We start from the raw sequence: 53,333 nt of genomic DNA, 5'->3' as shown, positions 1-53,333 counted from the left end.
CCGGGGGGGGGGGGGGGGGGCGGGGGCGGGGGGCCCCCCTCCCCCCACGGGGGGCCTCGCGGGGGCGGGGCCCCGCGGCGGCGCCCCCCGGCTCGAGGACGACGTGGCACCGACGACGACCGAACCCCGCGGCGCCTGAGACGCCGCTCACTTTTCGACCGGATCGCGCTCGTCCCGGACCCCGAGCGGATCCGTCTCGAGCAGTTCCTCGACGACCGCCGAGCCGACGCACTCGGCGTTGTCGATCGCCAGCGCGAGACTCGCCGCGGTTCCGTCGAAGCTTTCCGCGACCGTCTCGCCGGGCGCCGGGCGGTCGTAGTTGGCAACTGCGCGCACGCTGAGGTAGCGCTCGAGCAGGCCGAACCGCTCGAGGGCGGTCGCCGTCGCGGCGTCTTCCATCTGGGTCGTCGCGTAGGGGGCGACCCCGTACCGTTCGCAGAGCCAGTCGACCTCGCGGGCGTACCGCGGTCCGTGCCAGAACTCGTCGCCGCAGACGGTCGTCCCGACCTCGACGGTCGGCCCGCTATCGGTGGCGTCCGGATACTGTCGCTGGGAGGCCCGGACCTCGGGATCGCGCTCGAGCGAGACTCGGTCTGCTGCGTCGAGCGCCGACTCGAGGAGCCGATCCTCGAGTCGGTGCACGTAATCCCGGGGTCGGTAGGCGAGGGTGTCGATCGACCCGGCGGGGTCGTCCGTTGTCTTCTCGCCCGCCTCGTCCCGATCCCACCGGTGCTTGCGATCCCAGTCGACGACCGCGTCCGCGAGGACGACCGACCCCAGCGCGGCTCGAGACGGCGGGCCGCCGGCGATCCCCGCCGAGAGGACGTACGCCGACTCGAGGTCGAGTCCGGGGCTCGCGAGCAGCGCGGTCGTCGTCGCCGCCGCGTCGCTCTTACCGATCCCGGTCGTCGTGATCGCGACGCCGTCGTCGGTGAGGTAGATCGGCGTGTCGGCGCCCGGGACGGAAAGCGCGTCGACGAGGTCGGCGCGCTCGAGCCAGGGCCGGCGCTCGTCCAGGGGCGGTTCGGCGACCGCGACGAGGACGAGCGCGGCGGAACGAACCGGGTCGTCCGGGTCGATGCGTCGCGGCTCCGGAATCGGAGGGTCGCTCATGGTCGACGGTCGCCGCCTGCCCGAAAAGACCTGCCGGAAGCCGGAACCGTTTCGGGGATCGATTTCGTCCGTCGAGGCGTGACCGAGGAGTCGCTCACGGTCGACGACGAGCTCCTCGCCCGCGCGCGGATCCACGCCCGCGAGGTCGTCGACGAACACGACCTCGCGCTCGACCTCGGCGCGCTCGAGTGGGACGTCTCGGCGCGGGCGCGGCGTCGCGCGGGACTGTGTCGGTGGGACGCCGACCGCGAGGTGGCGACGATCGTCCTCGCCCGCCGCGCCTACGAGCGCTACGAGTGGGCGGAGTTCGCGGCGGTCGTGCGCCACGAGCTCGTCCACGCCCTCGAGTTCCAGCGCACCGGCGAGTCGGGCCACGGCGAGCGGTTTCGCGAACTGGCGGCCCGGCTCGAGGCGCCCCGTCGCTGTCGCTCGTTCGCCGAGCCGCGGTACCTGCTCCGGTGTCGGGGGAACGACTGCGACTGGCGAGCGACGCGCCACCGCGCGTCCAAGCCCGTTCGGATGCCCAAGCGGTACCGGTGTGGCGACTGCGGGGGCGCCCTCGAGGTCGAACACGCCGACAGCGGCCGGCGCTGGGAGACCGCGAGCGGGTACGGTGGTGCGAAGGCCGCGCTCGGCGACGACTGGTGAGGAGAGCGCGGAACACTTATCCGCGGACCGAGTACAGGTCCGACCATGGGAATACTCGATCTGATGCTGGGGAAGTCGGGCGAGGGGCAACAGGGCGTCGAGGGCCGTTCGTACATGCTCCCGGAGGAGACCCACGAGTTCGTCCACCCGGTCGCCGTCCGCCGAACCGAGCTCGAGGCCCTCGAGGAACTGCTCGCGGCCGACGAGGCGGCGCCGTCGCTGGCCGACAACGCCGACGACCTTCAGGACACCTTCGACGAACTGTTCGACGGCGCGGGGCCCGACGCGACCGACATCGCCGACAGGGAGCGTGCGGCCCGCTCGACGGTCGAGGCGGCCCTCGAGACCTGGCGCGAGCGGGTGTCGGAGGGCGACGACGAACTCGGGGTCGTCTACGTCCAACAGGGCGAGTTCGAGGCGCTCGGCTCGTTCGTCAAACGCTGCAAGCAACGCGGCGAGCGAAGCGACGAGTTCGAGCTCCCGGAGTCGCTGCCGGCCGTGGCGGCTCTGCTGGCGCGACTGGACGAGGCGACCGACAGCCGGTATCGGGCGGTCGTCCACACCGATCTGTTGCCCGAAGCGTAGTCCGGTCTCAGACGATCGACGCGAGGCCCGCGAGCGAGTCGAGCTCGTAGGTCGGCTCGTGCTCGCGGGCGCCGTCGTCGCGTCCGACGTCGATCCACGCCGAGTCCAGCCCCATCGCGTTGGCGCCCGCGACGTCGGCCCGCAGGGAGTCGCCGACGTGGATCGCCCGCTCGGGGCTGGCCTCGAGCGCGCCAAGCGCCCGCTCGAACGGCGCGGCGTCGGGCTTGGGGTAGACGCCGGCGTTCGGATCGGTGTAGACCCGGACGTCGAAGGCGTCCTCGATGCCAAGCGCCCGCAGTTTCTGGATCTGGGTCTCCCGACCGCCGTTCGTGATCAACCCCACTCGCCCGCGGTCGCAGGCGCGCTCGAGGGCGTCCTCGGCGCCGGGTCGGAACCGGACGGCGGAAGGATCCCGGATCTCGAGGTACCGCCGCGCCAGCGCCGGGGCGAGGGCGGGATCGGCGTCGGCCCGGTCGGCGACCTCGGCGAACAGTCCCTCGTAGAACTCCTCGGCGGTTCCCGCCGTCGGCAGGGCGGGCACGGCCGCCCGGAGGTCGGCGGGTGTACAGAAGGGGTCGGCGTCGACGCCCTCGAAGGACCGCTCGAGGACGGCGGCGGGATCCTGCGTGGGTTCGCAGAGGGTGCTGTCGAGATCGAAACAGATCGCATCGTAGGCAGCCATCTGGCTTCTCGTACGGGGTCGATCGTTCTGAACGTTTCGTACCGCGACAGGTGGTGACACGCGACAGTTCGTATCGCACGCGGGAGTTTCGATCCCCACGACTGCTGTCGGATTCGCCACGTTCAAGCCGCTCCCCTTCGAGACTCGAGCTATGACGAGAGCAGTCTGGGTCAAAGCCGACGACGCCGTCGGCGACTGGGACGACCGCCGCGCGCGGATCACGGCCGCGCTCGAGGCGGGCGCCGACTGGGTACTGGTCGACGAGGGCGACGTCGAGCGCGTTCGCGAGCTCGGCGAGATCAACGTCGCGGCGTTTCGCACCGACGGGGACGTCACGCTCGTCGACGACGTCGACGTCGTCGACGAGGCCGAAACGGAGTCGGTATCGGAGTCGACCGCCGAGCCCGATGCCGTCGTCGTCGGCAAGAACGGCGAGGGCGACGGCACGATCGATCCGCCGACCGACCTCTCAGGGTCGGCCGACCTCTCGACGCTGCGCCGCGAGGGCGAGCTACAACGGGGAGCGTACGTCCGCATCCTCGGGAAAGAGTACGAGGCCTTCGCCGAATCGGCCGCCCAGGAGGTCGACCACACGATCGTCGTCGGCGAGGACTGGACGATCATTCCCCTCGAGAACCTGATCGCACGCATCGGCGACGAGACCGACCTCGTCGCGGGGGTTACCTCCGCCGACGAGGCCAAAACCGCCTTCGAGACCCTCGAGATCGGCGCCGACGCCGTCCTGCTCGACTCCGACGATCCCGACGAGATCCGCCGCACCGTCGAGGTGCGCGACGAGGCCGAGCGCGAGACCCTGGAACTGGAGTACGCCGAGGTGAAAGACGTCGAGCAGATCGGCAGCGCCGACCGGGTCTGTGTCGACACCGGCTCGCTGCTCGAGCACGACGAGGGGATGCTCGTCGGCTCGATGGCTCGCGGGCTCGTGTTCGTCCACGCCGAGACCGCCGAGTCCCCCTACGTCGCCTCCCGTCCGTTCCGGGTCAACGCGGGCGCGGTCCACGCCTACGTCCGCACGCCCGACGGCGGCACGAAGTACCTCTCGGAGCTGCAAAGCGGCGACGAGGTCCAGATCGTCGACACCGACGGCAACACCCGCGAGGCGATCGTCGGTCGGGTCAAGATCGAGCAGCGACCGATGTTCCGGGTCGCCCTCGAGACGAGCGACGGCGATCGGATCGAGACGCTGCTGCAGAACGCCGAGACGATCAAGGTACCCACGAGCACGGGCCGGAGAGCCGTAACCGACCTCGAGGCCGGCGACGAACTCCTGTTGTACTACGAGGACACGGCGCGACACTTCGGCGAGGCGGTCGAGGAGAGCATCATCGAAAAGTAGTTCGACCGTCGCGGATCGCCGCTACGGGTTCGTCGGCTCCTCCGTTCCGGGCTCGGCCGGCTCGAGCCGGGTCGTACACCAGTGACAGAAGGAGAGATCCTCGTCGAGGGGTTTGCCACACTCGGGACAGCTCGGGCCGTCCTCGTCGCCGGTCGTCGAGCCCGGCGGGAACCCCATCGAGCGAAACGTCGCGTCGATCGCGGCGAAGAGGATGATAAACGAGACGACGAACTGATCGAGTGGATCGGTCTCGCTGGTGATCACGGTCGCCGCTCCCGTCACCGAGTCCGCAGCCGCCAGCTGCTCGGCCGGCAGAAACAGCGCCAGCGACGCGAGAAAGATCCCGCCGAAGGCGAGACCGCGAACCCAATCGCGGAGAACCACGTGGCCCGCTCCGGGGAGGAGCACGGAGAGACCGACGACCGCGAGCGCGCGGATCCAGGACATCGTACGTCCGTCCACTCGCAGGGCGACGCCTTAACGTTCCGGTTTTCCGTCGGATCGATTCGACGGACACGCCACCTCGAGACCGACGGTTTGAGCGACCGTCACGTCGCTCGAGGAAAGTTCGACGGTCGCCGTCGGCTCCGACTCGTCCGACTCGAACTCGCCGCAGTCGACCGTCCCCTCGAGGGTCACGGTCTCGCCGGGTTCGATCTCGGTGCCAGTCCACCCCGACACGTCCGAGATGCCGTCGGGGTACTCGAGATCAGTGATCTCGATCCGCTCGCCGAGTCGGTTCGCGACCCGCAACAGGTCTCGCTCGCCCAACGGCGGCGCGTCCGTCGCGTTCTCGTCCGCCCTCTCGGTCGCGGTCTCCGACCCGGCGTTGTCGGGCACTTCGGGCTCGACGGGTTCGACGGCGACGTCCGCGTCCTCGTCGTCGACGACCGCCACGGTGAGCGGGCGCTCCATCGAGACGACGCTCCCGCCGGCGGTCGCGGTGATTAGCAGTGCGATCGCGACGACGATCAGACCGACCCCGATTCGCGTGCTCATCGTTTCGGTGGTCCCTGGTGACCGAGTCGATTCCGCCGCGAGTGGTAGGTGTGGACGAGCGCCGAGACGCCGAACATCGCGGTCACCAGGGCACCGAGCGCGACCGCCGAGAGCTCCCCGACCGGGGACACCGGGTACCACGCCAGCGCCGTAATCGCGGCGCTGACTCCCGACAGGCCGAGATAGCAGTGACTCCAGGGAATGTCGTCCTCGGGAACGTACTCGAGGTACAGCTGCAGCTTCCGGGCCTCGTCGGTGAGCGCGACCTCGCCGCGGTTGCGGTCGTACTCGATGACGCCGGACTCGTCGAGCCGCGGCAGGTGCGACTGGCGCAACGAGGTATACACGCGCTTGCGTTTCTTCCAGGGCAGCTCGGCCGCAGGGGTCTCGTACTCCCAGGACGAAACCGAGTCGACGAGCGTTCGCAGGGCGACGCGATCCTCGCCTTGCTGTTTGAGGTAGTGGAGCACCCAGCGCCGGCGCTGGGTGCTCAACATTTCGAAGACTTCGTCCCGGTCCAGTTCGCCCGTCTCGACCTCCTCGTCGTCTAGCTTGCTGACGCTCATTCTGGTCTCCCCCTTCGTCCCTCCGCCGTCACTCCCCGGTGATCGCGAGGGACACCGTGTCATACGTACAGACGGTATTTATTATTGAGAGTGTAAGAATAGCCTCGATTACACCGTTGTTGAGAAGACGAAATACTAGGGCTGCAGCGGCCGAAATACCGAGTATCGGACCGTTCGTATTCGTGATAGTGGTCGGTAGCGCTGGCCGCGCTTGTCGGGTCGTTTGATCCCATCATTACAGTTCAAGGCCACCTTGACGTGTCGGTCGACGCTATCTGTGCGGTTCAGGGTCGGCTTGTCGTGGTACATGCAGTGCCAGACGTTACCTAACGTGCCTATAGTAAGGGGCCGCCTCGTCGTGGTCGGTTCCGGATGGCCGGCCGAGCGAGGACGGCCGACCGACGAGGGGGACGATGAGTACACAGCACCAGGGGGGACCGCTACGGGTCGCAAAGCTCGCTGCGATCGGCGTCGTCGCGCTCGCGTTGCTCGCGATCGTCGCGGGGCACGTCCTCGGCGTTCCGATCGGACTCAGCTACGTCGAAACCGGGAGCATGGAGCCGACGATCGAGACCGGCGACGGGTTCGTCGCGGTGCCGTCGGCCGTCGCCGGCCCGATCGAGGAGGGCGACGTGATCGTCTTCGACGCCCGGGAGATCGAGGGTGGCGGGCTCACGACCCACCGGGTCGTCGAGACCACCGACCAGGGGTACGTCACCCAGGGCGACGCGAACCCGTTCCCCGATCAGGACTCCGGCGAACCCGTCGTCACCGACGGCCAGGTCGCCGCGACGGCGCTCCAGATAAACGGCGAGGTGGTGACGATCCCGCAGCTCGGGACCGCGGTGATGAGCCTCGAGAGCGGCCTCGAGTCGGGTCAGCGCTGGCTGGCGTCGACGCTCGGCACGACCGCCGTGCTCGGCACACAGGGGCTATCGAACCTGCTGCTCGCGTTCGGTCTGGTCGTGCTCGGGGTCTCGCTCGCGATCTTCGAGCGGTGTGAACGACTGACAGCTATGACCGAACGACGACACAGCGACTCGAACGGCGGGGGGTATCGATCGTGATCAGCGACCGACGGCGTGTGCGGCTTCGCAGTGCGCTCGACGAGTGGTTCGTCGTGGTCGTCGTCGCCCTGCTCGCGCTCGCGCTCCTCGGAGGGTGGGGCGCCTACGGCGCGGTCGCCGACGACGAGGACGTCGAACAGCGAACCGTCGAGGCGTGGTCGACCACGGGCGGGTTCGACCACGGCGCGACGGTGCAGGAGGAAAACGAGGTGTTCCCGGTCGGGACCGAGCTCTCGGATCGGTCGGTGTACTTCGCGGAGGTCGCACCCGAACTCGAGGCAACGTTCCAGTACACGTACGACGCGCGCGACGGCGACGTTGCAGTCACTCTCGAGGCCGACCGCGTGATCCGCTCGGTCGAGGACGCGGACGAAAAGGAGGAACGCGCCGAGTACTGGGTGACGAACGAGACGATCGCCCAGGACGAGACCGAAGGCCTCGCACCCGGCGAGGAGCACGCTACGTCGTTCAGCGTCGACGTTCCCGAGCTGGCCGAGGAAGCCGAAGAGATCCGGGACGATCTCAACGACTCGACGGGGACCCTCGAGACCGCCGTCGTGGTCCGCGCGTCGGTCGAGGGAACGATCGACGGCGAACCGGTCGATCGCGTCGACACCTACGAGATGGCTCTCGAGCCCGACGAGGCGACCTACGCGGTCGAGGCGCCCGCGGCCGAGGAACGGACCGAGGAGCGAACCGAGGAGGTCGCGGTCGCGGGGAGCTCCGGCGGGCTCGGCGCCGTCGTCCTCGCCCTGCTCGGGGTCGGCTCGGTCGCGGCCCTCGGCGTCCTCGGGGTCGCCCACCGAAAGGGGACGCTCGCGCCCTCGGCGGCCGAACTCGAGCGCATCGACGCCCGCTACGAGCGCGAGGAGTTCGACGACTGGATCTCGCGGGGACGGCTCCCGGCCGACGTCCGGGATCGGTCGACGATCCGGATCGCGACCCTCGAGGACCTCGTGGACGTCGCCGTCGACTGCGACCGCCGCGTGATCGAGGACGAACGCGACGGGCGGTACTACGTCGTCGATGGTGACTCGCTGTACGTGTACGCACCCAAGGGGCTCGAGGGCGGCGAGGTTCTCGAGGAGAGCAGCGAGCTCGGCGAGTACGACTCCCGGAAGACCGAGGAACGCGCGGTCGTCGGCGACGGTTCGGGCGGGACGGCCGAACGGAGGAACGGAAGCGACGCCTCCGACCCGTAGCGGTCGGGTTTCTCGAGTCGAGTGGGATTGTTCGGTCGGAACCTCGCTCGAGCGGCGGGACGCGCGACGTCGCCTCCGTCGTCCGGCTCCTCGCCAGACGGTCAGTGATCGATCCGAGGACGGCGTTCGAACGCTTTCACTGAGAACAACTGTCACGCAGGGCCGACAGGCTCGGCTTGTGCCGTCGTCTCACAGCTCGAGCTGCCCGTGCAACGCAGCACGTTCCGCCTGCAGGCTTCGCTGGCGGCCCGTACCGTTTCGGCGATCGACCTCAGGCGAGCGATACCGAACTGCAGAGTCGGAGTGTTAGACCTCCTGCCAGTGTATACAAAAGAGGTGTGCTATCCATGGACGAGGTACGTGCACTCGGTGACGGCGCCGCGACATCGAGAGACGGTTAGCCGTCAGCGAAAGTGCACGGACAACGGTGAAACCATGGAACGACGAAAATTCCTGTTCGGTGCCGGAAGTACAGCCATCGGAGCAAGCGCGATCGTCGGAAGCGGGGCGTTCAATTTCGCCAACGTGGAGCGAGACGTCGGGATCGGTGTCGTCGACGATAGCAACGCGTTCCTGGCACTCAACGCCAGCAGCCCGTACGCGGACGGTTCCGGGAGTCAGCTAGAGCTATCGTTCGACGACGGCGCCGGAGTTGGCGGGGACGGTATCAACGAAAATTCGGATTACTCCTTCACCGGCGTTTTCAACATCAGAAACCAAGGATCGCAACCGGTCGGGGTTTGGATAGAAGACGACGACGTCAACAACGCTGTCAACTGGTACGGCACCTCCAACAACAACACCCCGGACTTCTCGACCCCGATCGAGGAAAGCGGCAATAATTACTCGATCGGCGTCGGTGAGAGGGTGTACATCAACGTGGAGATCCTTCTCCAAGAGAACTCCTACTCCGACCTACCGGAGACGATTACGGTGAAAGCGGACGCGTCCGGTGGTAATTGATCGCAACAGTCAACCCGTTCGCTTCTCTTGCAACGGTATTTCGATAATCTGTTCATCACCTACGCCGCCTCGTTCGTAATCCCGGACATCACCGACCCCTCGTTCAGCCCATTCCCGGCGTACACCCTCTCTTCGTCACCAACGGCCTTGCTTGACTCGGAGCTGGTACCGCGGCGATCGCGGCCGAGAGTTCGTCGACGACGAGCGACTCTGACGCCCGTTCGACTCACATCTCGAGAAGGTGTTCGTCACACCCCCCGGCCGAAGCGATGGGGCTCTCCGTGCACGCCTCGACCGATAGTTCGGAATCGTCATCGGACATCCCGTGATCGGTCCCGGACTCGTCGTCCCCAGTTTCCGCCGACGAATCCGGACGGTACGCTTCCAGCGCTGAAAACGGCGCCGTTCGTAAGCGGCGAAACCACACCGAAATCGCCCGTTCAGCTCTCCGTCGTCGTTCCGTCGAGGTCCGCGACCAGTTCCGACAGCGTCTCGAGGTCGTACTGCCCCGGCGCGGTCGCCTCGGCGGGGTCGACGGGCGCGTAGCCGATCCGCGAGCCGTACACCGGCGCGACTGCTCGAGTGTGGCGTCCAACTTTGCCCATCGCCATCGTCGCCACCCGATCGCCGTGGTAGGTCAGCTGCTCGGTCGCCGACAGCAACGCGATCGTATCGGCTTTCGACTCCGCGGTGACCGCAAGCTTCGCCACGTCGGCGTACTTGCCCGCCTCGGTCAGCGTCGAGACCATCTCGCCGCGAGGCGGCGTCCCCTCGAAGTCGTGGGTCGACGCGATGATCGAGACGCCCCGCTTCCGGGCGGTCTCGAGGACGGCCTCGGCCTCGCCTGCGAGGATCGACTCGAGTTCGACGTCGATCGCGCCGACGGCGTCGAACGCGGTCGCCTCGGCGAGGACCGCGAGGCGCTCGCCGTCGTCGCCGTCCCACTCGCCGCCCTCCCAGGCGGCGCGGTTGGTCGCGATGATCGGGAGGTCGGCGTCGTACGCCTCGAGGGCCTCGAGGGGGTCGTCGGTCAGATCCATCCGGAACTCGACGGCGTCGGCGTGTTCGCGGGCCGTCGGCTCGTCGGCGTCGGCCAGGTCGGCGGTCGCGGCGGCGAGGACGAACGAGTCGAAGTCGATACCCATAGCCGGTTGTGTGAACGGGGCGGCGAAAAACGGTGTCGTTCCGGCGAATTAGGCCATGCCGAGGGTTTCCTCGGCCTCGAGCAGCTCGTGGTAGCGGTTCCGAATGGTGACTTCGGAGATGTCGGCGACGTCGCTCACCGCGGCCTGGGTCGTCTTCTCGTTGGTGAGCAAGGCGGCGGCGTACACCGCGGCGGCCGCGAGGCCGACGGGCGATTTGCCGCTGTGGACGCCCTTCTCCTTGGCGTTCTGGAGCAGGGCGCGGGCGCGGTGCTCGGCCTCGTCGGAGAGTTCGAGCCCCGACGCGAAGCGGGGGACGTAGCTCTCGGGGTCGGCGGGCTGGACCTCGAGACCGAGCTCGCGAACGACGTAGCGGTAGGTGCGTGCGATCTCGTTTTTCTCGACGCGGGAGACGTCGGCGATCTCGTCGAGCGAGCGGGGGACGCCGGCCTGCCGTGCGGCGGCGTAGACGCAGGCCGTCGAGACGCCCTCGATCGACCGGCCCGGAAGCAGGTCTTCCTCGAGCGCGCGGCGGTAGATCACGCTTGCGGTCTCGCGGACGTTCGTCGGCAGCCCCAGCGCGGAGGCCATGCGGTCGATCTCGCCCAGCGCCTGCTTCAGGTTGCGCTCCTTGGAGTCGCGGGTACGGAAGCGCTCGTTCCACTTGCGGAGCCGTTGCATCTTCTCGCGCTGGCGGGAGCCCAGCGAGTTGCCGTAGGCGTCCTTGTTGCGCCAGTCGATGTTCGTCGACAGCCCCTTGTCGTGCATGGTGTTCGTGGTGGGGGCGCCGACGCGGGACTTCTCGTTTTTCTCGGTGGCGTCGAACGCGCGCCACTCGGGGCCGCGGTCGACGGAGTCCTCCTCGACGACGAGTCCGCAGTCCTCGCAGACGGTCTCGCCGTGTTCGTCGTCGACGACGAGGTTGCCCGCACACTCGGGGCAGACGACGTCGCTCTCCTCGCTCTCGGTCGTCTCGTCGGTCGTTTCGTGTTCGCTACGTCGGACTCTCGTGTTCGGTGATGCGTTAGTCATGGTGGCGACTACTGCCCGGCTGGGTCGCGTACAGAATCCGGACGGCGTTGTTACCTACTCGGTTCCGAGACACCGGAGTTAATGGTTTCGGAATCGCCGTCGTTCTCGGCTCGAGAGCCGAATCTTGGTCAAAATCCGTGTAGGACACGAGCCGCCGATCCGGACCGAAACGAGAGGACCAAACGGGTCGGGACCGACCCGTCGGGCATGGACGTCGCAGTCGGGAGCACGAACCCGGTGAAGGTCGACGCGGTCGAACGAGCCCTCGCGCGGTACGAGCCAACGGTCGCTCCGATCGCGGTCGACTCCGGCGTGTCCGAACAGCCCCGATCGGTCGCCGAGACCGTGTCGGGCGCCGAGAACCGAGCCAGGCGCGCCCTCGACGCCGACGACGCCGAGTACGGGATCGGCCTCGAGGGCGGGGTCGCACGGCTCGAGGGCGCCCCCGGACTCTCGCTGATCATGTGGGGCGCGGCCACCGATGGCGATCGGATCGAATGCGGCGGCGGGCCGACGCTCAGGCTCCCCGAAGCGATCGAGCGCCGACTCGAGGACGGCGAGGAACTCGGACCCGTGATGGACGACGTCCTCGGTCGGGAGGGCGTCGCCGAAACCGACGGGGCCGCCGGGGCGCTCACGAACGGGCTCACGGATCGGTCCAGCGCCCTCGCCGAGGCGGTCGCCTGCAGCGTCGGTCCGTTGCTGGTCCCGGAGTACGATCGCTTCGACCGCGGCCGGTAATCGCTCGTTTCGCGGACAGTCGTCGGAACGGATCGATTAGCCGGCCGTACCAACGCCTCGTTTCGCCCCCGGTATTCGGTCGTTGCTTCCCCGCCCGATCGCAAGCGGGCGTGGAGTTAACCGGTCGTACCAAACCCCCTAAGAGCGTTCCCGGCGTATTCGTTCGTATGAGCACCGCAACGGCGACCGACCTCACGAGCAAACAGCGCCGAATCCTCCGCTACCTCCGGGAACGCGCGGCGACGAAGACCTACTTCAAGTCCCGCATCATCGGCGAGGAGCTGGGGATGACGGCCAAGGAGGTCGGATCGAACATCACCGCGCTCCAGGAAACCGGCTCCGGGATCGAGATCGAAAAGTGGGGCTACTCCTCGAGCACGACCTGGAAGGTCAGCCTCTAGCGGCCGAAGCGCCCGCTTCTGACGCGAATTCCGTTCGAAAACGAAGGAGTGAGACGCCTCGCTACCCGTCGTAGGCGACGTACTGATCGGCGTCCCGCGCGAGTCGCCGCGCCCGATCGCCGAACGAGTCGGCGTGTCGCACGACTAGGACGAGGACGGTTGCGGGTCGTTCGAGGGCGTACCCCTCCTCTCGAGAGAGCAGCCCGGCGTCCTCGAGTTCGCCGGCGTACTTGCTCACCGTCGGCGCCGACACCTCGAGGGCGTCGGCCAGGTCGCCGGCGGTCGACTCCGGCGCCAGCAGCAACTCGACTAACATCCCCCGCGGCGTGTCCCGCCGAAGGTAGCCCAGCGCGCGCTTTTCGAACTCGTCGAACCGTCCCGCCGGAACGAACCGCTTGTAGTCGCCGTCCCGGTAGCGCTCGACGACGCCCCGTTCCTCGAGCCGGCGGAGGTGGTGTTGGGTCTCGCCGGTGCCCAGCTGCAGGTCGTCGCGGATCTTCGAGAAGTGCGCGCCGGGCGTCGTCGAGAGATAGCCCGTGATCGCGTCTCGAGCGTCGCTCTCGCCGGTGTCGGCGCTCGCCGACTCCGAGAGTCCGGCTACCGGTGCACTGGCGCCGAGCGCGGCGAACCGGCGCAGGGTCGACCGCTTGTCGTCGTCGACCCCCTCGGAGGATGTCATAATTACTACCGTCAGCAATGTGATCCGCGGTAAAACAGGTTTCGCTCCGTCTCGGTTGGTACGAAACCGCGTCTCGGTCCCGCAAGCCGGCACTTCCCGCAGTTTCGGACGTTTCGCCCGTGTCGGCTCGAGGAGCCGGTAGAAAATCCGTCGGCGGTTTCAGTTCGCGCTCGAGTCGTCGGCCGCGGCTTCGTCACCCTCTGTCGCGGGGTCGGCGGCCGACTCCGGCGTTCCGCCGTCGGTCTGCTGGAACTCTTGGTCCATCTCCTCGATCACCTCGTCGGGGTCGGTGATCTCGGACGGATCCTCGCCTTCCTTGATCGCCTGGGCCTCCTGTTCCATCGCCTCGACGTCCATCTCGGCTTCCTGATCGATCTCGCCGATGATTTCGGCGATGTCGTCGAGCCCGATCAGCTCGCGGGTCTCCGCGTCGAACTCGAGGCTCTCGAGCTGGTCGCCGTCTTCTTTGACGTCGCTGCCAGAGAGGTGCTTGCCGTAACGGCCGACCATCGAGGTCAGTTCCTGCGGCATGACGAACGTCGTCGACTCGCTCTGGCCGATCTGTTCGAGCGTCTCCATTCCCTGATCGATGATGGCGCGTTCGCCCATCGATTCGGCGGATTTCGCCCGCAGGACAGTCGAAATCGAGTCACCCTGCGCTTCCAGGATCTGGCTCTGCTTTTCACCCTGGGCGCGGATGATCTCGCTTTGTTTGTCACCTTCCGCCTTCTCGACGGCGCTGCGGCGTTCACCCTGGGCCTCGAGGATCATCGCGCGCCGTTTCCGTTCGGCGGAGGTCTGTTGTTCCATCGCGCGCTGGACGTCCTTCGAGGGGTTCACTTCCCGCACTTCGACGCTCTCGACGCGGATGCCCCACTCGTCGGTGGGCTCGTCCAGTTCCTTGCGGATCTTGGCGTTGATCTCCTGGCGTTTGTTCAGCGTGTCGTCCAGTTCCATGTCGCCAAGCACCGCCCGCAGGGTCGTCTGGGCGAGGTTCGAGACCGCTTTCTTGTAGTCGTCGACCTCGAGGAAGGCCTTCTTCGCGTCCATCACCTTGATGTAGACGACGGCGTCGGCGGTCACGGGGGAGTTGTCCCGCGTGATCGCCTCCTGCCGGGGGACGTCTAAGGTCTGGGTTCGCATGTCGAACCGATAGGTGTTCGAGACGAACGGCGGGACCCAGTTGATCCCGGGCTCGAGCAGTTTGCGGTACTCGCCGAAGACGGTCAGCGCGCGCTTCTCGTAGGCGTCGACGATCTCGATCGCGCTGAGCAGCGCGGCGACGACGACGACGAGGACGAGCGCACCGAGAAACAGCAGTGCACCGCCGGTTTGCATGGGGAGTAATTCGATCGCCATACGTCGATCTTGTGGCGGTGAGGGGAAAAATGTTCCTCCAACCAACATATCGCGACCGCTCAGCCGGACTTCTCGGTCTCGGGCTCGCGAATCGAGTCGTCAGTGCTCGAGTCCCCGGATCCGGTCTCGTCGACCGTCGGCTCCCCGGCGCTCGAGGACTCGCGGGCGAGCGCACGGTCGATCTCGTCCTCGCCGATCGAATCGAGCGACTCGACGGTCAGGACGTTCCCGCCGCCGGGGTCGAGGACGATGATCTCCTCGCCCTCCTCGATGGTACCGCCCGCGGTTCGAGCGCTGTAGTAGGGGGCGAACCCGCCCTGCTCGAGTTTGACCTCGCCGCCGCGGTTCGTGACGGTCTCGGTCGCGTACCCCGTTGCCCCCGCCAGCGACTCCGAGTCGGAGGTCTGGGGCGTTCCCTTTCCGCCGTAGAAGTCGAACTCGCGGTAGACGTAGGTCGCGGCGAGCCCGATCGCCAGCGTCAGCGCCGCCAGCACGAGCACGTTGGCCGCCGGCGGGAACACCACCCCGACGAGTCCCGCGCCGACCAGGGCGATGCCGATGACGATGAGGTGGGCCCCCGGCGACAGCGCCTCGAGCCCCATCAACACGAGACCCGCCGCCAGCAACGCGAGGGGGATGTTCTCGAGGAGAACTTCGATCATGTCCCATGCTAAGGTCTCGCTGCGATTAAATGTTTAGTGGGGCCGGATCGGCGCCGAACTCGATCAGAACGGAAGCGAGACCACGCGGACGAGCACGAGCAGCATCGCGGCCGCCCCCAGGACGACGAACAGGACGTTCTCGAGGGCGGGATCGCCCGGTTCGATCGGCGTCGAACTCGGCTCCGGGGCGTAGGGATCGTCCTCGCTCTCGTCCGCGCGGTCGCTCGAGAGGTCGATCGGGATTCGGTCGCCGTCGGTCGCCGAGCTGGCGTCCGCGGCGCCGCGGACGTTTCGGACCGTCGTGCGCTCGTCGGTCGGCTCCGCCGGACGGTCCCGCGTCCGGTCGTCACCCTCGCGTCGGTCGCCGGAGGCGTCGCCTGCCATGCCGACACGTTGTGGCGCCGCGATCAAAAACCCGCGGTCGACGCGGTCAGTTTCGCTCGGTACGGTCGCCGATCGTGCCGCCGTAGACGACGCCGCGTTCGGCGTCGAGGGTCACGGTCGCCCCGTCCTCGAGCTCGGCGACGTCGGCGCCGCTGATCATCGGGACGTCGATCTCGCGGGCGATCAGCGCCGGGTACCCCGTCATCCCCCGCTGGGCGTTGACGATGCCGCCGATGCGGTCGAGGTCGCCCTCGAACTCGTCGTCAAACTCGGACTCGAGGGCGACGATCGCGCCGTCGGGAATCCCCGAGAGGTCGCCGCTCCGGAGGCGCACGATCGGCCCGGTCGTCCGTCCCTCGACGACGACCCGCCCCGTCGTCAGGGCGTCCGCGGCGACGTGGACCTTCATCATGTTCGTCGTGTTCGCGCCCTCGAGGTCGGTCATCATGCCACAGAGGACGACGACGGTGTCGCCGCTGTCGGCGACGCCGGCGTCCAGCGCCGCCTGGACCGCCTTCTCGACGACGGCGTCGGCGCCCTGATCGGAGACGCGGGCGTACAGCGGCGTCACGCCCCACGAGAGCGCGAGCCGGCGACGGACGTCGTCGTTCGGCGTCGAGGCGACGACGGGAACCCCGGGGCGGTACTTCGCCGTCTTCAGCGCCGTGTAGCCGGACTCGGTCGCGGCGACGATCGCGTCGGCGCCGACGTCCCGGGCCATGTAGCGCGCGGATCGGGCCAGGGCGTCGGTCCGGGCCTCGCCCGCGGTCGGGACGCGTTGCTCGAGGGTTTCGGCGTACTCCTCGGAGCCCTCGACCTCGCGGACGATGCTGTCCATGGCGTCGACGACCTCGGTCGGGTGGTCGCCGATCGCCGTCTCCGCCGAGAGCATGACCGCGTCGGTGCCGTCGAGCACGGCGTTGGCGACGTCCGACGCTTCGGCCCGCGTCGGCCGTCGGGCGTGGACCATCGAGTCGAGCATCTCCGTCGCCGTGATGACCGGCGACCCCGCCTCGCGACACTTGCGGATGATCCGCTTTTGGATCATCGGGACGTCCTCCATCGGACACTCGACGCCCAGATCCCCGCGGGCGACCATGATCCCGTAGGACGCCTCGATGATCTCGTCGAGATTCTCGACGGCGCCCGCCCGCTCGATCTTCGAGATGACCGGGACGTCCTCGGCGCCTAACTCCTCGAGCACCTCGCTGACCTCGTAGACGTCCTCGGCGTCGCGGACGAAACTCGCGGCGACGAAGTCGACTTCCTTCTCCGCGCCGAGCTCGAGGTCCCGCCGGTCGGGTTCGGTGACGATGTCGAGATCGAGATCGACGCCCGGGACGTTGACGCCCTTGCGGCCGCCGAGCTCGCCGCCGGTGTCGACACGGGCCCGGACGACGCCCGCCGAACGCTCGAGGACGGTCGTCTCGATCAGTCCGTCGTCCAGCAGGATCCGATCTCCCGCCTCGACCTCCTCGATCGGCAGGGAGAGCCCGATCCGATCGGGAGCGGCCTCCTCGCCCTCGACGAACTCGATCTCGGAGCCCGTCTCGATGGAGACGGTCTCGCCCTCCGGCAGCGGCGCCGTCCGGATCTCCGGGCCCTTCATGTCGAGCATGACGGCGACCGGTTCGTCGGTTTGCTCGTCGACCGCGCGCACGCGGTCGATCAACGCCGCCCGGTCCTCGAGGCTCCCGTGGCTCGCGTTCAGTCGCGCGACGGACATGCCTGCGTCGGCCAGCGCCGCGATCGAGTCCCGGTCGTCCGAAGCCGGACCCAGGGTACAGACGATCTTCGCGTTTCTCATGTCGTCTGCTAGCGCGAGCGCAGTCAAAAAGCTGCCTGGTTTACTCGGACGCGAGTACACATCTTGCCCGTCGTGTGCCACGGGAACCGTTTTCCGCCGTTCGCCCCTCCCACCGAGTATGCCGACGTTCGCCTCCATCGTGCAGCTCGCGGACCGAGACGTCCAGAACGTACAGGAGCTCGCCTCGGTCTGGGGCGAGATCCGAACGGAGTTCGAGGACCACGATACCACGCTCGAGGACTCCTACGCGATACTCGGCGAGCACGACTTCCTGGTCATCTTCGAGGCGCCCGATCAGGACGCGGCGTACAAGGCCGCACTGACCCTTCACCGCCACGGGCTGGACGCACAGACGATGGCGCTGAAAGATACTGACGACTTCGCGGACCTCGTCGACGAAGTCTGAGGCGGCGATCAGCCGTTTCTACGGTCGAACGACCGACCGACAACACAACGCCGCGACGGCTACCACGACCATCGTCAGCCAGACGGTGTCCGTTTCGTTGCCGACGAGGTGGACCGTTCCGAGGTATCCGAGCAGGTAGCCTACCGAACCTTCTCGCCGACGTCGGCGTCACCGTGGGTCGTCAGCAGGTCCGCCTCCTCGCCCGCCGCGAGGACCATCCCGTTCGATTCGACGCCGAACAGCTCGGCGGGCTCCATGTTCGCCAGCAGGATACACTTCTGACCGGGCAGCTCCTCGAGGTCGTGCAGTTGCTTGATCCCCGCGACGACCTGGCGGGTCTCGAAGCCGATGTCGACCTCGAGGCGGGCGAGGTCGTCGGCACCCTCGATTCCCTCAGCCGCTTCGATGCGGCCGACGCGGATGTCCAGGTCCTGAAACTCGTCGAATCCGATGCGGTCCTCGAGCAGGGGCTCGAGGTCGTCAGCGGTCGTCTCGTCGTCTGCCATATCCCCGGCTTCGTCCGAGTCCGTTTCGTCGCTTTCGGTTTCCTCGTCTCCGGCCGCAGCCACGCGCTCCTCGAGCTTCTCGTTGAGCGCCGCGACGCGGTCGTCCTCGATCTTCTCGAACAGCTCGCCGGGTTCCTCGAAGTTCCGGGGTGGCGTCTCGAGGGCTGCCTCGAGACCGGCGTCCGCGATGTCGCTCTCCTCGCCGATCTGGTCCCACAGGAGCTGGGACTTCTCGGGGGTGATCGGCTCGAGCAGCACGGCGACGGCCTTGGCGATCTGGACGCAGTCGCGGATGACCTGTGCCGCTTTCTCCGGATCGTCGTCGGTGAGCTTCCAGGGCTCGTTGCGCTGGATGTACTCGTTGCCGAACTGCGCCAGGCGGGTCGCTGCCTGGCCGATACCCCGAAGTGAGTAGTCGTTGACCGCCTCGCGGACCTCGCCGATGGCGCCCTCGATGCGCTCTTCGACCTCCTCGGAGACGTCGGCGTCCGGGGTGCCCTCGAAGTTCCGGTAGGCAAAGAGCAGCGAGCGGTACCAGAAGTTGCCCACGGTACCGACGAGTTCGCCGTTGACCTTCTCCTGGAAGGCGTCCCACGAGAAGTCGACGTCCTGCTGGAGGCCGCCGGTCGTCGTCAGGTAGTACCGCAGCAGGTCGGGGTGAAAGCCCTCCTCGAGGTACTCCTCGGCCCAGATCGCGCGGTTGCGGCTCGTCGAGAGCCCCTTCCCGTTGATCGTGATGAAGCCGGTCGCGGCGACCGCACGGGGGGCGTTGTAGTCGGCGCCCTCGAGCATCGCGGGCCAGAAGATCGTGTGGTGCTGGATGATGTCCCGGCCGATGACGTGGACGATCTCGCCGTCCTCCTTCCAGACGCGCTCCCAGTCGTACTCCTCGGTCCCGACGCGCTCGCTGTACTGTTTCGTCGAGGCAATGTACTCGATCGGGGCGTCGACCCAGACGTAGAGGACGACGTCTTCCTCCTCGGAACCGGGGTAGTCGATGCCCCAGTCCATGTCCCGCGTGAGACACCAGTCCTGCAGCCCCTCCTCGATCCACTGGCGGGGCTGGTTGCGCGCGTTCGAGGTCCCCTCGAGGCCGTCGAGGAACTCGGTGAGGTAGTCGGCGAACTCCGAGACCCGGAAGAAATTGTGGGTCCGTTCGCGGTACTCGGCCGGGTTGCCGGTGATCGTACTCTTCGGGTCCTCGACCTCGCCGGGCTCTAAGTGGCGCTGACAGCCCTCGTCGCACTCGTCGCCGCGGGCCTTCGCGCCGCAGTAGGGGCAGGTCCCCTCGACGTAGCGGTCGGGCAGGTACTGGTCGGCGTCGGGGTCGTAGGCGACCTGGATCTCCTTCTCGTAGACGTACCCCTCCTCGTCTAGGGTTCGGACGATCTCCTGGGTGAGTTCGGTGTTGGTCTCGTCGTGGGTGTGCCCGTAGTTGTCGAACTCGACGTTGAACTTCGGGAACGTCTCCTCGTACTGTTCGTGCCACTCCAGCGCGAACTCCGCGGGGTCGACGCCCTCCTGTTCGGCGTTGACCGCGACGGGCGTGCCGTGCATGTCCGAGCCGGAGACGTACGCGACCTCCTGGCCGAGCGTCTCGAGCGCGCGGCTGAACGCATCCGCGCCGATGTACCCCCGCAGGTGGCCGATGTGGAGGTCGCCGTTCGCGTAGGGCAACCCGCAGGTGACGATCGCGGGACTGTCCGTCGGAAAGTCGTCGGTGCTCATATCTGTGGTCTGTCGGTGGCGGGCGTAAAACCCGCCGGTTTTCGGTCGATCGTTCGAACGGGACGATCCGCGTCTGCGTCGGGACGAGCAGCCGGGTTTCGAGTCCGCGCGGCGACCGTATGACCGGTGGTTCGCGGCTCTCCTCCCGACGGCGCTAGCGCTGCCTCCGCATAGAACGAGCACCGATCGCAGCGCACGCTGTCATCGTACTCCGTCGTCGCTCCGGAAGCGACAAAAACCTACCGCGCACTCGCTCGAGTCACTCTCCCGAGTCGGAGCCCGTGGTCCAGACGTCCGGCAGTTGGCCGGCTCGGCTGCCCAGCAGCAACGCGAGACCGACGAGCATGGATCCGAAGAAGACGACGGCGAACGGCGCGCCCCCGAGGGGCAACACTGCCGCGACGGCGGTGACGACCCACGCCAGCCAGGCCAGCGCCTCCCAGGGCCGACCCCCGCGGAGCCGCCAGGTCGACAGCGACAGCAGGAAGCCGCCGAGCAGCGCCGCGACGACGGCCCCCTCGAGCACCGCCGAGGACGCGGCGAGACCGAGCACGCCGACGAGCGCGACGCCGTCGAGTCGGTCCATCAGTCGTCGCCGGCGACGGGAACGCTCGCGCGCACCTCGAGTCGGTCCAGATCGGCGACGAAGGAGGCGAGCATCTCGCGGGTGACGTGGGGCATGCAGACGACCCGGAGTTCGCCCGTCGCGGTCCGGGAGATGCGCCACCCCTTCGCCCGGAGCGCCTCGAACGTCGGTCGGGGGACCGACGCCGCGACCAGCGGCAGGGTCGGGTCGACGACCTCGTACCCGCGCTTCTCTAAGGCGTCGGCCAGCCACTCGGCGTTGCGCTGCGAGCGGAGGTACTGCTCGCGGTAGCCCTCGGGCCACAGCGTCCGCATTGCCGCGACGGCGCTTGCGACGCCGGCTCCCGAGCGGGTTCCCGTCAGCGTTGCCTGGGCGGTCGACTCGAGGTAGGGCGTGTCGACGGCGAGCTCGTCGAGCAGCGACTCCGAACGTGCGAGCAGTCCGCCCGCGGGCACGGCAGCCCGGCCCATCTTGTGGGGATCGATCGCCATCGTGTCGACGGGCGCGTGATCGAAGCCCCACTCGTAGTCCGTAAAGGGAAGGACGAACCCGCCCCAGGCGGCGTCGACGTGGAGCAGGGCACCGACCGAGTCGGCGATCTCGCCGAGTTCGGGAATCGGATCGACCCGACCGTACTCCGTGGTTCCCGCGACGCCGACGACCAGGGCGGTGTCGGCATCGACGCTGGCCCGAACCGCCTCGAGGTCCGCACGGTGGTCGTCGTCGGTCGGGACGAGCCGAAGCTCGACCTCGAGGACGTCCGCGGCTTTCTGGAAGCTGAAGTGGGCTGCTTCGGAGACGACGACGTTCGGTCTCGGCGAGTCGGTCCGCTCGCGGGCGATCCGGACCGCCTGGACGTTCGCCTCCGTTCCCCCGCTGGCGACGTAGCCGGCGGGGTCGGCCAGACCCGCGATCTCGCCGAGCAGGGCGACGGCCTCGTCCTCGAGGGCCGCGACCCGCTGGTAGGTGGCGGGGTCGCCGGGGTTCGTCGCGAGAAACCGTTCGGCCGCATCGCGCGCGTCCGGGTGGGGCTCCGTACACATCGACGAGAGGACCCGGTCGAACGCCTGCGGCTCCGCTTGCATATCACTCAGCAGTCGGGTCAGCCGCTTAGTAGTTGCGTTCCTTCCGGACGGTTCGTCCTCGAGGGTGGCGGTCTGCTCGAACGTGGCACGACGGGGTTGTTCGTATTTTCGAGGACGAACGGAGAGAGGGCGGCAGGTCGAAGCCGAGTAGTATCGTCCCGTGGAGCGTCGAAACGATCGAACGCGGGAATATCGAATTTCGGCAGGGGAGAATCGGGGACAGCCCCGTCGATAGGACGGTTGCCGAACGTACTGACTACCTTCGGTCCGAAACGACCGCCTGGTAGCCGACACGAAAGCGCGAATCGAGCGACTGTCCTCGATCAGCGTACCGAGTCGAGCAGCAGTTTCTGCTCGACGCGTTTGACCTCGTGTTGGACGTCGCGGACGGCGTCGATGTTCGCCGAGACCGAGTGGATCCCCTCGTTGACGAGGAACTGGACCATCTCGGGTTTCGAGCCGGCCTGGCCGCAGATGCTCGTATCGACGTCGTGTTCGCGGCAGGTCTCGATGACGTCGCCGATCAGCCGCAGCACGGAGGGGTGAAGTTCGTCGAAGCGGTCGGCGACGTGCTCGTTGTTGCGATCGACCGCGAGCGTGTACTGGGTGAGGTCGTTCGTTCCGAACGAGGCGAAGTCGATCCCCGCGTCGGCCATCTCCTCGACGGCCAGCGCCGAGGCGGGCGTCTCGATCATCACGCCCCAGGTGCGCTTCTCGGGGTCGATCCCCGCCTCGGTCATGAGCCGTTTGGTCCGGTAGACGTCCTCGGCGTCGTTGACCAGCGGGAACATGATCTCGACGTTGTCGTAGCCCATCTCGTACAGCCGCCGGAATGCCTCGAGTTCGTGAGCGAAGACGTCGGGCCGATCGAGCGAGCGGCGGATCCCCCGGTAGCCGAGCATCGGGTTGTGCTCGGCGGGTTCGTCCTCGCCGCCCTCGAGCTGGCGGAACTCGTCGGTCGGCGCGTCCAGCGTCCGGACGCGGACGGGACGGGGGTAGAACTCGTCGGCGACGCCGCGGATCCCCTGGACGAGCTCCTTGATGTAGGCGTCTTCGCCCTCGTCGTCGATGAACTTCGCGGGCGTCCGGTTCAGCGAGAGGATCATGTGCTCCGTTCGCAGGAGTCCGACGCCGTCGGCCCCGGTCGCGGCCGCCCGCTCGGCGGCCTCCGGAATGGAGACGTTGACCTTGACCTCGGTCGCGGTCATGGGTTTGACCGGGGACTGCGGGCGGACCTCCTCGACGGGTTCGGCCTCCTCGTCGGGCGAGACCGTATCGCCCTCGAGGACGGCGCCCTTGTCGCCGTCGAGGGTGACGACCTGGCCGTCCTCCAGCGTCGTCGTCGCGTTGGTCGTGCCGACGATGGCGGGAACGCCCAGTTCGCGGGAGACGATGGCTGCGTGGCTGGTCATCCCGCCCTCGTCGGTGATGATGCCGGCGGCGCGTTTCATCGCGGGCACCATGTCGGGCATCGTCATCTCGGTGACGATGATGTCGCCCTCGCCGACCTTGTCGAGCTCGTCGAGCTTGGTGACGATCCGGGCGGCGCCACTGACCCGACCCGGGCTCGAGCCCAGGCCGTCGACTAGCACGTCGCCCGTTCCGGCTCCGGCCGCGCTCTCGGAGCCGTCGGCAGCCTGGGCCTGCGTCCCGCTGCCGTCGGTGATCCCCTCCGTGATGTCGCCGGTTTCGGTGGCGTCCGTCGCGTCGGCGCCGCCCTCGTCGATCGTCGTGATCGGTCGCGACTGCAGCATGAAGACCGCTCCGTCGCCGGACTGCGTCCGGCTGCTCGATGAGCGTTGCTCATCGCTGTCGAGAATTGCCCACTCGACGTCCTGGGGGGTGTCGTAGTGGTCCTCGACGCGCTCGCCGAGTTCGACGAGCCGCTCGATCTCTCCGTCCGAGAGGACGCGCGCGTTCCGTTTCTCCGCCGGAACCTCGATCTCTCGGGTCTCGCCGGTTTCCTCGTCTTTGGCGTGCATCACCTTCTTCTCGGCGACGGTGACGTCGACCGATCGGTCCTCGCGGGAAATGACGTAGTTGTCCGGCGAGACGGCGCCGGAGACGACGGCCTCGCCCAGACCCCACGCGGCCTCGACGATCATCGTCGGATCGCCCGTCGAGGGGTGGCTCGTGAACATGACGCCCGATTTATCGGCGTCGACCATCTGCTGGACGACGACCGCGATGTTGACGACCGAGTGGTCGAACCCCTTCTCCTGGCGGTAGTAGATCGCCCGCTGGGTGAACAGCGATGCCCAGCACTCCCGGACCCGATCGAGCAGGTCCGCCTCGGTGACGTTCAGGTACGTCTCCTGTTGCCCGGCGAAGGAGGCGTCGGGGAGGTCCTCGGCGGTCGCCGAGGAGCGGACGGCGACGAACGCCTCCTCGCCGTCCTCGCCGACCTGCCGGTAGGACGCGAGGATCTCCTCGCGCAGGTCGTCGGGAAACGGCGTCTCGAGGATGAGTTCCTGTGCGCGCTCGGCGGCTTCGGGGCGCCCGCCGCGGTCCGCCCCGCGGCCGCCGCCGGCCGCGAACAGCTCCTCGCCGATGTTCGCGTTCTCGATGAACGATCGGTAGGTCCCCGCAGTTACGACGAATCCGGGTGGGACGGGAAGTCCAGCGCCCGTGAGCTCGCCCAGAGAAGCTCCCTTGCCGCCGACCTGCTCGAGGTCACCGGCGCTGATCTCGTCCAACCAGAGTACAGCCATCTGTAGCTGGAAGGTCACCGGACCGGCTAAAGAAGGTTGCGAACGGACCGCACAATTCACAACTCGCGGTCGAATGAGTTTGCTCGACGGGCGGCAATTTTAGCGTGTTAGGGGACTGATACTCCGTGGAACGTCCCTGGCAGGGAGGATCAGGGCTCGAGGATCTCGTCGTCCTCGGCGTCCGGAACGGCGATGCGACCGTCGAGGGCCGTCACGCCGCGTCCGCCCACCCGGACGCGGTCGCTGACTCGGACCGAGACGGTTCCGGGTCGGTCGACGTAGTGGCCCTGCTCGAGGCGCAGCTCCTCGGGGAGGTCGTCGTCGAACGCGCCGAAGCGGTCGAGGTACGCGCCGACGGCCCCGCTCGCGGTTCCCGTGACGGGATCCTCGGGCACGCCGAGGCCGGGTGCGAACATTCGCCCGTGCAGCGTCGACTCGCGCTCGAGGGCGTCGAACGTGAAGAGGTAGATCCCGGCCGCCTCGAGCTCGGCGGTCAGCTCCTGGATCGCGTTCGCGTCGGGCTCGGCCGCGCCGAGATCCGAGAGGTAGGTTATCGGGACGATCAGGAACGGGAGTCCCGTCGAGGCGACCGCCAGCGGGATGTCGTCGCTGGCCCCCTCGAGCGCGGCCGCCTCGACGCCGAGGGCGTCGGCGACGCGATCGTAACCGACGTCGACCTCCCGGATCGTCGGTTCGTTCTGAGTCATCCAGACCGTGCCGTCGGCCTCGACCTCGATCTCGAGGACCCCGACGTTCGTCTCGAGGGTCGTCGTCCCCCGCTCGAGCCCCTCCTCACGGAGGTGGGCGTAGCTGCCGATCGTCGCGTGCCCGCAGAGGTCGACCTCCTGGCTCGGCGTGAAGTATCGGATACGGCGGTCGGCCTCGTCGCTCGAGCGGAGGAAGGCGGTCTCGCTCAGCGCCAGCTCCCGGGCGATCGCCTGCATCTGGTCGTCGCTAAGTCCGTCGGCGTCGGGGACGACGCCGGCGGGGTTTCCCGTCAGCGGCTCGTCGGTGAACGCGTCGACCTGCAGGACCCGAATCGTCTCCATACGTCGGCCTCGAACGGCCGCGGCATCAAACCATCGCCGTTCACCGGTCCCCGGTCGGCTGCACGGAGTCGGCGCAGGTCCGTCACCCGAGATCGCTCAGTCGCCGTCGGCTTCCTCGAGCGCGTCCGCGTCCGTATCGACGAGCTCCGAGAGTTCGCTCGAGTCGTGAGTCCCGACCGGCGGCAGGTTCGCCTCGGCCGCGGACGAGGTTTCGAGGTCCGTCTCCGCGTCGAGCCGCTCTATCTCCCCGGCCTCCCGCGGCTGGTCAGACCCCCACGGGGCCTGACTGCTTCGAGAATCGCGACGCGATTCTCGAACGTCCCGGTCGATCCGCATCGAGCAGAACTCGGCGCCGCACATCGAGCAGAACCGGGCCTCCTTGTAGTTGTCCTCGGGCAGCGTCTGGTCGTGGTAGTCGCGGGCACGGTCGGGGTCGAGCGCGAGGCGGAACTGCTCGCGCCAGTCGAACTCGTAGCGGGCCTCCGAGAGCGCGTCGTCCCAGTCGCGGGCGCCGGGGCGTTCGTTCGCGACGTCGCCCGCGTGGGCGGCGATCCGGTAGGCGGCGAGCCCGTCGCGGACGTCCTCGGCCTCGGGGAGGCCGAGGTGCTCCTTCGGGGTCACGTAACACAGCATCGCCGCGCCGGCCCGGGCGGCCATCGCGGCGCCGATCGCGCTCGTGACGTGGTCGTACCCCGGCGCGATATCGGTCACGAGCGGGCCGAGGACGTAAAAAGGCGCGCCGTCGCAGACCTCCTGTTGGCGCTCGACGTTCTCCGCGACCTTGTGCATCGGGACGTGTCCCGGTCCCTCGACCATCACCTGGACGCCGCGTTCCCGGGCGCGACGCGTCAGATCGCCCAGCGCGTCCAGCTCGGCGTACTGGGCCTCGTCGCAGGCGTCGGCCAGACTGCCCGGCCGCAGGCTGTCCCCCAGACTGAACGTGACGTCGTGTTCGGCGAAAATCTCGCAGATGTCGTCGTAGCGCTGGAACAGCGGGTTTTGCTCGCCGTGAGCCTCCATCCACGCGGCCATGATCGAACCGCCCCGCGAGACGATCCCCGTCTTGCGCCCGTCGGTCAGCGGCAGGTGCTCCGCGAGGATCCCCGCGTGGATCGTCATGTAGTCGACGCCCTGCTCGGCCTGAGTCTCGACGACCTCGAGCAGGAGGTCTTTCGTGAGCTCCTCGGGGCTTCCGGCTCGTTTCACCGCCTCGTAGAGCGGGACCGTCCCGATCGGCACGGGCGAGTGTTCGACGTGCGTTTCGCGGATCGCGCCGAGATCGCTCCCGGTACCGAGATCCATCACGGTGTCGGCGCCGTAGTGGACCGCGGCGTGGAGCTTCTCGAGTTCCGTCTCGAGGTCACTCGACTCGTCGCTGTTACCGATGTTGGCGTTGACCTTGGTCGCGAACTCGCGACCGATGATCATCGGGTCGAGCGCGTCGTGAGCGACGTTCGACGGGATCACCGCCCGTCCGTCCGCGACCTCCTGCCGGACGAACTCCGGATCGCGGTTCTCCCGTTCGGCGACGCGGTTCATCTCCGGCGTGACGACTCCCTCGCGGGCAGCCCGAAGCTGCGTTCGAACCATTCATTACCAAGTGATACCACCAAGTCATAAATATACGTCGTTGCGCGGTCGGTCCGTTCACTACTCAATCCTGCCGCCGGCGACCGCGACGGAGAACACGTCGTTCGCGCCGTCGGGGACGTCGATATCGACCGCGACCGCGCGTCGAAGGTCGTCGCCGCCGGCTCCCGGGTCGGGGACGTCGAACGTCCGGCGTTCGTCCGCGACCTCGAGCCAGTAGCTGCCCGGTTCGCTCGCCGTAACGACGACCGTCGCCCCGATCCGGGAGCGAGGACGGGGCGGCTCGTCGAACGTGAGCGACTCCAACTCGAGGATCGGACCCTCCAGAGCGACCTCGAGATCGGTCGCGAAGGTGGTCGTGTAGACGGGGGCGTCCCGCTCGTCGCCCGCGTCGTCGCCGTTTTCCTCGTCTCCGCCGTCGTCGGCCCCGTCGTCCTCGCCCGGCTCCTCGAGGAGGATCTCGACCCCGAGTTCCCGCTCGACGTTCCCGATCCGGTTGCAGATCGTCTGCTGGGCCGAGCCCGCGAACAGCAGGCCGACGAGCTCGCCGTCCTCGAGGAAGACCGGGGAACCGCTGTCGCCGCCCTCGGACATGTAGCCCGCGATCAGCTGGTCACGCAGCCGCACCGTCCCCTGCTCGGCGCCGAACTCGACCGCGACGCTCGCGCTCGTGGCCTCGACGGTGGCGCTGGTAACCCCCGTCGTCCGTCCCGTCTTGGTCACCGTCTCGCCGCGGAGTTCGTCGTACGCGTCCCGGCGGACGCCCGTCGGCCACGCCTCGTCGAGTTCGGCGTACCGATCCGACTCCCGCTCCGGGTCGACGGACCGCGCGGCGACGTCGACGCGAACGCCGTCCTCGACGGGGACGTAGCCGACGAGTTCGCCGACCTCGTCGTTGGGACCGCCGCCGTCGTGGGGCGAGGGCTGGAGGATCGACTCGCCGAGGTCGGCCGCGTTCGAGCGCGCGTAGACGTGATTGTTCGAGAGCCGAACGAGGTCGTTCGGTTCGATCGCCTCGTCCCAGAGCGCGTCGCCGTCTCCCGTAACCCGCGCGGGGTAGGGGCCCCCGGTGCCGGCGGTCAGGTTCGCGTTGGCCTCGCTCGCGCCGGCGGGAACCGGTCGCCGGCGATCGCTTCTTCCCGCCGCGGCCTCGGGAACCGCCTCGAGCGTCGACAGCGCGTCGAACCCCTCCCGTTCCTCGTCGTAGCCGGCGTCGACGACGTCGACGGTGACGTCGGCGTCGCCGACCTCGCGAACCCGTTTCTCGACGTCGTCCTCGTCCGCGAGCGCGTCGGGGGGCAGTTTTCGGGAGACGAACACCCGCACCTCCCGTTCGTCCTCGTCGTAGTCGACGCCGATGACGTTCCTGCACTCGAGCAGGTACTCGAAATCCTGGGTTGTGGGCATAAGTTGAAGTCATATCGTGTACGTACCGAACTCCCTTAGCTGTGCGGATGCGTCGCACGCCTCGAGGCGGCGCTCGATTCAGTCCAACTTATGAGGACGGGGCGAATTCCTTCGGATAGGTGGCCACCAGATGTCCGACCTACCGGACGATTTCGACTGTACGATAACGAACTGGGACTACATTTACAGCCTCTGTCGCGACGTCAGCGGCGAGGTTCGTCGTGACGAATTCGAGCCGGACGTCATCGTCGCACTCGCCCGCGGGGGCTGGTTCGCGGGCCGCTGTATCTGCGATTTCCTCGGTCTCGACGATCTGACGAGCCTGAAGATGGAACACTACGTCGGAACCGCCGAGAAAAGCGGCGAGCCGTCCGTTCGGTACCCGATGCCCGAGGGCAGCGTCGAGGGAAAGGACGTCCTCATCATCGACGACATCGCCGACACGGGGGGATCGATCGAGCGCGCCTACGAGTACGTCGACGAGCGCGACGCCGACGAGGTCCGCACCGCGACGCTCCAACTCCTCCAGACCAGCGAGTACGAACCCGACTACATCGGCGAGCGCCTCGAGGAGTGGACCTGGGTCGTCTACCCCTGGAACTTCATCGAGGACATGGTCGATCTGATCTCGGGAGCGATGGAGCGGGCCGACCAGGAGACGTTCACCAGCGAGGAGATCCGCCACTACCTCTCGGAGTTCCACAGCATCGAGCGCATGGAGATGGAGATCGCCCAGCCGGACCGCCTCCAGGAGGTGTTGCGGGAGATGGATCGGCGGGACGTCGTCGAGATGGTCGACCACGGCGAGTGGGCGCTGGTCGAGTAGTCGACCGACGTCGGTCGCCGACGCTCCGAACGGTACCGAGATCGTCTCCGAGCGTTCGCGTTCGAGGACGCGCCTCGAACGGAGTTGCCCCGTCTCACGCTGTCGCGGCCCGCGCCCGAGAGGACTACCGACGTACGAAACCGCTCGAGACACGTGAACGGCCGGAAGACGGCCGATTATTCGACCGACTGCGCCGTCGCGGGCTCCTCGTCGGTTCCCCGTCGGGACCGCTCCTCGCCTTCCGCGTCGACGAGCGACCCCTTCCACGTACCGCGGGCGAACCACGCGAGCGCTGCGAGCGCCCCGATCACGTCGCCGGCGACGACGCCGAACCAGATGCCGGCCGTTCCCCAGTCGGCGACGAAGATGAGGACATAGCTGACCGGAACGCGCGCGACCCAGAGCGTCACCACCGAGAACACCAGCGCCGTCTTCGTGTTACCCGCGCCGCGGAACGCCCCGAGGATCACCTGAAGGACGCCCATGAAGACGAACATGGCCGCCGCGATCCGCAGGTAGGTCGTTCCGTAGGCGAGCGTCTCCGCCCGACCCGCCTCGTCGGCCGTCAGGAAGACGCCGACGATCGGCTCGGGGAACAGGACGGCGATCGCCCCGGCCGCGAGCATCACCCCCGCGATCGCGCCCGAGGCGATCCAGGTCGCCCGCTCGGCTCGCTCGGGCCTGCCAGCGCCCAGGTTCTGGCCGACGACGGTGTCGGTCGCCTGACCCATTCCCATCGCCGGGAGAAAGGCCAGCGAGATGAGCCGGTTGCCGAGCCCGTAGGCCGCGACGACCGCGGGCGGGAACGTCGCGACCATCGCCGTCATCCCCACCATCGCGAGCGAACTCATCGACTGTTCCGCCGCCGTCGGCACGCCCAGTCGAACGATTTTCGAGACGTACTCGAGGCGAGGAACGAGGTGATCGGCCTCGATCTCGGGACCGACGTCGGTGCACCACAGGAGGTAGAACCCGATCCCGGTCGCGATCGCCCGTGAGAGGACCGTCGCGACGGCAGCGCCCTGGATCTCGAGGCGAGGAACCGGTCCGACGCCGAAGATCAACAGCGGGTCAAGCGCGAGGTTGAACACGACGCTGACGAACATCACGCGCATCGGTGCACGCGCGTCGCCGTAGCCGCGCATCAGCGAGACGAACACGAAGAAGCCGAACAGAAACGGCGCGCCGAGGAAGAACACGCGCATGTAGTCGGCCGCGAGCGGAACGATCCGTGCCTGGGTGTCCGGGTCGGCGGGTAACAGCGCGAGCATCGGATCGGTTACGAGGTAGCCGACGATTCCGAGGGCGATCGCGACCGTTGAGATGATCGAGATCGTCTGTCCGGCGATCAGTCCGCCCTTCCCGCTCTCGGCGCCAGTGTGCTGTGCGATCAGAATCGCTCCCGCAGCCGTGAACCCGCCGCCGACCGAGATCAGCAGGAAGATCAGCGGGAACGCGAGGCTGAGCGCGCCGACGGCGTCGGGCGAGAGCGCGCCGAGCCAGAACGTGTCGCCGACGTTGTACGCGACCTGCAGGAGCTGGATGACGATCAGCGGCCAGGCGAGGCGGAACATCGGGCGGACGAGACCGCCCTCGGTGAGCGCCCGTTCCCGTTCGGGTCCCCCCGCGGGATCGTCCTCCGTCTCGCTCGTCGGCGCGGCTCCGTCGGCATCCGGATCGGAGGACATTACGAATCGAAATACGCTCGGCGTACTTGAACTCTCGTGGGCAGTGGTAGCAGGGGCCGAACTCGAGCCGCGGAACCGACCTCCGTTCGGTTTCGTCAGCCGTCTGTATCGTACCGTTTACGTCCCCGCCCGTTCGACGTCCGTTTATGACCATCGGAGTTATCGGCGGCAGCGGGATCTACGAGGCACTGCCACTCGAGAACGTCTCGACGAAGTCGGTCTCGACGCCGTACGGCGAGCCCAGCGAGGACGTCACCCTCGGCGAGCTCGGCGGGAAAGAAGTCGCCTTCCTCCCGCGTCACGGCGAGGACCACCAGCACACGCCGACGGGAGCGAGCTACCGGGCGAACATCTACGCGCTGAAGTCCGTCGGCGTCGATCGGGTGATCTCGACCAACGCCGTCGGCAGCCTCCGCGAGGAGCTGCCGCCCCGGACGCTCGTCGTCCCGGACCAGATCTACGACCGAACGAAACACCGCACGCCGACCTTTTTCGGCGACGGAATGGTCGTCCACATGAGCTTCGCCGAACCGTACTGTCCGGCGCTCGCCTCCCATCTCGCCGACGCCGCCCGCGAGGCCACCGACGCCGAGGTCGCCGAGGACGGGACCTACGTCTGTATCGAGGGGCCCCAGTACTCGACCCGCGCCGAGAGCGAGTTCTACCGTGAGCAGGGGTGGGACATCGTCGGCATGACGACCGTCCCGGAAGCGAAACTGGCCCGCGAGGCCGAACTGAGCTACGCGACCGTCGCTGGCGTCACCGACTACGACGTCTGGAAGGAAGACAGCGAGGTCACCCTCGAGGAGGTTCTCGAGAACGCCGAGGCCAACCAGGAGTCGATCAACGCCGTCGTCGAGCATGCGATCCGAACGATGCCCGAGGACTTCGAGAGCGAGGCCTGGTCGGCGCTCGAGGGGACGATCAACACGCCCTCGGAGGCGATCCCCGAGGAGACCCGCGAGCGAGTCGATCTGTTGGCCGGCCAGTACCTCGACTGACGACCGTCGATCGACGCCAGTTCATTTCGCGGAACGGTTTTCGTTCGGAAACCGGTCCGTTATCGACCGCGTAGCCGCCTCGTAACGATCGGATAGTGAGTCCCACGTTCCACGGGTGGCCGACGGAGTCGGCGACGGGACCGTTATCAGGATCTTATCCGAGTTCTGCGACCGCATCGCATACCAAATATCGTTGGAACAACCCCTATCACCGTTTCCCCCGTTCCTCCGTGTAGGAGACGCAAGCCGCCGAAGCGACCGTCGATCGCGAAGTGCAACAGTTGTGCACTTTTTAACCGATTAATTTTCCGTTAGACTGTACTCTACACAAATATATTCAGAAAATAAGATTGTCAAGGGAAGTTTTATGTATGTTCGGATACCAGTAGTGGAGTGAAGAGCATGACCCTCGAAACTGACCGTTCCGCCCACACATCGGACGACGCGGAGGAGATGGAGTCCGACGAGCCGCCGGAGCTCTCCAGCGACGATATCTTCCACCTTCTCCAGACGAACCGCCGTCGGGACACGATCCGGTACCTCCTTGAGGAGGAGGGTGCAGTCAAGATGCGCGACGTCGCCGAGTACGTGGCCGCCCGCGAGAACGACACGACGATCGCGGAGCTCTCTTCGACCGAACGCCAGCGCGTGTACATCCCGCTGTACCAGTCCCACCTCCCCAAACTCGACGAGGAGGGCGTCGTGGAGTACAACCAGCCTCGGGGGATCGTCGAACCGACGGATCAGCTCGAGATCTTCGCCCCCTACATCGAGGCGACCGAGAAGGGGACGGCGGAGCTCGACTCCCGACTCGCGAGCGATCGTGCGGTCCGGGAGTATTACGTGACCGCGGTCGCCGCGAGCGCGAGCCTGCTGTTGGCCTCCGCGGTCGGACTCCTCCCGATTCCCGGCGTCGCCCTCGCGGCGATCATCACCGCGCTGTTCGCGCTGATCACGCTCGTGACGAACTTCTCGCAGTTCAGGGAGTCCGCGAGCAGTCTTACCGCCCAGTAGTACCGTTCTTTCGTCCGCGTAGTTCGTGTGTACGGCAGGGTCGTCGAACCGGTCGCTCAGTTCGCGACCGGTTCGACTCGATCGCCGTCCGAGTCGACCCGCCGAACCCAGAGGTCGCCGAACAGTTCGTCCTGCTCGAGCGCGATCGCTCCCCGGTGTGACAGAAAGAGCACGGCGAGATACGTCATCACGCGCGACCCGCCGGCGTCGTCGATCTCGGCGTACAGAACCTCCTCGCGGCCCCGGTCGTAGCGCGATTCGAGTTCCGCCTCGACGTCGTCGATCACCCGCTCGATGTCCTCCTCGTGGGTCGTGTGCGTGACGTCGTCGCTCGTCGGCTCGTCGTCGACGCGAAACCGATCCTCCGCGTGGTAGCTCAGCTCCTGGACGCCGCGGTCGTACCCCCGCGGGGAGTCGCTCGTATCGTAGCTCCGGGAGTCTTTCCACCACGTGTCCCGTTCGGCCTCCCGGAGGTCGCGAACGAGCTCGTCGAGCGTCTCGGGCTTTCCGCGAGCGTGTTTGCGCTCGAGACGGCGTTCCATCTCCGCCTCGAGTCCCTCGACGGGGTCGAACGCCGGCCCCTCGCCCGGCTCCGGATCGGGTCCCTCGTTGGCGAAGGGCGCCTCCCAGGGGGGGAGCTCCTCTTCGTCGGGCTCGTCGGGGCCGAACAGCTCGTCGCTTTTCATCCGCAACAGGACGCTCGCGTAGAACAGCGCCCGACCGGAGGTCCGCAGGTCGGCGTCGTCGAGCGCCTCGAGGAACCGATCGGTCACCTCGACGATGTCGATGTCCCAGGGATCGATCTCGCCGTCCTCGGCGAGCTGGACGAGCAACTCGACGGGCTCGACCTCCGCGTCGTCTCCGTCCTTCGCCGACTCGGGGTCGTCCTCCGCCGACTCGAGGCCGTCGAACTCGAACACCGACTCCGCGTCGCCGGGGCGGTCGCGGTCGCCGTGGCCCGCGATGTCGAGCGGGATCTCGCCGTCCGCGTTCGGATCGTCAGTCATCCGCGGGCACCTCGTCGCGGTCCCCGTCGCTCAGGTCGATCCCAGTCACTGCGCTGACGTTGTCCCGCTGCATCGTCACCCCGATCGCCCGTTCCGAACGATCGAGCATCGCCGAGCGGTGCGAGACCACGACGAACTGGGCCCGGCCCGCCAGCTCCTCGACCATCTGGCCGACCCGCTCGGCGTTGACGGCGTCGAGGAAGGCGTCGATCTCGTCGAGCGCGTAAAACGGCGCCGGATTGTGCCGCTGGATCGCGAAGATGAAGGCGAGCGCGGTCAGGGACTTCTCGCCGCCGGACATCGCATCCAGTCGCTGGATCGGCTTGTCGCCGGGCTGGGCCTTCATCGTCAGCCCGCCCTCGAAGGGGTCGTCCTCGTCCTCGAGGTGAAGGGATCCGGTCCCCTCCGAGAGCTGCTCGAAGATCTCGGTGAAGTGCGCCGAGATATCCTCGTAGGCGTCCATGAACGTCCGTTTCTTCTGGGTCTCGTACTCCTCGATTCGGTCGCGGATTCCCGCCGCCTCCTCGACCAGCGTCGCCTTCCCCGCCTCGAGTTCCGCAAGCTCCTCGCGGACCTCCTCGTACTCCTCGATCGCGAGCATGTTTACCGGCTCCATCGCCTCCATGTCCGCCGTCAGAAGCTCGATGGTCTCGAGGACGGTCTCGTGATCGGGCACGTCCTCGGGATCGTAGTCGCCGACCTCGTCCTCGAGGCTCTCGATCTCCCACTCGAGGTCCTCGAGCCGTCCCCGCTTGTCCTCGAGTTTGCTCTCGACGGCGTTGACCCGATCCTGCTGCTGGTCGCGTTTCGTCCGAGCGTCGGCGAGCTCCGCCTTGAGCTCGCTCCGGTCGTCTTTGAGTTCGGTCAGCTCCTCCTCGAGTTCCGCGACGGCCTCGTGTTTCGCCTCGAGTTCCTCGCGTTTCTCCTCGATCGTCGCCTCGCGATCGGCGATCCGGTCCTCGTGGTCGGCCTTCCGGTTCTGGGCCTCCTCGATGTCGTCGCGCAGCTCCTCGATCGCGTCCTCGGCGTACTCCGTCTCCAAGCGCAACTCGTTGAGCTCCCCGTCGAGCTCGTCGATGCGGTCCTCGCGGTCGTCGATCTCGGCCTCGAGTTCCTCGATCTGTGCGGTGAGCTCGGGGATCTTCGAGTCTTCGAGCTCGGCCTCGAGGGCCTCGATGTCGGCCTCGATCTCCTCGATCGCCGCCGTTTGTGCCTCGATCCCGTCGGCGATCTCGGTCATGCGCTCGTCGACCGACTCCCGTTCCTCGCGCAGCTCCTCGAGTTCGTCCTCGCGGTCGGCGATCGCTTCCCGGATCGTCTCCCGGTCGTCCTCGATGCGCTCGAGTTCGCTCTCGATCGAGCGGACCTCGTCGGCCGCGTCGGTCTGTCGGTCCCGGGCGTCGTCGAGACGCTCCTCGACGCTCCGGACGTCCTCGCGCAGCGACTCCCGTTCGTCCTGGAGTTCGGTGATCTGGCTCGCGACGCGCTCGAGCTGTCCCTCCCCCCCGCCGGTAAAGGAGTACCGCGAGCCCTTCCGGGAACCCCCGGTCATCGCGCCGCTTTTCTCGACCAGGTCGCCGTCGAGCGTGACCATCCGGTAGTCGCCCGTGTACGAGCGGGCCGTCTCGAGGTCCTCGACGACCAGCGTGTCGCCCAGCACGTACGAGAAGATCCCCGCGTACTGCTCGTCGAACTCGACCAGATCGTACGCGAAGCCGACGATACCGGGATCGGTCGGGGCCGATGGCAGGCGGCGCTCGTGCATGTCGGTCATCGGGAGGAAGGTCGCGCGCCCGGCGTTGCGCGATTTCAGGTGTTCGATACACCGCTGGCCGACGCCGTCGTCGTCGACGACCACGTTCGCGAGTCGCCCGCCCGCGGCGGTCTCGCAGGCGACCGCGTACTCGCCCGGCACCGACCCCAGCTGAGCGACCGCGCCGTGGACGCCGTCGAGCCCCGCGTTGAGGATCGTCGTCACCGCGCGGCCAAAGGAGGAGTCGCCGCTCTCGCCGGCTTTGGCCTCGAGCTCGGCGTACTCCTGTTGTTTCGACTGGATCTCGTCCTCGACCGCCTCGAGGTCGGACTGGACGTCCCGCTTCTCGGCTTTCAGGTCCTCGACGACGTCCGCGATGTTTTCGCGGTTCGCCTCGGCCTTCCGTAGCTCGCGCTCGAGGTCCGACTCCCGCTCCTCGAGTTCGGGGAGTTCCTCGCGTTTCTCCTCGAGTTCGGCCTCCGTCTCCTCGATGGCGTTCGAGCGCCGCCGGGCCTCGTCGAGCAGGCGATCCTGTTCGCGCTGGAGGTCGTTGCGCTCGGTTTTCGCCTCCTCGAGGTCGTCCTTGCGTTCGGCCAGTTCGGCCTTGAGTTCGTCGAACTCGGTGTCGACGGCCTCGATTTCGGCCTCGAGTTCGTCGCGCTCGGTCTCTCGCTCCTGGATCTCCGTTTTGATCGAGGCCTTCTCGAGTTTGTGCTCGCGAACCGCGTCCTCGAGCTCGTCGATCTCCTCTTGCTTGCGGTCGATCTGGACGAACGCCTCCCGGCGGTCGGACTCGGCGGCCTCGATCTGGTCCTCGCTGGCCTCGATCTGGTCCTCGAGCCGCGAGATGTCCCCCTTGAGCTCCTCGATCTCGCTTTTGATCCGGAGCTGTTCGTCCTCGCCTTTCCGCTCGATCTCGGCGTTCAGGTCCTCGAGATCCTCCTGGAGGCGAACGACCGTCCCCTGGCGTTCGTCCAGCGTTCGCCGGCGGTCCTCGAGGTCGTCCTCGAGGTCGTCGACCGCGTCCTCGAGGGTGTCGCGTTCCTCGCGTTTCTCCTCGAGCTCGCTGGCCTTCCGGTACCCCTCGTACTCCTCCTTCTCGCGGCGAAGTCGTCGGTAGCGAAGCGCTTCCCGTCGTTCGTCCTCGAGCTGGTCCAGTCGGTCGCGTTTCTCCTCGATGCGGAGTTCGGCCTCGTCGATGCGCTCCTGGACCGTCTCGAGCTCCGCGAAGGCGTCTTCCTTCTTGGCGTCGAACTCCGCGACGCCGGCGATCTCGTCGATGATCTCCCGGCGGGCGTGGGGCGTCATGTTGATAATCTCGGTGACGTCGCCCTGCATGACGACGTTGTACCCCTCGGGGGTGACGCCGGCCTGCGCGAGCAGGTCCTGGATGTCCGAGAGGTTCACCGAGCGGTCGTTCAGGTAGTAGTAGGAGTAGTAGTTGTCCTCGGTCTCTTTCACTCGGCGACGGATGCGGATCTCGTCGACGTCGCCGACGTCGTCGCTGCCGGCGGCGTTGACGATCTGGGAGCGCTCGAGGGTCCGATCCGAGTTGTCGAGGACGACCTCGACGACCGCCTCGCGGGGGCCCTCGGACGAGGAACCGTCCTCGTGGCCGGGGTTGTAGATGAGGTCGGTCAGTTTCTCGGCGCGGATCCCCCGCGTCCGGGCCAATCCCAGCGCGAAGAGCACGGCGTCGATGATGTTCGACTTGCCGGAGCCGTTCGGCCCCGTGACGACCGTGAAATCCTCGTAGAACGGAATCTTGGTCTTTCTCCCAAAGCTCTTGAAATTATCTAAGACGAGCGCCTTGATGTACATACCCTTCTCGAATCCTCCGTCAGCTCGGCCGCCGCGGGTCGACCGTCGGTGCGGACGTGCGGTTATGCGACGATAATGTCGTCGCTACCTGAGTCTTCCGCTTCGTCGGCGTCGCCCTCGTCGGTCGCTTCGGCCGTCTCGTCGACGTCGTCGCCCTCGGCCTCGGTCGGCTCCGCGCTCGCGCTCTCCTCGACGGCCTCGCCGTCCTCGCTGCGTCGCTCCGGAACGCGCGTCGGCGTGTCGGCGTCTAACTCCGACTCGAGGACGCGGATTCGTTCTTTCGCTTCGATAAGTTCGCTAGTCAGTCCCTCTACGGTCGACTCGAGTTCCGCGACGGTCGACTCGAGCTGCTCGACGCGGTTGTTCGGCATACCTCCTAGGGAATGGTCCGGAACCATAAACGTACGTCAGACACAACTAACAGTTCTGGTAGCTTACCGAAATCGGCCGCCGGGTCAGCGCTCCCCGCGGTCGTCCAGTTCCTCGATGGCTCCGAGCGCGGCGTTCAGGATCTTCCGTTCGCTCCGTCGGAGGTTCATTGAGACGGCGGTTTTCGAGATATCGAAGTGGTCGGCGAGCTCGTCGAGCGTCGTCTCCCGGGGCGTCTCGTAGTAGCCGTTTCGGGAGGCCGCCTCGAACGTCTCCCGTTCGGTGTCGGTCAGCGACCGACAGCCCTCGAGCAGCCGGCGCGCGCTGTCCGAGTTCTCGAGCAGATCGAACAGCGTCGTCGGCCCGAACTGGTCGCGGTCCTCGACCGCGTAGTCGTTGTGGCGCTCGAGTTCGGCGAGGGTTCGGTCCTCGGCCTCGTCGTCGTCGAACCCGACGTGCCAGCGCTCGCGGCCGTCCTCGATCCGAAACGGGCCGGTGATGTAGCCGTCGTTTCGCTGGATCGCCCGCATGGCGTTGGTCTGCTCGATCGTCGTCCCGATCTGGGCGACGTCGTCGCGCTTCGAGAGGATGTAACACTCCCGCATGTTCGGGTGGTCCCGGAGCTCCCGAAGTCCCTGATCCAGCGCCCCCGCGGATTCCCCCCTCGCGACGAGTCGCGTCTCGAGTTTCTCGGCGTCGGTGTCGAGCTGCCACTGGACCGCCGAGAAGGCGACGTCGACGTCGTCGGTGGTGTCGATAAACGGGCAGTCGTACTGCCGCATGTCGAGATCGAGGTCGATCATCACACGAGACGGAGTAGCATAATAAGAATATTAATCGTTTGCATTTGCGACGCGTCACGGACCGGCGCCCGTTGATATGTTAACGGGGCCGCTTTAGCTGGTTGCGGTCCAGATACACGGTATGTCACAGGAACACGTGAGCCCGCCGACGGTCACGAACGACGACATCCACAGGATCTCGGACGACGCCTTCACCGAACGGAACGTCTGTCTCGTCACCGGCGGCGGCTCCGGCATCGGTCGGGCCACCGCGCTGGCGGCCGCGGGCAACGGGCTCACGGTCGCGATCACGGACATCGACGAGGACGGACTCGAGGGGACCGTCGCCCGCGGCGCGGAGCTCGACCTCGAGGGGAAGATCGTGCCGATTGTGGGCGATCTCACGGTCGACGACGACATCGAACGGATCGTCGCCGAGACCGCCGAACTCGGCGATCTCAAGTACCTCGCGAACGTCGCGGGGATGCAACACATCGACTCGATCGAAGACTTCCCTATGGAGACCTACGATCGGCTCCACCGGATCATGCTTCGGGCGCCGATCTACCTCTCGAAGCGCTGCGTTCCGCACTTCCGGGACACCGAGGACGGCCGCGGCTGCGTGGGGAACATGGCCTCGGTCCACGCTCACTACGTCACCAGCGACAAGGTCGCGTACAACGTCTCGAAGTTCGGGCTGCGCGGGCTCACCCAGTCGATCGCCGCCGAGGGCGACGGCGAGATCCGCGCGTTCTCGGTGAGCACGGGCTACGTGAAGACTCCGCTCGTGACCGCCCAGCTCGAGGACACCGCCGAGCAACGCGGCATCAGCGTCCAGGAGGTGATCGAGGACGTGATGCTGGGCCAGTCCAGGGTCACGGAGATGATGGAGCCGATCGACGTCGGCAACCTGTTCGTGCTCGGCTTTTCGGATCTCGGCCGCCACCTCGACGGCGGCGACCTGTTGTTTGATGGGGGCATGACGCTAACCTACGAGTGAGCGACGATGGCAGGAAACACCAGTCTCGAGGACGTCGACGAGGTGGTCCACGAACCCAGCGGGGAGTTCGTCGAATCGACCAACGTCGCCGCGTTCATGCGGGAGTACGGGATCGACGACTACGAGGAGCTGATCGAGCGCACGACGACCGAGGTCGACGGCGAGCCCGAGAGCGGGGTCGACTGGTTCTGGGACGAGCTGGTCGACTACCTCGGACTCGAGTTCTACGAGGCGTACGATACCGTCAGGGACGACGGCGAGGCGCGAAGCGCCTCGGACGATGCGAGCGGTGAAACCGCGAGCCGCGGGGGCCCCCAGTTCACCGACTGGTACCCCGGCGGGGAGCTGAACCTCGCCCACAACGTCGTCGACCGCCACGCCGCCCGCGACGAGGAACGGCGAAACAAGGTCGCCACGATCTGGGAGGGCGAGGACGGCGAGGTTCGGGAGGTCACCTACCACGAGCTTCGTCGCCAGTCGAATCAGGTGGCCAACGCCCTCGAGGAACGCGGGATCGAGACGGGCGATACGGTCGGGCTCTACATGCCGATGGTTCCCGAGGTCGCCGCGATCCTCTACGGCTGTTTCAAGGTCGGTGCGATCGCGGTGCCGATCTTCTCGGGGTTCGGCGTCGACGCCACCGCGACCCGGATCGCCGACTCGGAGTGTTCGGTGCTGTTTACCGGCGACGGCTTCTACCGCCGCGGGAGTCCCGTCCGCCTCAAGGGGGCGGCCGACGAGGCGATCGAGGAGGCCGGCTACGTCGAGGACGTGATCGTCTTCGACCGACTCGACACCAGCAGCGACGCCAGTAAGAACGACGTTCCCTGGACCGACGGCCGCGACGAGTGGTGGGCCGACGCCGTCGAGGCGGCCGACGACGAGTACGAGACGAAATCGCTCGACTCGAGCCAGGAGTCGATGCTGCTCTACTCGTCGGGAACGACGGGCAAACCCAAGGGGATCGTCCACACGCACGCTGGCGTGCAGGTCCAGTGTCCGAAGGAGGTCTACTTCGGAATGGACCTCAAGCCCTCCGATCGCTTGTTCTGGGTCTCCGACATCGGCTGGATGATGGGTCCCTGGACACTGATCGGGACCCACACCTTCGGCGGCACCGTCTTCATGTACGAGGGCGCGCCCGACCACCCGCAGCCGGATCGGTTCTGGGAGATGATCGACCGCCACGAGCTGACCCAGTTCGGGATCTCGCCGACGGCGATCCGCGCGCTGCGAAAGCACGGAGACGACTGGCTCTCCGGCCACGACCTGTCCTCGCTTCGCCTGCTGGGATCGACGGGCGAACCGTGGGACCCCGAATCCTGGCGGTGGTTCTACGAGCACGTCGGGGGCGGGGAGTGCCCGATCATCAACATCTCCGGCGGGACCGAGATCTGCGGCTGTTTCCTGATGCCGATGCCGACCGAGCCGCTGAAGCCCTGCACGCTGGGCGGCCCCGGCCTCGGGATGGACATCGACATCGTCGACGCCACCGGCGAGTCGGTCCGGGAGGACAACGAACGGGGCTACCTCGTCGCCCGCGATTCGTGTCCGTCGATGACCAAGTCGCTGTGGTCGGGCGACGAGCGCTACCTCGAGGAGTACTGGTCGCGGTTCGACGACATGTGGAACCACGGGGACTGGGCTCAGAAGGACGCCGACGGCTTCTGGTTCCTCCACGGACGGGCCGACGACGCCCTGAATGTCGCGGGCCGCAAGGTCGGCCCCGCCGAGGTCGAGGGCGCGCTGATCGACCACGAGGCGGTCAACCAGGCCGCGGCGATCGGCGCCCCCGACGACACCACCGGGACCGCCGTGGTCACCTACGTCATCCTCGAGGCGGGCCGCGAGGAAAGCGACGAGCTCCGCGAGGAGCTACGCGCCCAGGTCGGCGAGGAACTCGGCAAACCGTTCCGTCCGCGCGAGGTGCTGTTCGTCGACGAGTTCCCCAAGACCCAGTCGGGCAAGATCATCCGCCGGGCGATCGAGGCGACCTACACCGGCGAGGATCTGGGCGACATGAGCAGCATCGAGAACCCCGACGCGCTCGAGGACCTCGAGGACGCGCGCTGACGTCCGTGTAGAACCGTCGCTCGGTTCGAGGCCGATAAATCGGGGACGGCGTCTCGACGGAGAGCGGGTTGGGTCGTCGTGCTCCGTCGTCTCCCGGCGTTCCGTCCTTCGTCTGGCGTCCTCGATCGCGCGCCCCGACGGCTTCACGATCGGAAGGCGAGCGGACGGTCGGGATCGCCAGTCGTTACGTTTTACCTCCGCGGGCCCGAACCGAGGTCCAATGACTGCCCAGACCGTCCAGCAGGGCGACCTCGTCACCGTCATCGGGCTCGAGGTTCACGTCCAGCTGGAGACCGACACGAAGATCTTCTGTGGCTGTTCGACCGAACAAAGCGACGAGCCAAACGAGAACGTCTGTCCGGTCTGTCTCGGCCTCCCCGGTGCGCTGCCCGTCCTCAACGAGGCCGCCGTCGAGGCCGCGGTCAAGGTCGGGAAGGCGATCGACGCCGACATCCCCGAGGAGACCCGCTTTCACCGGAAGAACTACTACTACCCCGACCTGCCAAAGAACTTCCAGATCACCCAGTACGACGAGCCGATCTGTGCCGACGGCGAACTCGAGATCAGCGTCGAGGGCGACCGCCGCACGGTGACCGTCAAGCGGGCCCACCTCGAGGAGGATCCAGGGAGCCTGCAACACGTCGGCGGTGGCGGCGGGATCGACTCCGCGGAGTACACGCTCGTCGACTACAACCGAGCGGGGACGCCGCTGATGGAAATCGTCACCGCGCCCGACTTCCGCAGCCCCACCGAGGTGCGCGCGTTCCTCGCCGAACTCGAGGAGGTCCTCGAGTACCTGGGTGTCTTCGACGCCGAACGGGACGGCAGCCTGCGGATCGACGCCAACCTCTCGATCATCCCCGCCGAGGAGATCGACGGCGAGGATACCACCGAGATCGGCGCCGAGGCGCTGGCCGCGGCCAACCGCACGGAGGTCAAGAACATCTCGAGTCACAAGGGCGCCCAGAAGGCCTTAGCCTACGAGGAGACCCGTCAGAAGAACGCGATCCAGCGCGGGCGCGCCGTCGAGCAGGAGACCCGCCACTGGGACGAGTCGCGGGGGATCACGGTCTCGATGCGCTCGAAGGAAGAGGAGAAGGACTACCGCTACTTCGAGGAGGCCGACCTGCCGCCGCTGCGGGTCTCGGGCTGGAAGGAGGAGATCACCATCCCCGAACTCCCCACCGCGAGACGCGAGCGCTTCGAGGACGAGTACGGTCTGAGCGACGAGGCGGCCTCGAAGCTGACCTCGACCAAGCAGGTCGCGGACTTCTACGAGGACGTCGCCGGGGAGTACGACCCCGACCTCGCCGCCACCTGGGTCGCGGACAACCTGCTGGGCGAGCTCAACTACCGCGACATGGAGATCACCGCCATCGAGGGCCGGCTCGAGGAGGTGACTCGCCTGGTCGAACTCGTCGCCGAGGACGAGATCACGGCGAAAAACGCCCGCGAGACGGTGCTGCGATCGATGCTCGACGACGGCCGAACGCCCGACGAGGTCGTCGCCGAGGAGAGCCTGGGCAAGACCGGCGAGGACGAGGTAAAGCGGGCGGTCGTCGAGGCCGTCGAGGAGAACCCCGATGCCGTCGACGACTACGAGTCCGGCGACGACGGCGCGATCAACTTCCTGGTCGGCCAGGTGATGCAGAAGACGGGGGGGAGCGCGGATCCGGGCGACGTCAACCAGCTGCTGCGGGCCGAACTCGAGGACTGACCCGTCGGATTCGTCGATCGGTGAACGATCACTGCAACAACACTTTTCGCCTGTCGCCTCGAAACGGACCGGTATGCTCCGGAACGGAATCGATCGACTCCGCGAGTGGCTCGCCGTCGAGGACTCCGACGGGCGCATCGAGGGATCGGGCGATTCGATCGCGTCGCCCCAGCGCCGACGGTCGTCGGGGGCCGAGCGCGAGCGACTCGCGAAGATCGCCGAGGAGCGCCGGAACGAGGACCCGTAGCTCGCGCACTCGGCCGACGCGGGTTCCGGTACCGCTCGAGTTATCACCGATCGTCGAGTGACTCCCCCGTATGGACAGGATCACGCTGGGTAACGAGGAGTTCGAGGGACGGAACAACGCCTACGTCCTCGCCGACGGGGACGAGCTCGCGCTGGTCGACACCGGGGTCGCGACCGACGACATCCGCACCGACCTCCGGGACGGGTTGGCCAAGCGGGGCTACGAGTTCGCCGACGTCGACGATATCGTGCTCACGCACTTCCACGTCGACCACGCGGGACTGGCCGGCGAGATTCAACGCGAGAGCGATGCGACGGTGTACGTCCACGAGGCCGACGCGCCCCTGGTCGAACAGGACGAGGCGGCCGTCGCCGCCCTCGAGGAGCGTCGAGAGGCGCTGCTCGAGGAGTGGGGCCTCCCCGAGGACGTCCGTGCAGAACTGCGCTCGTTCCTCGCGGACGCGACCCACCTCGAGGGGCCGTCCGCAGAGCCGACTCCGATCGAGGACGGGACGGTACTGGAGGTCGGGGGAACGACCCTCGAGACTGTCCACGCGCCCGGCCACGCGGCGGGGCTGTGCTGTTTCGAGATCGGCGACGGATCGGAGACGAGCCGCGGCGGCGAGGCGGCCGACGGGGGATCGCGAACCGGTGGCGAAGCCTTTGTCGGCGACGCCGTCCTCCCCGTCTACACGCCGAACGTCGGCGGCGCCGACGTCAGGGTCGAGCGTCCCCTCGAGCGGTACGCCGAGACGCTGCGGACGTTCGTCGACCGGGGGTACGATCGGGTCTGGCCGGGCCACCGCGACCCCATCGAGGAGTCGTCCGAGCGCGCGCGAACGATCCTCGCACACCACCGCGAACGGTCCGAAAACGTCCTCGACGTCCTCGAGGAGCACGGCCCCGCCGACGCCTGGACGGTCAGCGCCCACCTGTTCGGCGACCTCGAGGGGATCCACATCGTTCACGGCCCCGGCGAGGCCTACGCCCATCTCGATCACCTCCGCCACGAGGGTGTCCTCGGGTACGCCGACGGCGAGTACCACCTCGAGGAGCGGCCGACCGATCTCGAGGCGCTCGTCTAAGTTCCCTCCCGAGCCGTCGGGAAGGCGAACACGGACGAGATAGCCGTCACACGGGTTGGCTACAGCTCAGACGGACGACGTTAGACCCCCGTCGACCCGAACGTTCTGACCGGTGACGTAGCTCGAGGCGGGCGAGAGCAGGTACGCGACCGCGTCCGCGATCTCGGCGGTTCGCGCCGGCCGTCCCATCGGGATTCGCGATCGGGTCTCCTCGTCGACGTCGTAGCTGTCGACGAACCCGGGCTGAACCGTGTTCATCCGGATTCCCTTCGCCGCGTACCGGTCGGCGTAGAGCTTGGTGAAACTTCCGAGCCCGGCCCGGAGCACCGACGACACGGGGAACTCGAGCGACGGCTCGAACGCCGAGAACGTGGAGATGTTCACGATCGACCCGCCGCCCTGCTCGTCCATGATCGGTGTGACGAGCCGAGCCATACGGACGACGTTCAACAGCGCGAGGTCCATCCCCTCGTACCACTCCTCGTCGGAGATCTCGAGGAGGTCGCCCGAGGGCGGGTGACCCGTGTTGTTCACCACCGCGTCGACGTGCCCGTAGCGTTCGTAGGTCGTCTCGACGAGGGCCGCCAGGTCGTCGGGGTCGGTCACCGACCCCTCGAACCCGTCTCCGCCGAGGTCGTTCGCGACCTCGACGGCGCTGCCCGACGGCGACAACAGCACCGGCGTGTACCCGTCCTCGGTCAGTCGCCGGGCACACGCCTCCCCGATACCGCTTCCGGCCGCCGTCACGACCGCGACCTTCCGGTCGGTCATACGACCACTACCTCGGCACCCCTGATAAAGATCGGCCCGCTGTTCGGACCCGGTCCCAGTCGGGTTCGAAGCCGACGGTCGACTCACCTCCAACGAACCGCTACAGCTCCCGCAGCGTCTCGAGGTCCCGCTCGTCGTGGCCGCAGATAATCGTCGCGTCGTGGCGTCGTCGCTCCTCCTCGAGCAATCGGTGGCTCTCGAACCAGGAGCGTTTTGACCACAGCAGGCTGCCGCCCATCGGGTGTTCGTCCTCGTAGTTCTCCCGGACGTAGGCCTGGTCGCCCGCGATCAGGACGGTGCCCGCGTCCTCGAGTTCGAGGCGAACCCCCAGCAGGCCGGGCGTGTGACCCGGCAGACGGACGAACTCGAGGTCGCGAAAGCGCTGCTCGCGGTCGCCGTGGACGATCTCCCAGTTCAGCTCCCGGTCGAAGTCGCCTGCGAGGTAGGCCTCGTCGCCCGCGTCGGTCGTGGCGCTGTAGTAGGCGTGTTTCAGCTCCCGCTCGTGGACGACGATCGGGACGTCGGTCCCCTCGAAGGCGTACAGTCCCCCGGCGTGATCGAGATGAAGGTGGCTCTGAATCACGCAGTCGATCTCCTCGAGGGCGTACCCCGCCGACTCGAGGTCGTCCTCGAGCGGGCGGAGCCCGGTGTGTTCGAAGGCAGCGTACAGTTCCGCGGGCCAGTGGCCCGAATCGGCCTCGGGGTGGGAGCCGGTATCCCAGAGGATCGTCGCCTCGGGGTGATCGATCACGAGGTTGTAGACGGGACCGTCGACCATCGTCGTCTCGGGATCGGGGTCAGCGGCCGTCCCCACCGTGTGGCCCTCGATGATGTGGTTAGCGTCGGTCGTGATCGTGCCGCGCTCGATCGGGGTGAGGGTCGCGTCGACCATACCGGGCGCACGGACGGTCGGCAGTTATCAGTACCGACGCGCCGGGCGTGCGAGCCGCGCCGGGACCGCGCTCCCGCGAGGGCGATCGGTCGGCGGATCCGCGCTGGAAATGCCTGCCGTAGCGGTATCCGTCCGCCGTCGTATCGAAGCGTATGGTCAGAGTTTCGACGGTCGTCATCCTGGTCGGCGTGGCGCTGCTAGTACTCCCGGTTCCGCCCGTTATCACCGCCGCTCTCGCCGTCCCGGTGATCCTGGCGGGGATCGCACTTCGGGTGCTGACGGAGCTGTAGCCGGCTCGAGAACGCCCCCGACGGCTACCGCGACGGGTACGACTTTCAGTGTCGGTTCCCAACGACAGGGTATGACGCAGACGCCGCGAGCCGTCGTCGCCGGCGGCGGGCTCGCCGGACTCGTCGCCGCCCGGCACCTCGCCGGAGCGGGACTGGACGTAACGCTGTTCGAACGATCCGGAAACGTCGGCGGCCGTGTCTGGACGCACGAGCGGAAGGGGTTTCGGTTCGATCGTGGGTTCCAGGTGCTGTTTCCGTCCTACCCCACGGTGCGGCAGGAACTCGAGTTCGACACCCTTGACCTGCGCCCGTTCGCGCCGGGGGCGTGTATCGCCCGCCCCGGGAGTCGGTCGACGCTGTCGGACCCGATCCGGGATCCGCGGGCGCTGCCCGCGACGCTCACCAACGAACACGTTTCGACGGGAGACGCGCTGCGAATCGCTCGCCTCGCCCTCGAGCTGGTCCGGCGGGACCCGGAGGCGATCTTCGAGGACCCCGGACCCGATACGACCATCGAGTCGTTCCTGCGCGAACGGGGGTTCTCGGATCGGTTCGTCGAGGAGTTCGTCGCGCCGTTCTACGGCGGGATCACCCTCGACCGATCGCTGTCGACGTCGAGTCGGGTCTTCGAGTACACGTTCCGGGCCCTGCTGACGAGCCGCGCTGCCGTGCCCGCGACCGGGATGGCCGCGATCCCCGCCCAGCTGGCCCAGAAGGCGCGGGTCGCCGGCGCCAGCCTCGAGTTCGGGACGGAGGTGACGGCGGTCTCGAGCGACGGGGAGGAAGCGACGGTGACCGCCGTGGGCGAGGAGTACAACGCCGACGCGGTCGTGGTCGCGACCGACCCGCCCGCGGCCCGGGAGCTGACCGGCGTCGAGTCGATCCCCACCGACGCGCGCGCCTGCGTCACCCAGTACTACGAGCTGCCGGGCGGAACCGGCCTCGAGACGGGGAAGCGACTCCTGTTGAACGCGACCGAGGACGGGCCGAACCACCTCGTCCCCCACAGCGAGGTCGTCCCGGAGTACGCCCCCGACGGCACCGAGCTGATCAGCGCGACCTACCTGGGCGAGCGCGAGGAGAGCGACGACGAACTCGCGGCGACCACCCGAGAGACCCTCGAGTCGTGGTACCCCGATCGACGGTTCGACGCGCTCGAGACCCGCCGTACCGACCGGATCGAGTTCGCCCAGTTCGCGCAGCCGCCCGGAATCCACGAGCGGTTACCCGGCCCGCGGACGCCCGGCGGACCGGTTTACCTAGCGGGCGACTACACCCGGTGGTCGTCGATCCAGGGCGCGATGAAAAGCGGCCGAGTCGCGGCGCGGGCGGTACTCGAGGACCGCTAGAGGCGTTCCCGGACGGCGACTCCGTTCATCACGAGCAGGGCGGTCGCCGCGGCGACCTCGAAGGAGGCGAGCCCGAGGAGCCACAGCGAGAGCGCGACCGCGGTAAACGCCGGCGCAACGGCCGGCACGCCCGTCCGAATCGCCCGCAGGAACCGGGGCGTTCGGCCGTCGTCTCGTCGATCGGTTCGCCCGTCGGGCCCGACGGCGGTGCGTCGGCCGACCCGTGCGTCGGTGGGTTCGTCGGTTCGACGGACGGGCTCGAGCCCGCCCTCGTCGCGCTCCCGTTCGGCCTCGCGGCGGGCCTCGTCCGGCGCCAGGAACTCGGTGCCACAGCGCCGGCAGCTGATGTACCGCCTCGAGAACGGCGTCGGATAGTCCGCCGGACAGTTCGGGCAGACGAGTCGGTCCGCGACGGGGCGGTGGTCCGCGCGTTCGGCCATCGTAATACCGAAAATATGAACGCACTGGTATATGTCTTCCCGTAGTTACAGTCACTAAATTTTATAACTCAGTCGAGGAATTGCCGCGACGCTTCGAGCGGCGGAAACCAGAGGGCGTCGCCGCTCGAGCGGTCGTAGACGGCGGGATAGCAGTCGTCGAGGCGGTCGACGAACGGGGACTGGAGGTCGGACGATCGGAGCCTGTTGATCGTCCGACCGCTCGCGAGACGGGTGAACGACGGCAGGACCAGAGTGGCCGCCCGGTCCGCCGTCGCGGGCTCGTACAGGAAGCAGGGACGCTTTCGTCCGTCGATCTCGATCGCCGGGTGTTCGTGGCCGACGACGTACCGGCTCGCGTCCGCGGCCGCTCCCGACGGCGGCTCGTGACCGTGACTGACGACCGTCTCCCCGTCGGCCAGCCGGTACGCCGGGAACGTCTCGCCGTCGAAGACCGACTCGAGCAGCGCGTCGTGGTTTCCGGGCGTGACGACCAGCGACGCGCCGGCGTCCTCGACGCGGTCGACGAGCCGGGCGAGCGAGCGCTCGACGCCCCGGGGAATCCGGGAGAAGGAGTGCAACAGATCTCCGGCGACCACGACCGTCTCCGGATCGCGGGCCGAGAGCAACGCCTCGAGGCGGTCGCCGACGTCGGTCGCCTCGCCGAGCGGGGCCTCGATCCGCGATGTCGCGTCGCGCCCGAGGTGGACGTCGGCGACGACGAGCGTCTCCGGGCCGGGGAAGTAGACCGCTCGGCCGTCGAGTTCGAAGGGAACCTCGACGGGCTCGGTCATGGATCCCGGGGACCGCCGTCGGTCCGGACGTCCGCACCGAGGGCCGTCTCGAGGTCGTACTCGGTGCCGGTTAGCACGAACAGGACCTCCTCGAGGGGCTCGAGGATCTCCGGCAGGAGTTTGACGACCAGGTAGGTGATCCCGACGAGGGCGACCACCGAGAGCGTCTGGGAGATGTAATTGTGGGCGACGAGGTAGGAGACGCGGGCCTCCTCGGCGCCGAGGTAGGTCGTGACGAAGGAGACGACGACGTCCTGCTGGAACCACCCCCAGGGAGTCGCCAGCCCGATGAAGACGTTTCGGACGAGGTTCAACAGCCAGATGACGCCGATCGCGAGCGCGAACGCGGCCAGCTTCCGGCGCAGCGGGGCCGCCACCGCGGCGATCAGCCCGCCGAAGATCGCCATGCTCCCGAGCCCGGTGCAGGCGAGCACGATGTAGGTGGTTCGCCCCGTCACCGTCTCGTCGGGATCGAAGGCGAACCGGCTCTCGTATCCGGCGGCCCCTTCGCTGAGACCGGGGCTGTACCCGAGCAGCTCCATGCCGTAGTGGGTCTGGACCGCGGTGGTCTCGATCAGCCACTGACGAACGAACGGGATCGTCTCGGCGGGCAGATAGATCAGCCCCATGAGCGCGACGGCCTTGGTCAGCACGAACAGGGAGTCCCGACCGCTCCAGAGCAGGTAGCCGGTGTAGGCACACAGCGGCAGGGCGGCAAGCGCCAGCACGGTCTGGAGCGGGCTCTGCGCGTCGGCGTAGTAGTACGGTACCATCGTCAGCCAGTAGACGCCGAACAGCAGCCAGGCGGCGCCCGCGAGCGGGCGGGCGGGCAAAGCGGTGTCGGAGCGACGAACGAGCAACGCGATCCCGAAGGCGGCGATGGCGATCCAGGCCAGCGCGTCGATCGGCATAGTTGCCTGCAGCGTCGACGCGAGCGTCTCGCCGCCCGCCAGGACCGCGACGGCGTCGAAAGCGACCGACGGCGCGGAGGGCGCGGACATGATCGTCCTGTCCGACGGACGCGTCTGGCATGAGTTTGTTGCCTCGCCGACCGGTCCCCGGCGACTGCGTACTTTTTTGCCGCACTGGGGGCAACTGCCCGTATGGTCGACGTCCTCGACAACAAGCGGGCTGCGACGCGGTTTCGGATCCTCGTCCAGATCGCCGAGCGCCAGCCCGCCGTCAGCCAGGGAGAGATCGCCGAGGAAGTCGGCGTCACGAGCCAGGCCGTCAGCGAGTACATCCGCGAACTCGTCGACGACGGACTCGTCGAGAAGGAGGGCCGATCCCGGTACCGCGTCACGAAAGAAGGCGTCGACTGGCTCTTTCAGGCCGCCGACGACGTGCGCCGGTTCGCCGACCACGTCACCGAGGACGTCCTGGGCGCGATGGGCGAGGACACCGCGATCGCAGTCGACGACCTCGAGCAGGGCGACGTCGTCTCGCTGTCGATCGAGGACGGGCTCCTCCACGCCGAACCCGGCGAGTCGGGTCCGGCGACGGGCGTCGCGACGACCGACGCCGCGGCCGGCACCGACGTCGGCGTCACCAGCTTCGAGGGCGTCATCGACCTCGAGCCGGGAACCGTCACCGTCCTCCAGGTACCCGCGGTGCGCTCGGGCGGCAGCCGCGAGATCGGCGCCGAAACCGTTAGCGCTCGCTGCGAGGAGGCCGACCTCGTCCTCGCGACCGGGGTCGAGGCGGTCGTCGCCTGCCGGCAGGCCGAAACCGAGCCCGCCGTCACCTTCGCCGTCGGCGAGGTCGCGGCCGACGCCGCCGAGCGGGGGCTCGCGGTCACCGCCGTCGCGACGACCGACGCCGTCGGTCGGATCACCGACACGCTCCGGGACGCCGACGTCTCCTACGAGGTCCTCGAGGGGTGATCCGTTCGTCGGGCGCGACGGCGAGACGCCCGCGCTATCGGTCGGCGTGGGGCCACTCCGACTCGGAGACGAACTCGGTCCCGCCACAGCAGCCACACGTTTCGGGTACCTCGTACCGGTAGCCGGCGTCGGTGTGCGCGGAAACCGTCCCGACGTGCACGACCTGACACGCGGTACAAACGTACTTCTCGGGAATCTCGGGAGTGTGGGCCATACTCGAGCTACGTCCGCAAGGGAAATATAACGCCAGTGTCGCTCCGGGTGGGGCCGCAACGTCGGCTCGCAGCGTCCGACGATACCCGCACGGAGTCACGAACGCCGCGTGGGACACCTCAACCGATGTAGCGCAGGTCGTCGTCGGTCGGGACGTCCATCTGCTGTTGTTGCTGTTCCATCTCCTGGATCTTTCCGATGACGTCTTCCATCTCGTCGGCGCGCTCGTCGAGGCTCTCGTAGTCGAGTTCGAACCCGAGCATCCCCTCGAGCACCTCGAGCACCGCGCGGGCGCTCTTGGGGTCGACGAGGTAGCCGCTGGTCTCGCCCATCAGACAGGTGGCCTCGAAGCCGCGGCGCTCGCCGAGCCCGAGGAGGAGTCCGGAGACGCCGACGATGCCGCCGGCGGGCTCGTCGTCGCGGAACTCGACGCCCGCGTCCTCGAGCGGTTCGATCAGCGACTCGTCGGTGACGGCGCCGACGACGGCGTACTCCTCGATCAGCTCGCCGGTCGGAACCCCGCCGAGCGCGTACAGCTCGCTCGCGCCGAACTCCTCGGCGATATCGAGAAACGCCGACGCCAGCGCGTAGTGGCCGTCGTTCGTCTGGGCCTGGTGGTCCCCGGTCAACACGAGCAGATCCCGCCCGTCGGGCACCGAGACGGCGTGGATCTCGGCGCAGGTCAGCTCGGCGACGCCGTCCTCGATGCTCACCTTCGGCGGGAACTCCCGGGAGTAGATCCGCCGAACGAGCGTGCTCTCGCCCTCGAGTTCCTCGAGCAGGTGCTCGGCGGCGAGGCTGCCGACGTGTCCAACGCCCGGCAGCCCCTCGACGAGTACGGGGTCGTCCAGTTCGACCTCGGCGACCGCGTCGATCTCGAGTTCGTCCATACCGTATCAGCGACTGCGACGTTTAAGAGCGCGTCGGTACTTCCCGTGGGAATCCTCGGGATCGAACGGGGCCGGCGCGCTGTTTTCGGCGTCGGCGCCGCAGTCGGGACAGGTCGAAGAAAGGGTGTACACCGGGCGGTCGTGGGCGTCGCGCCACGCCGAGCAGACCCGGATGTCCGATTTCATTCGTCGTCGGTGCGTCGCTCGCGGTGGAATTCGCCGGAGCCGCCCTCCCCCTCGATCGCGGCGACCGCGCGTCGGGCGCTCTCCTCGAGCTGGGATTCGGCGGTCTTGTAGTTGGGCGCCTGGACGTTGATCCGGTACTCCGGAGCGCCGACGTAGCTCACCTCAAGGTCGACCTCGTCGGGAACCTCCCCGTTACCCTCGGCGGCCTCCAGGGCGGCTCGGATCCCGTCGACGCCGCTCGGGGAGCCGTTCTCGAGGTCGACGTAGCCGGTGACGGTGACGTACGGCACCGACACGTTCTCGCGGGCGGTTTCGACGATCGCGTCGATCTCACCCTCCGAGAGGTCGGTGTCCTCGAGGGCCTCCTCGCCGTGGATCGCCGCCTGCTTGAACCCGTCGTAGAGGCTGCCGTGGACGCCGATCAGTTCGTTGGCGATGGCGGTGTAGGTCTCGTCGTCGGCGTCCTCACCCAACGCCAGGGCCATCCAGTTGTCGGCCTTCTGCTCGTTTTTCCAGTCCTGGATCTTGTCGGAGCGCTGGTGGTCGTTGACGTCCTTGAGCGAGAGGTCGATCTGCTGGGACTCGGTGTCGACGTCGAGTACCTTGCAGACGACGATCTGGCCCTCGCGGACGTGATCGCGGACGTTCTTGATCCAGCCGCTCGCGACCTCGGAGATGTGGATCAGCCCGCGCTGGTCCCGGTACTCCTCGAGGTCGACGAAGACGCCGAAATCCTCGATCTCGTCGATCTTGCCGACGACGAGTTCGCCGGTGTCGGGCCAACCGCTG

The 53,333-nt window shown here is 67.7% G+C and carries 53 protein-coding genes (1 of these 53 cut by a window edge); 20 read left to right on the top strand and 33 right to left on the bottom strand.

What is annotated here, in order from left to right:
- Positions 1–147: 147 nt before the first annotated feature.
- Positions 148–1,113: a purine nucleoside permease gene (locus GWG54_RS01465; RefSeq protein WP_167936079.1), complete on the bottom strand. Its 966-nt coding sequence runs from the start codon at positions 1,111–1,113 to the stop codon at positions 148–150.
- 78 nt (positions 1,114–1,191) lie between these two features.
- On the opposite strand from GWG54_RS01465, the gene GWG54_RS01460 reads away from it, so the two are divergent.
- Entirely contained in the window at positions 1,192–1,761 is a 570-nt protein-coding gene (locus tag GWG54_RS01460) for a SprT-like domain-containing protein (protein ID WP_167936078.1), read from the top strand.
- A gap of 45 nt (positions 1,762–1,806) precedes the next feature.
- Complete coding sequence (locus GWG54_RS01455; protein WP_167936077.1) at positions 1,807–2,346, top strand: hypothetical protein; 540 nt, start codon at positions 1,807–1,809, stop codon at positions 2,344–2,346.
- Positions 2,347–2,353: 7 nt separating this feature from the next.
- On the opposite strand, the gene GWG54_RS01450 is transcribed toward GWG54_RS01455, so the two are convergent.
- Positions 2,354–3,028, bottom strand: coding sequence for an HAD family hydrolase (locus tag GWG54_RS01450; RefSeq protein WP_167936076.1), 675 nt, complete (start codon positions 3,026–3,028; stop codon positions 2,354–2,356).
- Between the two features lie 151 nt (positions 3,029–3,179).
- Between GWG54_RS01450 and GWG54_RS01445 the strand changes: the two genes are divergently transcribed.
- Positions 3,180–4,385 (top strand): 3-dehydroquinate synthase II, encoded by a 1,206-nt coding sequence (locus GWG54_RS01445; RefSeq protein ID WP_167936075.1) that lies wholly within the window; start codon positions 3,180–3,182, stop codon positions 4,383–4,385.
- A 21-nt stretch (positions 4,386–4,406) separates the two neighbouring features.
- Here GWG54_RS01445 and GWG54_RS01440 read toward each other — a convergent pair whose 3' ends face one another.
- Genes GWG54_RS01440 through GWG54_RS01430 form a run of 3 tightly spaced genes read right to left on the bottom strand, consistent with a single transcriptional unit; the run spans position 4,407 to position 5,950 of the window.
- The gene (locus tag GWG54_RS01440; RefSeq protein WP_167936074.1) at positions 4,407–4,832 is read right to left on the bottom strand and encodes a zinc ribbon domain-containing protein; all 426 of its coding nucleotides are present in this window, start codon (positions 4,830–4,832) and stop codon (positions 4,407–4,409) included.
- Positions 4,833–4,862: 30 nt separating this feature from the next.
- Positions 4,863–5,384, bottom strand: a complete 522-nt coding sequence (locus tag GWG54_RS01435) for a hypothetical protein (protein WP_167936073.1) — start codon at positions 5,382–5,384, stop codon at positions 4,863–4,865.
- Positions 5,381–5,950, bottom strand: a complete 570-nt coding sequence (locus tag GWG54_RS01430; RefSeq protein WP_167936072.1) for a hypothetical protein — start codon at positions 5,948–5,950, stop codon at positions 5,381–5,383. The genes GWG54_RS01435 and GWG54_RS01430 overlap by 4 nt, the downstream gene beginning before the upstream one ends.
- Positions 5,951–6,363: 413 nt before the next feature.
- On the opposite strand from GWG54_RS01430, the gene GWG54_RS01425 reads away from it, so the two are divergent.
- The 3 genes from GWG54_RS01425 to GWG54_RS01415 all read left to right on the top strand — a co-directional run bounded on the left by GWG54_RS01425 (position 6,364) and on the right by GWG54_RS01415 (position 9,182).
- On the top strand, positions 6,364–7,017 hold the full coding sequence (locus GWG54_RS01425) for a signal peptidase I (protein WP_394352913.1): 654 nt from the start codon (positions 6,364–6,366) through the stop codon (positions 7,015–7,017).
- 17 nt (positions 7,018–7,034) lie between these two features.
- Positions 7,035–8,219 (top strand): DUF5305 domain-containing protein, encoded by a 1,185-nt coding sequence (locus GWG54_RS01420; RefSeq protein ID WP_167936071.1) that lies wholly within the window; start codon positions 7,035–7,037, stop codon positions 8,217–8,219.
- Positions 8,220–8,654: 435 nt separating this feature from the next.
- The gene (locus GWG54_RS01415) at positions 8,655–9,182 is read left to right on the top strand and encodes a DUF1102 domain-containing protein (RefSeq protein ID WP_167936070.1); all 528 of its coding nucleotides are present in this window, start codon (positions 8,655–8,657) and stop codon (positions 9,180–9,182) included.
- A 440-nt stretch (positions 9,183–9,622) separates the two neighbouring features.
- Here the strand turns inward: GWG54_RS01415 and GWG54_RS01410 are convergent, their stop codons facing one another.
- Positions 9,623–10,327, bottom strand: coding sequence for a type I 3-dehydroquinate dehydratase (locus tag GWG54_RS01410; protein ID WP_167936069.1), 705 nt, complete (start codon positions 10,325–10,327; stop codon positions 9,623–9,625).
- 48 nt (positions 10,328–10,375) lie between these two features.
- On the bottom strand, positions 10,376–11,356 hold the full coding sequence (locus GWG54_RS01405) for a transcription initiation factor IIB family protein (protein ID WP_008427121.1): 981 nt from the start codon (positions 11,354–11,356) through the stop codon (positions 10,376–10,378).
- A gap of 207 nt (positions 11,357–11,563) precedes the next feature.
- Here GWG54_RS01405 and GWG54_RS01400 point away from each other — a divergent pair, with 207 nt between their 5' ends.
- Together GWG54_RS01400 and GWG54_RS01395 are read left to right on the top strand one after the other, a co-directional pair.
- Positions 11,564–12,097 (top strand): DUF84 family protein, encoded by a 534-nt coding sequence (locus GWG54_RS01400; protein WP_167936068.1) that lies wholly within the window; start codon positions 11,564–11,566, stop codon positions 12,095–12,097.
- Between the two features lie 167 nt (positions 12,098–12,264).
- Positions 12,265–12,498 carry a hypothetical protein gene (locus tag GWG54_RS01395; protein WP_008427125.1) on the top strand — a complete coding sequence of 78 codons (234 nt, stop codon included), beginning with the start codon at positions 12,265–12,267 and terminating at the stop codon, positions 12,496–12,498.
- Positions 12,499–12,559: 61 nt separating this feature from the next.
- Here GWG54_RS01395 and GWG54_RS01390 read toward each other — a convergent pair whose 3' ends face one another.
- The 5 genes from GWG54_RS01390 to pyk form a co-directional block, all read right to left on the bottom strand.
- Positions 12,560–13,177 (bottom strand): MarR family transcriptional regulator, encoded by a 618-nt coding sequence (locus tag GWG54_RS01390; protein WP_167936067.1) that lies wholly within the window; start codon positions 13,175–13,177, stop codon positions 12,560–12,562.
- A 159-nt stretch (positions 13,178–13,336) separates the two neighbouring features.
- Complete coding sequence (locus GWG54_RS01385; protein WP_167936066.1) at positions 13,337–14,536, bottom strand: SPFH domain-containing protein; 1,200 nt, start codon at positions 14,534–14,536, stop codon at positions 13,337–13,339.
- Between the two features lie 59 nt (positions 14,537–14,595).
- The gene (locus tag GWG54_RS01380; RefSeq protein WP_167936065.1) at positions 14,596–15,198 is read right to left on the bottom strand and encodes an NfeD family protein; all 603 of its coding nucleotides are present in this window, start codon (positions 15,196–15,198) and stop codon (positions 14,596–14,598) included.
- A 63-nt stretch (positions 15,199–15,261) separates the two neighbouring features.
- On the bottom strand, positions 15,262–15,582 hold the full coding sequence (locus GWG54_RS01375; RefSeq protein ID WP_167936064.1) for a hypothetical protein: 321 nt from the start codon (positions 15,580–15,582) through the stop codon (positions 15,262–15,264).
- Positions 15,583–15,628: 46 nt separating this feature from the next.
- Complete coding sequence (gene pyk / locus GWG54_RS01370) at positions 15,629–17,389, bottom strand: pyruvate kinase (RefSeq protein WP_167936063.1); 1,761 nt, start codon at positions 17,387–17,389, stop codon at positions 15,629–15,631.
- 118 nt (positions 17,390–17,507) lie between these two features.
- On the opposite strand from pyk, the gene GWG54_RS01365 reads away from it, so the two are divergent.
- On the top strand, positions 17,508–17,795 hold the full coding sequence (locus GWG54_RS01365; protein ID WP_167936062.1) for a GYD domain-containing protein: 288 nt from the start codon (positions 17,508–17,510) through the stop codon (positions 17,793–17,795).
- 140 nt (positions 17,796–17,935) lie between these two features.
- Here the strand turns inward: GWG54_RS01365 and metG are convergent, their stop codons facing one another.
- From metG to GWG54_RS01330, 7 genes are all read right to left on the bottom strand, one after another.
- Positions 17,936–20,029 (bottom strand): methionine--tRNA ligase, encoded by a 2,094-nt coding sequence (gene metG, locus GWG54_RS01360; protein WP_167936061.1) that lies wholly within the window; start codon positions 20,027–20,029, stop codon positions 17,936–17,938.
- Between the two features lie 259 nt (positions 20,030–20,288).
- The gene (locus tag GWG54_RS01355; RefSeq protein ID WP_167936060.1) at positions 20,289–20,615 is read right to left on the bottom strand and encodes a hypothetical protein; all 327 of its coding nucleotides are present in this window, start codon (positions 20,613–20,615) and stop codon (positions 20,289–20,291) included.
- Positions 20,615–21,712 (bottom strand): tyrosine decarboxylase MfnA, encoded by a 1,098-nt coding sequence (gene mfnA / locus GWG54_RS01350; RefSeq protein WP_280842082.1) that lies wholly within the window; start codon positions 21,710–21,712, stop codon positions 20,615–20,617. The genes GWG54_RS01355 and mfnA overlap by 1 nt, the downstream gene beginning before the upstream one ends.
- A gap of 311 nt (positions 21,713–22,023) precedes the next feature.
- Positions 22,024–24,411 (bottom strand): phosphoenolpyruvate synthase, encoded by a 2,388-nt coding sequence (gene ppsA, locus GWG54_RS01345; RefSeq protein ID WP_167936059.1) that lies wholly within the window; start codon positions 24,409–24,411, stop codon positions 22,024–22,026.
- A 149-nt stretch (positions 24,412–24,560) separates the two neighbouring features.
- Positions 24,561–25,460, bottom strand: coding sequence for a PhzF family phenazine biosynthesis protein (locus tag GWG54_RS01340; RefSeq protein ID WP_167936058.1), 900 nt, complete (start codon positions 25,458–25,460; stop codon positions 24,561–24,563).
- 96 nt (positions 25,461–25,556) lie between these two features.
- Positions 25,557–27,050 (bottom strand): phosphomethylpyrimidine synthase ThiC, encoded by a 1,494-nt coding sequence (gene thiC, locus GWG54_RS01335; RefSeq protein ID WP_167936057.1) that lies wholly within the window; start codon positions 27,048–27,050, stop codon positions 25,557–25,559.
- A gap of 60 nt (positions 27,051–27,110) precedes the next feature.
- Positions 27,111–28,457, bottom strand: a complete 1,347-nt coding sequence (locus GWG54_RS01330; protein ID WP_167936056.1) for a S46 family peptidase — start codon at positions 28,455–28,457, stop codon at positions 27,111–27,113.
- 130 nt (positions 28,458–28,587) lie between these two features.
- On the opposite strand from GWG54_RS01330, the gene GWG54_RS01325 reads away from it, so the two are divergent.
- On the top strand, positions 28,588–29,283 hold the full coding sequence (locus GWG54_RS01325; RefSeq protein ID WP_167936055.1) for a phosphoribosyltransferase: 696 nt from the start codon (positions 28,588–28,590) through the stop codon (positions 29,281–29,283).
- Positions 29,284–29,459: 176 nt separating this feature from the next.
- On the opposite strand, the gene GWG54_RS01320 is transcribed toward GWG54_RS01325, so the two are convergent.
- Positions 29,460–30,857: an MATE family efflux transporter gene (locus GWG54_RS01320; RefSeq protein ID WP_245242727.1), complete on the bottom strand. Its 1,398-nt coding sequence runs from the start codon at positions 30,855–30,857 to the stop codon at positions 29,460–29,462.
- A gap of 260 nt (positions 30,858–31,117) precedes the next feature.
- Here GWG54_RS01320 and mtnP point away from each other — a divergent pair, with 260 nt between their 5' ends.
- Together mtnP and GWG54_RS01310 are read left to right on the top strand one after the other, a co-directional pair.
- Entirely contained in the window at positions 31,118–31,972 is an 855-nt protein-coding gene (gene mtnP / locus GWG54_RS01315; protein ID WP_167936053.1) for an S-methyl-5'-thioadenosine phosphorylase, read from the top strand.
- A gap of 402 nt (positions 31,973–32,374) precedes the next feature.
- On the top strand, positions 32,375–32,986 hold the full coding sequence (locus GWG54_RS01310) for a hypothetical protein (protein ID WP_167936052.1): 612 nt from the start codon (positions 32,375–32,377) through the stop codon (positions 32,984–32,986).
- A gap of 56 nt (positions 32,987–33,042) precedes the next feature.
- On the opposite strand, the gene GWG54_RS01305 is transcribed toward GWG54_RS01310, so the two are convergent.
- The 4 genes from GWG54_RS01305 to GWG54_RS01290 all read right to left on the bottom strand — a co-directional run bounded on the left by GWG54_RS01305 (position 33,043) and on the right by GWG54_RS01290 (position 38,739).
- The gene (locus GWG54_RS01305) at positions 33,043–33,993 is read right to left on the bottom strand and encodes a ScpA family protein (RefSeq protein WP_167936051.1); all 951 of its coding nucleotides are present in this window, start codon (positions 33,991–33,993) and stop codon (positions 33,043–33,045) included.
- Complete coding sequence (gene smc / locus GWG54_RS01300; RefSeq protein WP_167936050.1) at positions 33,986–37,567, bottom strand: chromosome segregation protein SMC; 3,582 nt, start codon at positions 37,565–37,567, stop codon at positions 33,986–33,988. Before smc ends, GWG54_RS01305 begins: the two co-directional genes overlap by 8 nt.
- 62 nt (positions 37,568–37,629) lie before the next feature.
- On the bottom strand, positions 37,630–37,938 hold the full coding sequence (locus tag GWG54_RS01295; protein WP_167936049.1) for a hypothetical protein: 309 nt from the start codon (positions 37,936–37,938) through the stop codon (positions 37,630–37,632).
- A gap of 84 nt (positions 37,939–38,022) precedes the next feature.
- A complete protein-coding gene (locus tag GWG54_RS01290; RefSeq protein ID WP_167936048.1) occupies positions 38,023–38,739 on the bottom strand; it encodes a helix-turn-helix domain-containing protein in 717 nt (238 codons plus the stop codon).
- Between the two features lie 121 nt (positions 38,740–38,860).
- Between GWG54_RS01290 and GWG54_RS01285 the strand changes: the two genes are divergently transcribed.
- The 5 genes from GWG54_RS01285 (at position 38,861) to GWG54_RS01265 (ending at position 44,839) form a co-directional block, all read left to right on the top strand.
- Positions 38,861–39,718 carry an SDR family oxidoreductase gene (locus tag GWG54_RS01285; RefSeq protein WP_167936047.1) on the top strand — a complete coding sequence of 286 codons (858 nt, stop codon included), beginning with the start codon at positions 38,861–38,863 and terminating at the stop codon, positions 39,716–39,718.
- Between the two features lie 6 nt (positions 39,719–39,724).
- Positions 39,725–41,791, top strand: coding sequence for an AMP-binding protein (locus tag GWG54_RS01280; protein WP_167936046.1), 2,067 nt, complete (start codon positions 39,725–39,727; stop codon positions 41,789–41,791).
- Between the two features lie 220 nt (positions 41,792–42,011).
- Entirely contained in the window at positions 42,012–43,508 is a 1,497-nt protein-coding gene (gene gatB / locus GWG54_RS01275; RefSeq protein ID WP_167936045.1) for an Asp-tRNA(Asn)/Glu-tRNA(Gln) amidotransferase subunit GatB, read from the top strand.
- 73 nt (positions 43,509–43,581) lie between these two features.
- Entirely contained in the window at positions 43,582–43,755 is a 174-nt protein-coding gene (locus GWG54_RS01270) for a hypothetical protein (protein WP_167936044.1), read from the top strand.
- A 70-nt stretch (positions 43,756–43,825) separates the two neighbouring features.
- Positions 43,826–44,839, top strand: a complete 1,014-nt coding sequence (locus GWG54_RS01265) for an MBL fold metallo-hydrolase (RefSeq protein WP_167936043.1) — start codon at positions 43,826–43,828, stop codon at positions 44,837–44,839.
- A gap of 66 nt (positions 44,840–44,905) precedes the next feature.
- Here the strand turns inward: GWG54_RS01265 and GWG54_RS01260 are convergent, their stop codons facing one another.
- Complete coding sequence (locus GWG54_RS01260; RefSeq protein WP_167936042.1) at positions 44,906–45,610, bottom strand: SDR family oxidoreductase; 705 nt, start codon at positions 45,608–45,610, stop codon at positions 44,906–44,908.
- A 100-nt stretch (positions 45,611–45,710) separates the two neighbouring features.
- The gene (locus GWG54_RS01255) at positions 45,711–46,502 is read right to left on the bottom strand and encodes an N-acyl homoserine lactonase family protein (RefSeq protein WP_167936041.1); all 792 of its coding nucleotides are present in this window, start codon (positions 46,500–46,502) and stop codon (positions 45,711–45,713) included.
- Positions 46,503–46,654: 152 nt separating this feature from the next.
- On the opposite strand from GWG54_RS01255, the gene GWG54_RS01250 reads away from it, so the two are divergent.
- Both GWG54_RS01250 and GWG54_RS01245 read left to right on the top strand, forming a co-directional pair.
- The gene (locus GWG54_RS01250) at positions 46,655–46,792 is read left to right on the top strand and encodes a transporter (protein ID WP_167936040.1); all 138 of its coding nucleotides are present in this window, start codon (positions 46,655–46,657) and stop codon (positions 46,790–46,792) included.
- Between the two features lie 71 nt (positions 46,793–46,863).
- Positions 46,864–48,141 carry an NAD(P)/FAD-dependent oxidoreductase gene (locus tag GWG54_RS01245; protein WP_167936039.1) on the top strand — a complete coding sequence of 426 codons (1,278 nt, stop codon included), beginning with the start codon at positions 46,864–46,866 and terminating at the stop codon, positions 48,139–48,141.
- Here GWG54_RS01245 and GWG54_RS01240 read toward each other — a convergent pair.
- From GWG54_RS01240 to artA, 3 genes are all read right to left on the bottom strand, one after another.
- Complete coding sequence (locus GWG54_RS01240; protein ID WP_167936038.1) at positions 48,138–48,581, bottom strand: hypothetical protein; 444 nt, start codon at positions 48,579–48,581, stop codon at positions 48,138–48,140. The genes GWG54_RS01245 and GWG54_RS01240 overlap by 4 nt on opposite strands.
- Before the next feature lie 68 nt (positions 48,582–48,649).
- Positions 48,650–49,372: a metallophosphoesterase gene (locus GWG54_RS01235; protein WP_167936037.1), complete on the bottom strand. Its 723-nt coding sequence runs from the start codon at positions 49,370–49,372 to the stop codon at positions 48,650–48,652.
- Positions 49,369–50,373 (bottom strand): archaeosortase A, encoded by a 1,005-nt coding sequence (gene artA, locus GWG54_RS01230; RefSeq protein ID WP_209438199.1) that lies wholly within the window; start codon positions 50,371–50,373, stop codon positions 49,369–49,371. The genes GWG54_RS01235 and artA overlap by 4 nt, the downstream gene beginning before the upstream one ends.
- Before the next feature lie 102 nt (positions 50,374–50,475).
- Between artA and GWG54_RS01225 the strand changes: the two genes are divergently transcribed.
- Positions 50,476–51,255: a MarR family transcriptional regulator gene (locus GWG54_RS01225; protein ID WP_167936036.1), complete on the top strand. Its 780-nt coding sequence runs from the start codon at positions 50,476–50,478 to the stop codon at positions 51,253–51,255.
- A 34-nt stretch (positions 51,256–51,289) separates the two neighbouring features.
- Here the strand turns inward: GWG54_RS01225 and GWG54_RS01220 are convergent, their stop codons facing one another.
- The 4 genes from GWG54_RS01220 to GWG54_RS01205 all read right to left on the bottom strand — a co-directional run.
- Positions 51,290–51,469 (bottom strand): hypothetical protein, encoded by a 180-nt coding sequence (locus GWG54_RS01220; RefSeq protein ID WP_167936035.1) that lies wholly within the window; start codon positions 51,467–51,469, stop codon positions 51,290–51,292.
- A gap of 118 nt (positions 51,470–51,587) precedes the next feature.
- On the bottom strand, positions 51,588–52,358 hold the full coding sequence (locus tag GWG54_RS01215) for a proteasome assembly chaperone family protein (protein ID WP_167936034.1): 771 nt from the start codon (positions 52,356–52,358) through the stop codon (positions 51,588–51,590).
- A 6-nt stretch (positions 52,359–52,364) separates the two neighbouring features.
- Positions 52,365–52,544 (bottom strand): RNA-protein complex protein Nop10, encoded by a 180-nt coding sequence (locus GWG54_RS01210; protein ID WP_008427206.1) that lies wholly within the window; start codon positions 52,542–52,544, stop codon positions 52,365–52,367.
- On the bottom strand, positions 52,541–53,333 hold the 3' portion of the coding sequence (locus GWG54_RS01205) for a translation initiation factor IF-2 subunit alpha (RefSeq protein WP_167936033.1). The gene runs 8 nt beyond the window's last position; only the last 793 of its 801 coding nucleotides appear in the window; its start codon lies off the right edge, out of view — the gene reads right to left on this strand; the stop codon is at positions 52,541–52,543. The genes GWG54_RS01210 and GWG54_RS01205 overlap by 4 nt, the downstream gene beginning before the upstream one ends.

This window comes from Natronococcus sp. JC468, from assembly GCF_012163165.1.
Classification (GTDB): Archaea; Halobacteriota; Halobacteria; order Halobacteriales; family Natrialbaceae; genus Natronococcus; species Natronococcus jeotgali.
Note: the sequence above shows the minus strand (reverse complement) of the source record. Positions and strands in the feature narration are given on the sequence as shown.

What these genes read in the sequence shown, in the direction of transcription:
- GWG54_RS01465 (WP_167936079.1), bottom strand. Translation starts at nt 1,113, where the DNA reads ATGAGCGACCCTCCGATTCCGGAGCCGCGACGCATCGACCCGGACGAC.
- GWG54_RS01455 (WP_167936077.1), top strand. Translation starts at nt 1,807, where the DNA reads ATGGGAATACTCGATCTGATGCTGGGGAAGTCGGGCGAGGGGCAACAG.
- GWG54_RS01450 (WP_167936076.1), bottom strand. Translation starts at nt 3,028, where the DNA reads ATGGCTGCCTACGATGCGATCTGTTTCGATCTCGACAGCACCCTCTGC.
- GWG54_RS01445 (WP_167936075.1), top strand. Translation starts at nt 3,180, where the DNA reads ATGACGAGAGCAGTCTGGGTCAAAGCCGACGACGCCGTCGGCGACTGG.
- GWG54_RS01440 (WP_167936074.1), bottom strand. Translation starts at nt 4,832, where the DNA reads ATGTCCTGGATCCGCGCGCTCGCGGTCGTCGGTCTCTCCGTGCTCCTC.
- GWG54_RS01435 (WP_167936073.1), bottom strand. Translation starts at nt 5,384, where the DNA reads ATGAGCACGCGAATCGGGGTCGGTCTGATCGTCGTCGCGATCGCACTG.
- GWG54_RS01430 (WP_167936072.1), bottom strand. Translation starts at nt 5,950, where the DNA reads ATGAGCGTCAGCAAGCTAGACGACGAGGAGGTCGAGACGGGCGAACTG.
- GWG54_RS01425 (WP_394352913.1), top strand. Translation starts at nt 6,364, where the DNA reads ATGAGTACACAGCACCAGGGGGGACCGCTACGGGTCGCAAAGCTCGCT.
- GWG54_RS01415 (WP_167936070.1), top strand. Translation starts at nt 8,655, where the DNA reads ATGGAACGACGAAAATTCCTGTTCGGTGCCGGAAGTACAGCCATCGGA.
- GWG54_RS01410 (WP_167936069.1), bottom strand. Translation starts at nt 10,327, where the DNA reads ATGGGTATCGACTTCGACTCGTTCGTCCTCGCCGCCGCGACCGCCGAC.
- GWG54_RS01405 (WP_008427121.1), bottom strand. Translation starts at nt 11,356, where the DNA reads ATGACTAACGCATCACCGAACACGAGAGTCCGACGTAGCGAACACGAA.
- GWG54_RS01400 (WP_167936068.1), top strand. Translation starts at nt 11,564, where the DNA reads ATGGACGTCGCAGTCGGGAGCACGAACCCGGTGAAGGTCGACGCGGTC.
- GWG54_RS01395 (WP_008427125.1), top strand. Translation starts at nt 12,265, where the DNA reads ATGAGCACCGCAACGGCGACCGACCTCACGAGCAAACAGCGCCGAATC.
- GWG54_RS01390 (WP_167936067.1), bottom strand. Translation starts at nt 13,177, where the DNA reads ATGACATCCTCCGAGGGGGTCGACGACGACAAGCGGTCGACCCTGCGC.
- GWG54_RS01385 (WP_167936066.1), bottom strand. Translation starts at nt 14,536, where the DNA reads ATGGCGATCGAATTACTCCCCATGCAAACCGGCGGTGCACTGCTGTTT.
- GWG54_RS01380 (WP_167936065.1), bottom strand. Translation starts at nt 15,198, where the DNA reads ATGATCGAAGTTCTCCTCGAGAACATCCCCCTCGCGTTGCTGGCGGCG.
- GWG54_RS01375 (WP_167936064.1), bottom strand. Translation starts at nt 15,582, where the DNA reads ATGGCAGGCGACGCCTCCGGCGACCGACGCGAGGGTGACGACCGGACG.
- pyk (WP_167936063.1), bottom strand. Translation starts at nt 17,389, where the DNA reads ATGAGAAACGCGAAGATCGTCTGTACCCTGGGTCCGGCTTCGGACGAC.
- GWG54_RS01365 (WP_167936062.1), top strand. Translation starts at nt 17,508, where the DNA reads ATGCCGACGTTCGCCTCCATCGTGCAGCTCGCGGACCGAGACGTCCAG.
- metG (WP_167936061.1), bottom strand. Translation starts at nt 20,029, where the DNA reads ATGAGCACCGACGACTTTCCGACGGACAGTCCCGCGATCGTCACCTGC.
- GWG54_RS01355 (WP_167936060.1), bottom strand. Translation starts at nt 20,615, where the DNA reads ATGGACCGACTCGACGGCGTCGCGCTCGTCGGCGTGCTCGGTCTCGCC.
- ppsA (WP_167936059.1), bottom strand. Translation starts at nt 24,411, where the DNA reads ATGGCTGTACTCTGGTTGGACGAGATCAGCGCCGGTGACCTCGAGCAG.
- GWG54_RS01340 (WP_167936058.1), bottom strand. Translation starts at nt 25,460, where the DNA reads ATGGAGACGATTCGGGTCCTGCAGGTCGACGCGTTCACCGACGAGCCG.
- thiC (WP_167936057.1), bottom strand. Translation starts at nt 27,050, where the DNA reads ATGGTTCGAACGCAGCTTCGGGCTGCCCGCGAGGGAGTCGTCACGCCG.
- GWG54_RS01330 (WP_167936056.1), bottom strand. Translation starts at nt 28,457, where the DNA reads ATGCCCACAACCCAGGATTTCGAGTACCTGCTCGAGTGCAGGAACGTC.
- GWG54_RS01325 (WP_167936055.1), top strand. Translation starts at nt 28,588, where the DNA reads ATGTCCGACCTACCGGACGATTTCGACTGTACGATAACGAACTGGGAC.
- GWG54_RS01320 (WP_245242727.1), bottom strand. Translation starts at nt 30,857, where the DNA reads ATGTTCCGCCTCGCCTGGCCGCTGATCGTCATCCAGCTCCTGCAGGTC.
- mtnP (WP_167936053.1), top strand. Translation starts at nt 31,118, where the DNA reads ATGACCATCGGAGTTATCGGCGGCAGCGGGATCTACGAGGCACTGCCA.
- GWG54_RS01310 (WP_167936052.1), top strand. Translation starts at nt 32,375, where the DNA reads ATGACCCTCGAAACTGACCGTTCCGCCCACACATCGGACGACGCGGAG.
- GWG54_RS01305 (WP_167936051.1), bottom strand. Translation starts at nt 33,993, where the DNA reads ATGACTGACGATCCGAACGCGGACGGCGAGATCCCGCTCGACATCGCG.
- smc (WP_167936050.1), bottom strand. Translation starts at nt 37,567, where the DNA reads ATGTACATCAAGGCGCTCGTCTTAGATAATTTCAAGAGCTTTGGGAGA.
- GWG54_RS01295 (WP_167936049.1), bottom strand. Translation starts at nt 37,938, where the DNA reads ATGCCGAACAACCGCGTCGAGCAGCTCGAGTCGACCGTCGCGGAACTC.
- GWG54_RS01290 (WP_167936048.1), bottom strand. Translation starts at nt 38,739, where the DNA reads ATGATCGACCTCGATCTCGACATGCGGCAGTACGACTGCCCGTTTATC.
- GWG54_RS01285 (WP_167936047.1), top strand. Translation starts at nt 38,861, where the DNA reads ATGTCACAGGAACACGTGAGCCCGCCGACGGTCACGAACGACGACATC.
- GWG54_RS01280 (WP_167936046.1), top strand. Translation starts at nt 39,725, where the DNA reads ATGGCAGGAAACACCAGTCTCGAGGACGTCGACGAGGTGGTCCACGAA.
- gatB (WP_167936045.1), top strand. Translation starts at nt 42,012, where the DNA reads ATGACTGCCCAGACCGTCCAGCAGGGCGACCTCGTCACCGTCATCGGG.
- GWG54_RS01270 (WP_167936044.1), top strand. Translation starts at nt 43,582, where the DNA reads ATGCTCCGGAACGGAATCGATCGACTCCGCGAGTGGCTCGCCGTCGAG.
- GWG54_RS01265 (WP_167936043.1), top strand. Translation starts at nt 43,826, where the DNA reads ATGGACAGGATCACGCTGGGTAACGAGGAGTTCGAGGGACGGAACAAC.
- GWG54_RS01260 (WP_167936042.1), bottom strand. Translation starts at nt 45,610, where the DNA reads ATGACCGACCGGAAGGTCGCGGTCGTGACGGCGGCCGGAAGCGGTATC.
- GWG54_RS01255 (WP_167936041.1), bottom strand. Translation starts at nt 46,502, where the DNA reads ATGGTCGACGCGACCCTCACCCCGATCGAGCGCGGCACGATCACGACC.
- GWG54_RS01250 (WP_167936040.1), top strand. Translation starts at nt 46,655, where the DNA reads ATGGTCAGAGTTTCGACGGTCGTCATCCTGGTCGGCGTGGCGCTGCTA.
- GWG54_RS01245 (WP_167936039.1), top strand. Translation starts at nt 46,864, where the DNA reads ATGACGCAGACGCCGCGAGCCGTCGTCGCCGGCGGCGGGCTCGCCGGA.
- GWG54_RS01240 (WP_167936038.1), bottom strand. Translation starts at nt 48,581, where the DNA reads ATGGCCGAACGCGCGGACCACCGCCCCGTCGCGGACCGACTCGTCTGC.
- GWG54_RS01235 (WP_167936037.1), bottom strand. Translation starts at nt 49,372, where the DNA reads ATGACCGAGCCCGTCGAGGTTCCCTTCGAACTCGACGGCCGAGCGGTC.
- artA (WP_209438199.1), bottom strand. Translation starts at nt 50,373, where the DNA reads ATGTCCGCGCCCTCCGCGCCGTCGGTCGCTTTCGACGCCGTCGCGGTC.
- GWG54_RS01225 (WP_167936036.1), top strand. Translation starts at nt 50,476, where the DNA reads ATGGTCGACGTCCTCGACAACAAGCGGGCTGCGACGCGGTTTCGGATC.
- GWG54_RS01220 (WP_167936035.1), bottom strand. Translation starts at nt 51,469, where the DNA reads ATGGCCCACACTCCCGAGATTCCCGAGAAGTACGTTTGTACCGCGTGT.
- GWG54_RS01215 (WP_167936034.1), bottom strand. Translation starts at nt 52,358, where the DNA reads ATGGACGAACTCGAGATCGACGCGGTCGCCGAGGTCGAACTGGACGAC.
- GWG54_RS01210 (WP_008427206.1), bottom strand. Translation starts at nt 52,544, where the DNA reads ATGAAATCGGACATCCGGGTCTGCTCGGCGTGGCGCGACGCCCACGAC.